The organism is Bacillus sp. AFS077874 (assembly GCF_002566505.1).
Taxonomy (GTDB): Bacteria; Bacillota; Bacilli; order Bacillales; family Bacillaceae_G; genus Gottfriedia.
The window spans coordinates 57672-115342 of the sequence record NZ_NUYF01000013.1 but is presented as its reverse complement, the minus strand read 5'-3'; the positions used below and the strand labels follow the sequence as shown (position 1 = coordinate 115342).

Here is a 57671-nt window from a genome sequence, read left to right as displayed (position 1 = left end):
GAAGAAACAAAAAAGCCTGGTGCTGGTGAAAAAATTACATTAAATATTTTTCAATTTAAAGCTGAAATTGCAAAAGATCTAGAGGCTTTAACAAAGGAATATGAAAAGGAAAATAAAAATGTAACGGTAAAGGTTCAAACAGTAGGTGGAGGTGCAGATTATGGAGCAGCATTGAAAGCTCAATTTGCATCAGGAAATGAACCAGAAATTTTCAATAATGGTGGATACCAAGAGGCTGTTACTTGGAAGGATAAACTAGAGGACCTGTCAGATCAAGATTGGGTGAAGGATTTATATCCGGAAACCGAAAAACCGATGACAGTTGATGGAAAATTACTCGGAATGCCTATGAACACGGAAGGCTATGGATTCATTTATAATAAAGACCTATTTGATAAAGCTGGTATTACCCAATTGCCAAAAACATTAACTGAATTAGAGGCAACAGCAAAAAAATTAAAAGACGCTGGCATTACTCCGTTTTCAGTTGGATATGGTGAGTGGTGGATTTTAGGAATTCATTTATTAAATATCCCATTTGCACAACAACCAGATCCAGATAAGTTTATCGCCGATTTAAATGCGGGCAAAGTAAAAATCCCTGATAATGATAAATTTAAGGAGTTTATAAAATTATTTGATTTAACGATTAAATACGGAAATAAAAATCCATTAACAACGGATTACAATACACAAGTTACTAATTTTACTTCTGGAAAAACAGCTATGATGCAACAAGGAAACTGGACGCAAGGTATGATTGATGGCATTACACCAAATATGAAACTTGGTCTTTTACCAATGCCGATTAATGATGACGAAAACGCAATGGACAAAATCCCGGTCGGTGTACCTAATAACTGGGTTGTTAACAAAAATTCAAAAAACAAAGAAGAAGCGAAGAAGTTTTTAAATTGGATGGTTTCTTCTGATACAGGTAAAAAATATATCGTTGAAAAGTTTAAATTCATTCCAGCAGTTAAAACAATTGAAGGAAAAGGCCTAGGCCCGATTGCTGATGATATTCAAAAATACTCAGCTGACGGAAAAGTACTATCGTGGAACTGGTTTAAGTATCCAAACGGAGCAACAAATGAATTTGGTGCATCAATGCAAGCATATGTTGGCGGACAAAAAAATCCACAGCAATTACTACAATCACTTCAAGATACTTGGGATAAGTTAAAGAAACAGTAGGATAAATAGAAATTTAAGGCAAACCTTATTTCGAAATAATTTCGGATGAGGTTTGTCTTTTTTTGTGCAATTATTAGCTTGGATTTTATTAAAGAATTATCGATTGGAAGATTTTATGTGATGAACAGGGTTAATTATCGTGATATAGTAATTACCGTTACGTAAATAAATGAAATTCCTGAGTTTAACCTAGATAAATAGATTAATAGTAAGGGAGAGTAATCAAATATGAAAAAATCGATTAAAAATGTTATTTTATCAACTGCGATTGTCTTTTCTTTAGGAACAGTAGTCGGACCAGCAAATGCTGCATCTGTTGTTTATAAAGTTAAAAAAGGGGACACGCTTTATAAAATTTCTAAAACATATAAAACATCTGTTACAGAGCTTAAAAAGCAGAATAAATTAAAATCAAATTCAATTCGAATTGGACAAAAATTAACTATTCCTGTCCAATCGCTAGTTGCGACAAAAAAGTCAGCAACACAAACGATTGCTCCAGTACAGCTTCCAGCAAGTGAATCAGTTAAAAAGATGGCACTAGAAATCACTTCATGGTATGAAACATCATCATCTGGAGCTGATGCATTTGGTGCTACAAGTGGTAATTTCGACGGTGCCGGTCTATCTTTTGGTGCGCTTCAAGAAAACTTTGGAACAGAAACGATCCAACCAATTATGAAAAATATGTTCGCAAATCATAATGATGTTGTTCTGAAAGCTTTTAATGGAGATACGGATTCATATAATACATTTAAAGATGTAATTTACAACAAAACGACAAAAGAACAAGTAGCTTGGGGAGATTCAATAAGTGACCCTAATAATAAATACCAAGTTGTAGAGCCTTGGAAGACTTATTTTAAAAATCTCGGTACAAGTAAAGAATGTATCGATGAGCAAATTAATGCCTCAAAATGGTACTTCGATCAAGCAGAAAAGTATTACAAAACATTCGGATTATGGACAAAAAGAGGATATGCACTAATGTTTGATATCTTTGTTCAAAGTGGTGCGATTTCGGATAAAACAAAAAATTTAATCTTAGATGACTTTAAAAAAATTGATACAAAAAACCTGACAAAAGAACAAATCGAAACGAAAAAAATGAATATTATCGTTAATCGTCGTGCTGCAGATGTAAATGAACAATGGAGAGAAACATGGAAATCTAGAAAATCAGTCATTGCGAAAGGTAGTGGTACAGTTGTTGGTTATGGAGACTTCTTTGATGTAACTCCGTATGGTGCGACGTTAACACATGTGAATAAGTAATTTTTTTGATGAGGGAGTCCGAGCTTGGACTTCCTTTTTTATTTGGGCACTGATATATTTCATTTTTTTTAATAAGAAATATGTGATTTGATTTTCTTATGGGAATATTAAAAAGGAAGTATACACTAGCTTTTAAAATAATTTCTTAGGAGAGATCAGTTGTGCAATGGTATTTAAAAGTATTAAAGAATTATGTAGTATTTCATGGTAGAGCGAGTCGAACTGAATTTTGGATGTTCATGTTAATTAATGCAATTATTACTTTTTTACTTAGTTTATTAGATAACTTTGCAAATACAGATAACATGATTTCAGGAATTTATGGTTTGCTTACTTTGCTGCCACTAATCGCAGTCGGTGTTCGCAGATTACATGATATCGGTAAAAGTGGTTGGTGGTATTTAATTAGTTTAATTCCGTTTATAGGATCAATTATTTTATTAATACTTGCTTGTTTTAAAAGTGAAAATCACGAGAATCGTTTTGGACCAGTTCCAAGATAAGGTTAAAATAAATAATGTTCATTGGGTATTAAGAAAAGACTTATACCATATTACTTCTTAAAATATTTACTCATTGAAATCTTATACCCAATGTATGTCCCTAAAGTATTTAAAATAACATCATCTATATCTGAGGTTCTAAGAGTCATCAAAAATTGGACTACTTCTATGCTTACCGATAAAAATAAGCCAATTAATATAACTTTTTTTGATCTCTTAATGGATGTTAAACTAAACCCAAATGGCACAAAAAGAATGATATTTCCAAAGATATTTACTATAAATTGTTTAATGCTGCTAAACTCATTAAACATTTTTAATGGGATTAAATTTAATCCACCCTCAGAAACACCTATTCCTAATGAAGCGACTGGAAAAAATGTAAACCTAAAAATAAGCACAAGTGAAAAAATTAACAGTAAATATTTTATGATAATAGGTTTCAAAATAAATCTCCCAAAAAATGTTTTAATTAATAATAAGTTATTATACATTAATAATTTTTGTAATTCCTCAATAATCTTTGTATTAAATGATGTTCGCTATGGCCCAAAACCGAGATAAACTAAGCTTAACCCGCCTAATTTTAGGCGGTTTTTTGTGTTAATTCAAAATAGATTGTCCTATTATTAAAAATTAATAATGTTATCTAGGTATTAAGAATAGACTTAAATGTACCGTATTTACTTCTTAGGAGGGATCCATCGTGGAATGGTATTTAAAAGTATTAAAGAATTATGCAGTATTCAGCGGAAGAGCTAGAAGAACAGAGTATTGGATGTTTTTCCTGTTTAATGCCATTATCACTATTATACTTTCAATTTTACAAAGCATTGCGGATATCGATAATCTATTAACTGGAATTTATGGTCTATTGACGATACTGCCATCTTTAGCAGTAGGAGCTCGCAGATTGCATGATTCTGGTAGAAGTGGTTGGTGGCTGTTAATTGGAATAATTCCGGTTATTGGTACAATCATTCTTTTGATTTTCTTCTGTACGGATAGTGAAGAGGGAGATAATCGATTTGGTGCAAATCCTAAGTATTAATTTGGTGACTAGATATTAATAATAAGGATCAATATGTAAACCGTCTTGAAAAGGGCGGTTTTTTGTTATTTTTCCGTTTTTCTTATAGTGAAAAAATAAGAGTAATGAACACTCTTTAGCACTTTAACTAATTATTTATAAAATGTATTTCAATCTTATCATTTAAAGAAACAATATGTACTATTTCACCGTTCTTTGTGAAAACATCACGTGTACCATCGGCTTCTTCTTTTACTTCATTCCATCCCCAAAATTTTAAAATTAATTTATAAGAATTTGGTAAACCATGTTCTTCAGACATCATTTTCCATTTGTAGACTGCGTATTGATGTTTGTAGTCAATCTTGGACTGAATTGCAGTTAACGGAATTGGGAAACCCTTATGTAATTTAGATGGTTTGTGAGCAATGAAAAATATAAAACGATCAAAAAAACGAATAGTAATAAAAACTTCTTATATAATTTATTCATTCGAAATTCCCCCTATTTTCTAGGTTTATAAACATTTTATCATTATTAATAAAGTGTTTATTTAGAAGTATTGAGAAGATTATGAAACTTTTATGAATAAACCCATGGAGAGACTTGTTTAGGGTTGTGTTTTGATCGGTAATCAGCAGTTTGTATCCTAGGTATAAAATGATTAATCTTTTAAACCTAAAAATCAATCTAGTCAATATATTCCACCCTACTGTTCAAATGAATACGTTTTCACAACTTAAGAGGTATTTTATGATGATAGTGGAGGTGTTACAGATGATTGAAACGAAAAAAGTAATTGATACAAATTTAACAGATGCCAAGACAAAGAAGTCATCTAAAAAATTAAGAGATTTTTTAAATTATCTTACGTTTGTAGGACCAGTAAGTATTGTTTTTGCAGCGATCGTGTTAACGCCATTTTTAATCGGCTTTTTCTATTCATTTACTCAGTGGGATGGTGTAGCTGATTCTGCTAAGTGGGTCGGACTTGAAAATTATAAATACATTTTTACGAAAGATACGGATTTTATCCATTCGTTTATTTTAACGGGTAAATATACATTTTTCGCCGTGATCTTAACCAATGTGATTGGTTTTGGTTTAGCGTTAATCGTAACACAAGCATTGAAGACTAGTAATATTTTAAGAACAGTCTTTTTCCTTCCAAATTTAATCGGTGGATTATTATTAGGTTTTATTTGGCAGTTCATTTTTAATAAAGGTTTAATTTCAATTGGACAATTATTGCATTCAGACTTTTTACAAAGAGCACTTTTAGGTGAAGAAAAAGGTGCGTTCTGGGCAATTGTCATCGTGGCAGTTTGGCAAGGTGCAGGTTATATAATGGTTATTTATGTAGCGGCTCTGCAAGGAGTACCACAGGAATTAATTGAAGCAGCTCAAATTGATGGTGCGAATAAATTCCAAGTGTTACGTAAAATCATTATTCCAATGGTAGCACCAGCTGTAACAGTTTGTTTATTCTTAACAATTTCATGGTCATTTAAAGTGTTTGATACAAACCTATCATTAACAAATGGTGGACCATTTAAGTCTACTGAGATGTTGGCTTTAAATATTTACACTGAAGCTTTTGTTAATAACCGTTATGGATTAGGTGAAGCAAAAGCGATTGTATTCTTCGTAGTCGTTGCGTTAATTTCAGTTATTCAAGTGTACATTACGAAGAAGAGGGAGGTTGAGGCATAATGCTAAAAGAACGATATACTGGCTTTACTTTAATATTAGAAATAGCGGCAATTATACTTGCTCTCATCTTCTTAGTTCCTTTTTATTATGTGTTAGGAAACTCATTTAAATCATTTGCTGATATTTTACAAAATACATCTTCGCTTCCAAAAAGCTTAGATTTTACAAACTATCAACAGGCAATTGAAGTCATGAATTTCTGGAAAGCATTAATGAACTCATTAATCGTGACAATTGCTAGTAATGTTGTAATCGTCTTTTTCTGTTCAATGGCAGCTTATAAACTAGTTCGTTCAAAAAGCAAAATTTCAAATATCATTTTCTTTATCTTTGTAGCAACAATGGTTATCCCGTTCCAATCAATTATGATCCCATTAGTGAAAGTTGGAAGTACGCTTCATTTAATGAATAGCCATTGGGGATTAGTAGTAATGTATTTAGGTTTCGGGTCAGCATTATCAATCTTCCTATATCATGGTTTTATTAAAACAATTCCAATTGAGTTAGAGGAAGCAGCAATTATTGATGGATGTTCTCCAACTATGGTTTTCTGGAAAGTTGTTTTTCCACTATTAAAACCAATTACGGTTACAATTGTTATCCTAAATACCTTATGGATTTGGAATGACTTCTTATTACCATCACTTGTATTAAGAGATATGGAGTTAAGAACAATTCCTCTTGCTACATTCTACTTCTTTGGCGCATATACAAAACAGTGGAATTTAGCGCTATCTGGACTTGTTTTAGGCATAACACCACTATTAATTTTCTACTTTGCAGCACAGAAACATATTATTAAAGGTATTACAAGCGGTTCAATTAAATAACGTGACTGGGTGGAAGCTATCAATATATTCCACCCATCATGTCAATTTAGACTATCCAAAGTTGATTGTTTTTAAATGTATAATGAAAGCGTATTCAAAATAAAGAATATTAAGACGGGGGTTTTTAGGATGAAAAAGATGCTAAAGGTAGCAGCAGCATTAACAACTTCAGTGATGTTATTCTCTGCATGTTCTGGAGGATCTTCAGACAAAGCTTCAAATGATTCAAAGGATAAAAAAGTAACATTAAACGTATTCCAGTTTAAAGCTGAGATTGCGAAAGATTTAGAACAAATGGCGAAGGATTACCATAAGGAAAATCCAAACGTAACAGTTAAAATTCAAACTGTTGGTGGCGGTGCTGACTACGGTGCTGCATTAAAAGCTCAATTTGCTTCAGGTAACGAGCCTGATATCTTTAATAACGGTGGATTCCAAGAAGCAGTAACTTGGAAAGATAAATTAGAAGATCTTTCTGATCAATCTTGGGTAAAAGACTTATATCCAGGAACTGAAAAACCAATGACAATTGACGGCAAACTTTACGGTATGCCAATGAATACTGAAGGTTATGGCTTTATTTATAATAAAGATTTATTCGCAAAAGCTGGTATTACGGAAGCACCAAAAACATTAAGCGAATTAACTACTGCAGCTGAAAAGCTTAAAAAAGCAGGTATCACACCATTCTCAGTTGGATATGGTGAGTGGTGGATTCTAGGAATTCACTTATTAAATATTCCTTTTGCTCAACAACAAGATCCAGATAAATTCATGGCTGATGTGAATTCAGGTAAAGTGAAAATTCAAGACAACGAGCAATTTAAACAATTTATGAAACTGTTTGATTTAACAGTTAAATACGGTAACAAAAATCCTTTAACAACTGATTACAACACTCAAGTTACAAACTTTGCTCAAGGTAAAACTGCTATGATCCAACAAGGTAACTGGATTCAAGGTATGATTGATGGAATCACTCCAAACATGAACTTAGGCGTGTTACCAATTCCAATCAACGATGACAAAGCAGCTATGGACAAATTACCAATGGGTGTACCAAATAACTGGGTAGTTAACAAAAACTCTAAAAACAAAGAAGAAGCTAAAAAATTCTTAGAGTGGATGGTTACTTCTGACACAGGTAAGAAATACATTGTAGAAAAATTCAAGTTTATCCCAGCATTAAAAACAATTCAAGGTAAAAACTTAGGACCAATCGCAGACGACTTACAAAAATACTCTGCTGAAGGTAAAACATTATCTTGGAACTGGTTCAAATACCCAGATGGAGCTACAAATGAGTTTGGTGCATCAATGCAAGCTTACGTTGGAAAGCAAAAATCTGCAGACGAAATGTTAAAATCTCTTGAAGATACTTGGATGAAATTAAAAAAATAAGTTCTTAATTTTAGGCTTCCCTGAAATACCCTATAGATTAAGGCAACCCACAAGGAATTAATTTCCTTGTGGGTTTTTTATGATTGATTTGAAAGTTTACTCTCTAGCACGTATCCAGAATAAGAATTAACCCTCAGTTTCCTATATTTAAATTTTAAACTTTCTGATAAACTAGATAGTAGAAAGTGCAAACGTTTCCGCGAAGGATGTTATCATGAAAAATAGTATTAGAAGTAAGTTGATTGTCTTATTATTAATCGCCACGATTATTCCTTTTGGATTATCGATTATCGCGAATTATTTTTATACGAAGAACACGGTAACAAAGGAATTTGTAAATACAAACCATGATTTGATAAAGCGTAGTGGGAATGATTTATTGAATTATTTTAATGAAATTTACGGAATTCCACTGTCCATTTATAGTAATAGACCGTTTTTGTCTGTGTTAGAAAATGGTGCGACAGCTTATATCGAACAAAATTCTGCAGAAATTCAACGTAGTTTATTAGGACTTTATTTTTCAAGAAGAGAAATCGAGCAATTGCATTTATATTTAACGAAGGGTAAGGATGATTACACCGTCTACAATGCAAAGGTTAGTAGTCGAGGGAAATTGTATAATTTCAACCAAATTCCCACATATAGAAATTTAAGTTTCTCGAGGGACTCGTATTATATTCAACCGACCCATCCGATTCAAAATTATAATAATTTATCTGATTTTCGAATTGAGCCAGTTAAACAAGTTGTATCACTTCATTATTTTTTAAATAATGTTACATCCGACCAATGGCTAGGCTTTTTATCAATCGATATTGAATTAAGTAGAATTAATGAAATTTTTGATCGTATTTATAAAAAAGGTGAGGAACATCTTTTCGTTGTTGGTGATGGGAATGTTGTTCTTTATTCCTCTGAAAAAAATCTGATAGGTAAAAAGCTAGAAACAAAATGGTATAAAAAGATTAGCTCAGATCGATCAGGTGAAACTAGTTTTGAATGGAAGGGAAAGGATTTTAGTGGGGTCTATGTGTATGACAAAATAAAAAGCAGCAATCATCAACAATGGACAATCATTAAAAGCATTCCTTATAAGAATCTCTACCATAATTCGAATCAATTATTGAAAATTACGGTTACACTCGGGGCGATTTCAGTCTTATTAGTCATCATTTTAACCATTATCGTATCATTCAGATTTACACGACCAATACGAATCTTAATTCGTGATATGCAGCGAATCGAGAAGGGAGAACTTGCCGTTTCGTTCGATACGTTAGGAAATGATGAGTTTGGTCAGTTAGGTAAACATTTTACTTCAATGGTCGATACGTTAAATGATTTATATATAAAAGAATATAAGCTTCAAATTGAAAATAAAACGAATCAATTAAAAGTACTTCAGTCTCAAATAAATCCGCATTTTTTATACAATGCCTTGCAGTCAATTGGAACTCTTTCATTAAAAAATGACGGAATAAAAGTTTATCGTTTAATTATGTCACTATCAAAAATCATGAGATATAGCATGAAAAATAATGAAGATTTTGTAACGCTTAAAGATGAATTAAACCATATAAAAGATTATTTATCACTTCAAAACGAACGATATGATGGCAGATTTGTTTATAACCTGGAAGTGGATGAAGGGTTAAACAAAGTAAAAATGCCCAAAATGATTTTACAGCCAATCGTCGAAAATTTCTTTAAACATGGTTTTGAAAAACAACAAAAGCTTGGTGAATTAAATATTTCGATTCATAGACAACAAGATGATCGCTTAAAAATAGTCATTGCTGATAATGGTGAAGGTGCTTCAGAAGAGGAGTTAGAAATCATCAATTCATCGCTATCAGAAGGTGGATTAAATACTCACGAGAGTATCGGTTTAAAAAATATTTCTGATCGCATTCATTTCTATTATGGTAAAAAAGCAGAAGTAAAAATAGAAAGTGTGAAGCATGAAAACTTTGTTGTAACGATAATCTTACCGATTGAAATGACAAGAGGAGAAGTTAATCATGAAGGTTCTACTAATAGATGACGAAAAGCATGTACGAGAAGGTGTAAAAATTCTTGCAGATTGGGATGCAATTGGTGTTACTGAAATATTAGAAGCAGAAAATGGAGCAATCGCTCAAGACATCATAATAAAGGAAAGACCGACAATTATATTTACTGATTTAATGATGCCAGAGCTAGACGGTAGAGGATTATTAAAGTGGCTTCATTCAGAAAACATTAATTGTAAAGTAATCGTTGTAACTGGGTATGATGACTATCATTATATGAGGGAAGCCATTCAGTTCGGTGCGTCTGATTATTTATTAAAACCAATTGATCCGGATATATTGAATGAAACTTTAGTAAAAGTTGTATCAGATTGGAATGAAAAAGAAAAAGAGAGAATTGATGCGTTAAATGATTTTCGTTTGCTGCAGGAAGTTTTACCTGTTTACAGGGACAAACAATTAACAAATGCAATCTACGGTAAAGAATATAATCAGAACATGTTAAACCAATTAGGATATGAAGAAGGGCAAACTTTACATGTTTCTTTACTAAAATTACGAAATTTAGAGACATTCAAAGATATTTGGCCGGAGGATTTATGCTTTTTTGCCCTATTAAATATAGTAAATGAAGTTCTTCAAAACCAAAATGGAGGAATTGCATTTCGTAATTTACAAGGTACAAAGGAGATTTGTTTACTATATTGGGGTGAGCAAGTAACTGACAGTATCCAACATATAGCTAAAACTTTATCGACAGTTGTACCTTTCCCGTTTCATTTTGCAATCAGTAGAAAGTTAACAATTGAATCGATCCAGTCTGGGTATGAGGAAGTTGTAAATGTTCTACAGCATGTAAATATTTTAGAAAAGCGAGATGTACCAGTTTATTTTTATGAAGATATAAAAGCGTATCATCCGATTAATCTAGTAGAAATCATCAACTTATTTGAACAAATGGTTGAGAAACAGGATATTTATATTTACGATGAAGTCATTCAACTTTTTAGTAAACGAATCGCACAGAAGAATTATCTTCCTTTTGCGCAGTTACTTTCATTGCATCAGGAGTTTCTAATCTTCCTTAATCATTGGATTAATAAACTATCTCTTCAAACCGTTCAGGAAGTAAATCTCGAATTGTTCTGGAATGCGAAAGGGCATTTTGAAATTGGTGATTATATTGCGACTCAAAGGGAAAGAGTTCAGTCGATTATTCAAGAAAAGAATCAGACGAACCAAGAACTCAACAGTATAGAAGCAATTGCAAATTATATTCAACTGAACTATGCTGAAGAAATTTCACTTCAGGAGTTTTCAGAGAAATTTTATTTAAGCCGCGAATATATATCCCGTAAGTTTAAACAAATATACGGTGTGAATATATCAGATTATATTGTTTCAATTCGGATCGAAAAAGCGAAGGAATTATTGAAGTTCCCCAATTTAAAAATTTATGAAATAGCAGGGAAAATCGGCTATCAAGATGATAAATACTTTCGAAAAGTGTTTAAGAAAATCGTTGGGATGACCCCAAATGAATACCGAAATATGAATGATTAGTAATTATTTAGTAAAAAAGTTGCAGGAAATCCTTGGAAACTGAGGAATAAGTAATTAGATATTTATTCTATGTATATTTATTCTAATGTTTCGGGGGATTAAAAATGGAACAGGCAGTTGAAAGAGTTTTTACGAAAGAGATTTTAACGAATGCAGCATCACAATTTGGTATAACAGTAGAAGAAAAACCAGTCGGAGAGTTCGAGAACTATCTATTTAAAGGTAAACTGGCAGATGGAACAGATCGCATTTTACGATTAACGCATTCATCTCATCGCTCAAAGGAAGAAATTGAGGCAGAACTTAAGTTTTTAAAATATGCTAGAGAAAACGGAGCGAATGCAGCAGGTTCTTTAAATTCTTTGAACGGTCATTTAGTAGAAGTCCAAAATGCAAGTGATGGTACAAGTTTTTACGCTTCAATGTTTGAATGGGCAGATGGGCAATTAGTTGATCGGACAAACCCAGCTGTGTGGAATGATGATCTCATGTACACATGGGGAAAAACAATCGGAAAGCTTCACGCATTAACAGTTGATTATCCTATAACAAATCATCGTGAGCATTGGGACGAAGAAGCTTATTTAAATGAAATGGTAGCTGATGAAGAACTTGGCATTTTTACGAAGGAATTAATAGAAGAAATCCAAGGTTATGACAGAAAGAAAGATTCATATGGATTAATCCATAGTGACTTGCATCTCCATAATTTCTTCGTAAATGATAAAGGTGAAATAACGGCTTTTGATTTCGATGACCTGCAATATAATTATTTCATTTCAGATATCGCAATTGTTCTATATTATACTGCTTGGGGTAGTAAGGCATCATTCGAAGAAAAATCTAATTTCGCAAAAAGACAGCTAGAAATCTTTCGAAAAGGTTATGAAACCGAATATGTATTAGATGAAGAATGGTATAGCCGAATTCCTTCATTTTTAAAATGTCGTGATATTACGCTTTATCATGTACTGAATATGAAATATGAAGAAAAAACGCAAAGAGTAATTGAACTTTGTGAAGAACTAAAAGAGCGTATCATAAATAAGAAGACGATCATTGATCTTTAAATTAAATAAAAAGCTACGATTCAAACACGAATCGTAGCTTTTTTTATATTAATTGGGGGTGAGTAAGGTTATTTGTGTCTAGCTTCTTCTATTTTATTAATATTGATTTCATATTGCTCATCTTCTAAGGGGATATAGCCGACTTGCTCAGCTAAAAGTGGAGCATTTTCATTCGCAAATTTCAAGTAGTCCAAAACGACAGGACGTTTAAGTGAGTTACTATTTACATATGTGTAGAGTTCACGTGAAAGAGGGTAAGTCCCATTTTTGATCGTCTCTTCAGTCGGTAGAACTGCTTTACCTGTTTTTGGATTAACGATTGGTACAATTTTTAATTGATCTTTGTTTTCTTCATAGTAAGCATGACCAAAGTATCCAATTGCACCTTTTTCACTAGCAACATCAGCAACAAGAGTTTTGACATCTTCAGACGTTTGAGCATCTTTCCGTTCGCCAGCTTGATTTAAGATTGTTTTATTAAAGTATTCGTAAGTTCCTGACTCAGGACCTGGGCTGAAGAATTTAATTTCTTCCTTTGGCCAAGCTGAGTTTAGTTCATTCCAAGTTTTTATTTTGCTATTAACGGCCCACAACTTTTTTAATTGTTCAACTGTTAATTGATTAACAAAATCATTGTCTTTATTTACTACAACAGATAGACCGTCGTAAGCTAATTTTAATTGAATATAATCGATGTTATTGTGCCTAGCGATTGTATCTTCTTCATTTGTTATTGGACGAGATGCGTCGTTTATATCAGTTATGCCATTTGTAAATTTTTTAAAACCATCAATTGTACCACTATTACCTAATGAAATCGTTACCTCGGGTTTTGCAGATCTATATTGCTTCGTTATTGTTTGCATAATCGGGAAAACGGTAGATGAACCGTCAATTAGTACACTACCAGTTAATTGTTTTTCAGCTGTACTTGAATTAGGATGATAGGCAATTCCACAGGCCGCTAAAGATAACATAGCTGTGATTGCGACGACTAATAAAAGTACTTTCTTACGTTGCATCTACAGTTTCCTCCCTCGTTGTTTTTGCTATATTTCTTACGATATCCCACAAAGATTAACTTGCTTTTAACGCTACGTAAAGAATTTGTAAAGGTATAGTGAAAGTCCCCCTTTTTTGTTAATAACCAATTAAAATGACCGTATAAACAGTAAAAAATGGGAGAGATATACGGTGGAGCAAATTGTCATCATCCAAGATCAAAACGAGATTGAACATGTGCTTCAACAAAGTAAACAATTCGGATTAATTAAAATCAGCACATATCGATATGGAGAGTTTAATGAAGACATACATCTTGGTTTCTTAAAAGGTTGCATAGTATTAATGAAAAGCCAAGTTTTGGACGAGTTTATTCCATTAATCATGAGAATAAGACGGATATCAGAAATACCGATCATATTATTAGTTGAAACTTATGATTCATACGAGGCAGCGATTTGCATTGAAGCTGGAGCGGATCAATATGTTAAATATCCGATTCATCCTAGAGATTTATCCGCAAGAATAAAAGCAGTTATGAGGAGGGCAGGCACTGGAAAAATAGAAGAAGACCGAGAAAAAGTTTTATATTTTGGAGAGATTTCCTTCTATTTAAATCGAGAAGAGGTTTACAAAAATAAAATGAGGATCGAGTTAAATGGTAGGGAATACGCAATTTTACTCTTTTTAATAAAAAAAGCCGGTTTTATTGTAACGAGAGAAGAATTAATGGAAGTGATTTCTGTTTATAAAAATAGAAGATTAATCGATATTTATATTCATAGTTTGCGACATAAAATTGAGGAACTACCTAATTATCCTAAATATATTAAAACGATTAAGGGGAAAGGCTATCGGTTTGAAACGCTTGTTAATTGAACAGAAGTGTAAAAAGCTAGGTGAATTCTTTTTAAGGATGCATTTTAGCTTTTTTATTTTTATAAAGCAGAGGTTTGGATAGAGAAATGCACTTTTATTGTTTTTAATAATAAAATAGACAAATTTTTTTATTAAAAATTAAATAAAAAAATTTTTTTTTGTACACACCCTATTAGACAAAATGACTAAAAAAACGTACAAATTGTATACAATTTTAAGGGTTAAACAACGAAAATGGACAATCTGTTTGTTTACCATATATTGGTAAAATTAAAATTCCGATATAACAAAAGATACATATAAAATACTCTTTTAAAATGTTTTAGACTCAAATTAAAAAATATCATCGGAAAGGTAGGACTTTTGATGTCTTTTGTAAATTCGAAAAAAAGAAGATAAATAAGTAATTGGATACAGCATTAACGTATAAAACATTGATAAATGAAAAAGCTAGGTGAATCCAAATTAGGATGTTCACCTAGCTTTTTATTTTATAAGTGCAGTAATCCAAAGTTGTAAGATCTTACTCAGCGTGATGTAACATGTACGTATACGCAGTATCGTAAAGGTGCTCTAATTCAGCATCCGTCATGAAAACTAAGTCCTCAGTTGAAAATCCTTTTGTTAATTCCAAAAATTGAACCATGTTTTTACGCTCTTCTCTACTCATCATTAACAACACTCCCTTTGATTTAAATGAATGATTAATTTGTTTTCACACTGTATTAATACAGTGTATTTATTTATATTTTATTATATAACAGAAAAACCAAAATGTGCTAGTGATTTTTACTAAATAAGGAAAAAATTATTTTTATCATTAAATTGATCATTATTCAATTTACATCGAATATATTTTTCTAGAATAATTTCTAATATTACAATTTTTATTAATGAATGTAACATAACTAGACAGGTTTGTAAGGGCTTCCATAAAATGGGTAAATAATCCGACAAAATACCTTGTTTTATGGGAAATTTATCCAAAGTTCCCTATTTGTAGATTAATTTTTGCTTAACTTTTAGTTAAGTAATTGTTATACTAGTCACTGTTGAATCTTAAGGTATATTTTAATAGAATAATAAATGTATAGAATTTAAGGAGGAAGCGATGGAAGAGACGATTAGTTTACAAGAATTATTCGGCGTTATTAAGAAACGTCTAATCATGATAATTAGTATTACAGTTGTAGCCACAGTGGTTACAGGAGTTATTAGTTATTTAATTTTAACCCCAATTTATCAATCTTCAACACAATTATTAGTTAATCAAAAAGAAACAAAAGATTCTTCGATTTACCAGAATAACCAAGTGCAAACAAATGTTCAATTGATCAATACATACAATGTCGTTATTAAGAGTCCAGCTATTTTAGATGAAGTTATTAATCAATTAAATTTAGATTATACAGTTGCAGAACTGACTAAAAATATTACAGTTGCAAGCGAAGCAAATTCACAAGTATTTACAGTTTCTGTACAAGATCCTGATCCTAAGCAAGCTCAAACGATTGTGAATACGATTGCAAATGTATTTCAGGCAAAAATTAAAACAATTATGAGTGTAGATAATGTAACTGTTTTAGCAAAAGCAGATTTAAGTGAAAATCCGATTAAACCAAATAAGAAATTAAACATTGCAATTGGTTTTGCTGTTGGATTAATGCTTTCAGTTGGTATTGCATTCTTACTTGAGTTTTTAGATAACACAGTTAAGACTGAAAAACAGCTTGAAGAATTATTGGAGTTACCTATTTTAGGTGTTATTACTGAAGTATCAAAGGGGAAAATTACTCCTAAAATAAATTTAAAAATGGGAAAGGGTGCGTAAACGTAAAATGGTTAAAAAAACGGCTAAAGAAAGTTTAAAAAGATTTCTTATTACATTAACAAACCCTAAATCACCATTTGCAGAGCAATATAGAACGGTTCGTACTAATATCCAATTTTCTTCAATCGATAAAAAAATAAAATCGATTTTAGTAACATCTTCCGAGCCTTCAGAAGGTAAAACAACGACAATTGCGAATCTTGCTGTTACATATGCTCAGCAAGAAAAGAAAGTTCTTCTAGTAGACGCAGACTTACGTAAACCTCAATTGCATTCTGATTTTAAGTTAGAGAATTTTAAAGGTTTAACAACTGCTATTGCACAAGAAAAGCCCTTAAAGGAAGTCATACAAAAAACTGAGATTAGCAATCTATCAATTCTAACTTCAGGACCTATACCGCCAAATCCATCAGAACTATTATCTTCAGAAAAAATGAAGAAGTTGATCGCACAAATGTATGAACAATATGATGTGATTCTTTTTGATGCTCCTCCATTGTTAGCAGTTACAGATGCTCAAATCATTTCACAAGTATGTGATGGTACGATTTTAGTTGTCCGTAGAGGATACACGGCAAAAGAAAAAATTAAAAAAGCTAAAGAGCTATTAACACTAGTAAACGCAAATATCCTAGGTGTTGTATTAAATCGAGCGGAACAGGGTAAAGACGGTTATTACGATTATTATGGTAGCGAAAAATGATTGATCTTCACTGTCATATTTTACCTGGCCTAGATGACGGTCCAATTACAATGGAAGATAGTATAAATATGGCACGAGCAGCCGTGGACAATGGGATTCATACAATTGTTGCATCACCTCATCATCAGAACGGACGTTACAATACAGACAGAAAAGTGATATTAGAAAAAGTAGAAGAGTTAAATAATGTTTTAAATGAAAAAGCTATACCTTTAATGATTTTACCTGGTCAAGAGGTAAGGCTTTATGGGGAATTGATCCAAGACTTTGAACTTAATCGAATTGTTTCAATTAATGATGGAAGACGCTATTTACTTTGCGAGCTTCCGTCATCTCATATACCACATTTTACAAATAAGTTGTTATACGAGATGCAAGCAAATCGAATTATACCGATTCTTGTACATCCTGAACGGAACAAAGTTCTTATAAACGAACCAGACATTCTTTTTGAATTTGTCCAAAAAGGGATCTTAACACAACTAACTGCTTCATCAATAACAGGTAAATTCGGTAAAAAAATTCAAAAGTTTGCTTTTAAATGTATTGAGGCAAATTGGGTACATATTATTGCATCAGATGCACATAATACGAAAAATCGGAATTTTGAGTTAATAGATGCATACGAAATCATCCGAGAAAAATTTGGAATAGAAACCGAGTTCCAAATGAGGGAAAATGCGCAATCAATTATGAATGGTGAAATTCTCTATCCAGAAGAACCTCTTAAATTAAAACAAAATATTTTTAGTCGTTTACTAGGAATCTAATAAATGATAGGTGATATCTCCTTACCGTTATCAATGGGGGTACTCGGCTATATTGTGGTAGATGATTAAATTAATTAGTTTTCCGCTTATCTTAATGCAAATAGACCTTATAAATCACTCAAACAAAACAGGCTATGCGTATTCGAGAAAAGGAGTAAAAAACTTGTAATGATCTGCTTAGACGCTAGTCGTCAGAGGTATTGTGTGAGGAGGGGTTAGATGCCCTAAACTATATTTAATTTAAAAGAAAATAGAGTTTCTTCTTGTGTATTTATTCACATGAATATAGAAGTGGAAACTTTATTAATTTGGGGAAAGAAAGCAATGGAGGGACTTGGAAAATGAAGAAAGTAAGAAAAGCAATTATACCAGCAGCGGGTTTAGGAACACGCTTTTTACCTGCAACAAAAGCAATGCCGAAAGAAATGCTTCCGATAGTAGACAAACCAACAATTCAATACATTGTTGAGGAAGCGATTGAATCTGGAATTGAAGATATCATTATCGTAACAGGTAAAGGAAAACGCGCAATTGAAGATCATTTTGATTATTCATATGAGCTAGAACAAAACTTATTAGAAAAAGAAAAATATGCGTTATTAGAACAAGTTAAAGCTCCATCTAATATCGACATTCATTACATAAGACAAAAAGAACCTAAAGGATTAGGTCATGCTGTTTGGTGTGCACGTAATTTTATTGGTAATGAACCATTTGCTGTATTACTTGGAGATGACATTGTCGAAGCAAAAACACCAGGATTAAAGCAGCTAATGGATCAATATGACAATACATATTCTTCAGTAATTGGTGTTCAAACAGTACCAGAAGAAGAAACACATCGATATGGCATTGTTGAACCGATTATGCAAGAGGGTAGAAGATACGAAGTAAAAAACTTTGTTGAAAAGCCAGCACCAGGTACAGCACCTTCTAATTTAGCAATCATGGGTCGTTATGTATTTACACCTGAAATTTTTATGTACTTAGAAGAGCAATCAATTGGAGCAGGTGGAGAAATTCAATTAACAGATGCAATTCAAAAATTAAATTCAATTCAGCGTGTGTTTGCATATGACTTTGAAGGAAAGCGTCATGATGTTGGAGAAAAATTAGGATTTATTAAAACGACTATAGAGTTTGCCTTACAACATGATGACTTGAAACATGATTTATTGAGATTTATGGATGAGGTACTAAGAAAAGAACCGGTTACAGTTTAAGAGAAATTAATTAAAATATATGAGAAATTTAGTTGGTTTTTTGGATTGAGTAAAGGGGGAAATATAATGTCATATCAAAAAAGATTTTCACTTTTAGTATTTCTCGATTCTGTTATCGTTCTTACCTCTGTTTATTTAAGTTATTGGTTTTTATATCCGAATATTATTAATAATTTCCCACCTTTTTTAATAACTGGTTCTGTTACTATATTAATTTGTCATCATATTTTTGCCTTTTATTATAAGCTATACAAAAAAGCTTGGGAATACGCAAGTGTTGGAGAACTATTTCATATTTTTAAGGCAGTATCGTTATCTATAGTAATTACTGCAATTGTCCAATTAATCTTTACAAATGGTCTTTACATACGTGTTTTAATGATAACTTGGATGCTTCATATATTACTAATTGGTGGTTCCCGTTTTGTTTGGCGCATGTTCCGCGATTCTTTTATTGATAAATCTACGAACAAAAAGCGAACCTTAATTATTGGGGCAGGGAAAGCAGGAACTATGGTTGTACGTCAGTTAATTAGAAGCAATGATACAGAATTATGTCCCGTTGCATTTATTGATGATGATCCAACAAAGTTTAAATTAGAAATAATGAATATTCCAGTTGTTGGTAAAACGAATGAAATTGAACGTATTGTTGAAGATTACAATATAGAAACTATCATAATAGCCATTCCGTCTTTAAATAAAAAAGGAATTAATTCTATTTTTCAAGAGTGTAGTAAAACCAAAGCTAAAACTCAAATCGTTCCAATGTTAGAAGATATATTACAGGGGAAGGTTGCAGTAAATGAATTTAGAGAAGTAAAAGTAGAAGAGTTATTGGGAAGAGAACCAATTCAATTAGATGATGAAGGTATTTTAGACTCTATTAAAGAAAAGACAATCCTAGTGACAGGAGCAGGTGGATCGATAGGCTCAGAAATCTGTCGTCAAATTTTAAAATATAAACCACAAAAAATTGTTCTTTTAGGTCATGGAGAAAACAGTATATACACAATCGAAATGGAGTTAAGAGAAACATATAAAGATAGTGTTGAAATTATTACTGAAATTGCAGATATACAAGATCGCAATAAGATGTTTGAGATCATTGATAAACACCGACCATATATAGTTTATCATGCAGCGGCACATAAGCACGTACCATTGATGGAAAGAAATCCGGAAGAAGCAGTGAAAAATAATGTGTTCGGTACTAAGAATGTGGCAGAAGCTGCAGATACATTTGGGGTTAATACGTTTGTTATGGTATCTAGCGATAAAGCTGTAAATCCTACAAATGTAATGGGAGCAACAAAAAGGGTTGCGGAAATGCTAGTTCAACAAATGGCTGCTATTAGTAATACAAAATTTGTTGCGGTACGATTTGGAAATGTACTTGGTAGTAGAGGTAGTGTTATCCCTTTATTTAAAAAGCAAATTCAAAAAGGTGGACCTGTTACGGTAACGCATCCCGATATGATTCGTTACTTTATGACAATTCCTGAAGCTTCAAGACTAGTAATACAGGCTGGAGTATTAGCTAAGGGTGGAGAAATTTTTGTACTTGATATGGGTGAGCCTGTAAAAATCGTAGATTTGGCAAAAAACTTGATTACAATGTCAGGATATTCAATGGATGAAATCGAAATTGAATTTTCAGGAGTAAGACCTGGCGAGAAATTGTTTGAAGAGTTATTAAATGAAAACGAAGTTCATCCGAAGCAAATATTTCCAAAGATTCATGTAGGTAAAGCGGTTCTAACCGATCAAGAAACCGTAGGGGCTTTTATGAATGATTTTGAAAATATGAGTAAAGAATTAATACGTGAAAGACTCTTAGAGATGGCGAATAATAAATCTCTAGTGAATGTTCATTTTTAATTATACTAAGCTACTAGTTTTACAAAAATGGAGCTGATTTTCTTGAAAGAAAATTTATTAATACTGGGCGCTGGTGGTCATGGAAGAGTAGTTAAAGAAACCGCCGATGCAATGGATTGTTTTGCAAGAATTGATTTCCTAGATGACAATTCTGAAATAGCAATAGGAAAATGTATTAATTATAGAATGTTTGTTAACAAATACACCTACGCTTTTATTGCACTTGGTAACAATGAACTAAGAATGAAATGGTATAAAGAGTTAACAAAAGTAGGATTTCAGATTCCATTTTTAGTGGATCCAACAGCTTATATAAGTCCTTCGGCTAATATTGCAGCAGGCTCAATAGTTTGTGCTAAGGCAGTCGTTAACACGAATGTAAGAATTGAAAAGGGTTGTATCATAAGTATTGGTGCATTAATAGATCATGATTGTATTATTGGTGAGTATTCACATATTAATACTGGTGCAATTATTAAAGCAAACAGTAAGCTAGAGAGACTGCAGATGCTGGATTCTGGAAGGGTCTACGCTAATAAAATGCAATAAAAGTAACTAGTTATGAAACTGAGGTGAAATTAGAATGTACTTAAAGGTTAAAAGGATTATAGATATTATTCTTTCTTTAATTGGAATATTTGTTTTATCGCCAATATTTTTAATTTTAATTATTGCAATTAAATTAGATTCAAGAGGGCCTATTTTGTTTAAACAAAAACGTGTTGGAATAAATAAGTCTTATTTTTATATATTAAAATTCCGAACTATGAAAATAGATACACCTAAGGACACTCCTACTCATTTACTAAAGAATCCAGATCAATACATTACAAAAATGGGCAGGTTTCTAAGAATGACTTCACTAGATGAGCTGCCGCAGATTTGGAATATTTTTGTTGGACACATGAGTATTATTGGGCCAAGACCAGCACTTTGGAATCAGTATGATTTGATTGCTGAACGAGATAAATATGGTGCCAATAATGTACTACCTGGTCTGACTGGTTGGGCACAAATTAATGGTAGAGATGAACTTCCTATCGAGGTAAAGGCCAAATTAGATGGCGAGTATGTTCAAAAATTTAGTATTTGGATGGATGTTAAGTGTTTTTTTGTAACGATTGTTAGTGTTATTAAAAGCGATGGGGTTATTGAAGGTGGAACCGGAGCAGTAGTAAATGAAGAAATTCCAAAGAATAATAAAAAAACTTCTTAATAGTTAGCAGGTGAATAATTTTTGAGAAAGAAAGTGCTGTTTTTATCGAATCATTTTATAACACTATATAACTTTAGAAAAGAACTAATTTCTCAACTTCTTGAGGAAGGACATGAGGTTTACTTATCTATACCTAAATCTGATGAAAATAGTTTCTTCATTAAAATGGGTTGCAAAATTATTGAAACCCCAATGGATCGAAGAGGGATAAATCCGTTCAAAGATTTTGCACTTATATTGAGATATATAAAAATTATGAAAAACTTGAAACCGGACATTGTTTTCTCATATACAATCAAACCTAATATTTATGGTAGTATCGCATCTAATTTTACTAAAAACAGGCAGGTTAGTAATATTACCGGTACAGGTGGGACTTTCTTGAAAGAGGATGTATTAAGTCGTATTGCTAAGAGCTTATATAAGATATCACTCAAAAAATCATATAAGGTCTTCTTTCAAAATATTGGGGATAGAGAATTTTTTGTTAAAAATAATATGGTTAAGAGTAATTATGATATGCTTCCTGGTTCAGGTGTAAACTTAAAGCAGTATTCATTATGTGAATTACCTTCAGGTGGTAAAATCAACTTTATTTATATAGGAAGAATTATGGAAATAAAGGGAATAGATGAGTTTCTAAGGGCGGCTAAATTAATAAAGCAAAGTTATCCTAGTACACATTTTTATGTAGCAGGGTTTATAGAAGAAGATAGATATAAACATATTATTGAAGATTATCATGAAAAAGGAATTATCGATTATATTGGATTTCAAAAGGATATAAAATCATGGATAAAAAAATGTCATTGTACTATTTTACCTTCTCATGGAGGTGAGGGAATACCTAATGTGCTTTTGGAGTCGGCAGCTATGGGAAGAGTATGTATTGCTTCTAATATCAATGGGTCTAAAGATGTCATTGACAATGGATTATCTGGGTATTTATTTGAGGCTAGAAATAGCCAAGATTTGGTTAATCAAGTTAGGAATTTCATAGAGCTATCTTATCAGCAAAAACGTGAGATGGGCTTTTTTGGTAGAAGAAAAGTAGAGACTGAGTTTGATAGACAGATAATCATTGATGCTTATTTAAAGGAAGTGAAAATAATATGACTAAATATTTAAGAGCTATTACTTGTCTAGTATTTTCATTGATAAAGTTTAGCTTTATGAAAATATTTAATTTTAAAAAAATACAATTTACACTTTTTAATCTTTTTTCACCTTTTACAGAAGTAGTAGTTGGCAAAAATGCACAATTAGCCCTTGGAAAAATGGTAAAGGCAAGAAGTGGTGTAAAGATAAATGTGAGATCAAATGCAGAGGTAAAAATAGGTGAAGAAACATTTTTTAACCATGGTTGTATGATAATATGTCATGAAAAAATTAGTATTGGGAACAATGTACAGTTTGGGCCAAATGTCTATGTTTATGATCATGACCACGATTTTAGGGTACAAGATGGTTTAAAGAGTAAAAAGTTTAAAACTTCTTCAGTTAAGATAGGAAATAATGTATGGATAGGTGCAAATTCGGTAATTTTACGTGGAACAGTAATAGGCGATAATTGTGTCGTCGGAGCTGGATGTGTTATTAAGGGTAATTATCCAGATAATACGTTAATAGTCCAAAAAAGAATAGAGGAACAAAAAGAAATTCAAATGATTTAAACTTTTATAATATGGTTGAAGGAGCAAAAATGAGAATATTATTAGCAACTGATACAAAAGTATATGTAAAAGACGGAAGATATTACGCAGATAATTCATTTGTTCCTGTAGTAAAACGCTACTTTGATGCATTTCAAGAAATTATTCTGTGTACAAGAACTGTTAATGTTTCTGAAATCCCAACTTTCTGTGCTGAAATATCGCAATATATATATGATTATATTGCGATAGATAGTTTAAAAAGCGTTCTTTTAAATAAGTATAATCAACAAATAATTAATGCTATTTCTAATTGCGATATTGTTGTATCTCGAGTCCCATCTATTGTCTCATATAGGGTTGCGGATATTGCAATTAGACAAAACAAACCATATATGACTGAGGCAATGGGATGTGCATGGGATGCATATTGGAATCACGGGATTTTAGGTAAATCTATAGCTCTATACATGTTTCTCAAAATGAAAAAATTGGTATATAGAGCGAGTTATTCTACGTATGTAACAGAGAAATTTTTACAAAGTAGATATCCAAGTAAAAATAATAGTATAAATGCCTCGAATGTTTCAATTGGTAAATTAGAAGATAGGGTATTAAAAAAGAGAATAAACAAAATTAAAAAAAGAGATAGTAGTAAATTAGTGCTTTTAACAGCAGCTGCTGTAAACGTTAGATACAAGGGGCATGAATATGTAATAAGGGCAATAAAATCATTATGCGATTCCGGAATAGATATAACGTATTACCTTGCAGGAAAAGGGGATCAAACATTTTTAAGAAACCTTTCAAAAAAATATCAGGTTGAGGATCGGGTAATATTTTTAGGGGGACTATCTCGTCAGGATGTAATAAATGCAATGGATATGGCGGATATTTATATTCAGCCTAGTAAACAAGAAGGTTTACCGAGATCAATTATTGAAGCAATGAGCAGAGGATGTCCAGTGTTAGGTGCTAATACGGCAGGTATTCCTGAGCTAATACAGAATGAATGTGTGTTTAAAAGAGGGTCTGTTTCCTCAGTAATAAGTTCAATAAAAATGATTTTAAATGAGGACTTAGAACGGATTGCTATTGAAAACTTTTCTAAAGCAAAAGAATATGAAGAAGAGATATTAGACAATAGGAGACAATTGTACTATGAGAAAATTAAGAGAGAGTTATTAGAAAAATCAATATAAATAGATTGGGGTTTCCGCATGAGAGTATTACAAATTATTGATAATATGAATAGGGGTGGTGCCCAGGCTTTTATTATGAATATATACAGGAAAATTGATAGAGAAATCCTTCAGTTTGATTTTCTATTGCATACTAAAGAGGAATGTGCTTTTAATGATGAAATACGTTCTTTAGGTGGGAAAATATATACTGTACCGCCCCGTAATCAAGGGATTTTAAAAAATAAAAAAGCACTAAATGATTTCTTTAAAGAACATTCGGATTATAAAGTAATTCATCACCATGTCAGTTCTTTGACATATGTGACACCACTAAAAATTGCAAGTAATTATAATGTTCCTCATCGTATAGTTCATAGCCATAATACCAAACAAGGTGGAAGTTACGTGCATAATTTTATTCACCGTTATAATCAAATGTTTGTTAAAAATTTTGCGACAGATTATTTTGCCTGTTCTCAAGAGGCTGCAAAATGGCTATTTGGTGAAACTTTATCTGACAATTATGATTCTTCAGTTGTAAGAAATGGAATAGATGTTTCTAAATTCAAATACGATAAAACCTTAAGAGATAATATTAGAAGTGAGTTGAAAATTGGTAATAAAATTGCTTTAGGCCATATTGGAAGATTTATGCATCAAAAAAATCATGAATTTTTAATTGATATTTTTTACGAGTTTCATAAGATTAATTCTAATTCAGTGTTGATATTAGTAGGAGAAGGGGAATTAAAAAATAAAATAGAAGAAAAGGTAGTAATTAAAGGCTTGAAAGATAATGTATTATTTTTAGGTTCTAGAAGTAATGTTAATGAATTACTTCAGGCATTTGATTTATTTGTAATGCCTTCTTTTCATGAAGGTTTACCTGTTACATTAGTAGAAGCACAGGCAGCAAGTCTACCATGTGTTATTTCTGATGGAATAACACATGAAGTTGACCTTCTAAATCATATTAAATATGTATCATTAAGGGAATCAGCAAAAAATTGGGCACAATCATGCTTACAAGTTATTAGTAATAATTTCAGAAAAGATGAAAGTCTCTTAATTACAAATAGTGGTTTTGACTCAAGTAGCGTTGCCCAGATGTTAAGTGAAAAATATTTGAACTATAGGTGAACAAAAAATAAATAGTAAATTTGAAATTGATAAAGTAAAAAGGTTTAATGACCAGGTTATTTTTTTATATTCACTATAATATATTGGAGGCTTTTAATGAAAAGAATAACTTGTGTAATAGATAAAGTTGGCGGAACTGGTGGAGCTGAACGAGTGATGACAACGCTTTGTAATGATTTTTCAAAATTAGGAATCAGTGTTACCCTCATTGTCCGTGAAAACATGCAGACAGCGTATCCTTTAAATAAAAAAGTTCATATGGTAAGTACACCTGTGAAACTACGTAATCCATTTATACGGAACTTTATGAGAAATATTAAACTACGTAAGGAAATAAAAAAGTCCAATCCGGATGTTATTATTTCATTTATTGCTGGTATGAATTTACAAGTTTTATTATTCACATTTGGGTTAAAATATCCAGTTGTTATATCAGAAAGAAATGATCCCAAAAAAAATAGTAAACTTGAGAAGATATTAATAAAGATTTTGTATCCTCGAGCAAAAGGGTACGTGTTTCAAACGGAGGATGCAAAGAGGGAATTTTCTAAAAAGATTCAAAAACTATCAACAGTGATTGCAAATCCATTACCTGAGGATTTACCTTTACGTACTGATATAAATCTTAATGAAATAGTATCTGTAGGCCGATTAGAGATACAAAAAAATCAAGAATTATTGTTGCGGGCTTTTAAGAAATTTAAAAAGAAATATGTAGATTATACATTGAAAATTTATGGTAAGGGCTCTATGCAGGATAAATTACAAGAGCAAATTGACTATCTTGGCTTAAGAGACAGTGTAACTTTAATGGGATCTGTACCTATGGTAACTGAAAAAATACGTAATGCTGAAATGTTTATTTTATCTTCTGATTTCGAGGGAATGCCGAATGCGCTAGCTGAAGCAATGGCAATGGGGATTCCGAGCATATCTTCCGATTGTCCATGTGGAGGACCAGGGTTTTTAATAGACAATGGGATTAATGGATTATTATTTCCTGTGCAAGATGAAGAAGCTTTGCTTGAGGCAATGGTACGTTTGGCAGAAAATAAAGAATTTGCAATATCACTTGGAGAAAATTCTAAAATGCTACGGGAACAATTAAAATCATCAGAAATTACATCTCAGTGGATTCAGTATTGTAAAAAAGTAATTTAGTAATTAGTTTTAATAAGAGTGAATTAAAGTGTAAAAATTATCTAAATAGTAGAGGTGGCAATCATTGAATCTTAATAGGTCAGTAGGTATAAAACAAAATATTAATGTTTTCAAAAATGTTCACCTTAATATGATAGTATCAGTTCTTATATTATTATTTCTTTTGACTTTTTATATCTTCATTAGTAAAGAAATGGATAATTTTGCGATTAATCAAAAATCCTTAGTAGATATATTTAATGTATTTTTGATTTTTGTATATGGTTGGGCAATGGTTTCTTGGGTTAAAGTTAATGGTAATTTTGTTTCGCTATACTTTTTCTTTCTTATTTATTGTTTTTTTAGTAACGCTGGACAAACCTTTTTACAATTATTTGATTTTCAAAACTACGGTGTTGTTAATATATACTCGCAGTATGATAGTAATGTAATTTTAAAGATGCTCACTTTTCAGTCTATAAGTATTATGATGTTGCATTCAGGAGCAATTTTATTTTCGTATATAAAATCAAATATTCGTACAAAAACCACTGATAACGAAAAGATTCCTATAATAACAATATTGGGAAGAAGGAAACCTAGCGCAGGAGACATTTTATTTTGGGTTTTTTCTATATACCTATCAATTATATATATACGTGAAGTCTTAGTCCGTTCAAATTATTCATACGGTGATTATTATTATTTAATGAGAGATAGTGCTCCTACATTTCTATTAATGGGGTTTCACATAATGATGTACTGGTACTATTTAAGAAATGACTATAAATACTCCAAAAAGCAAGTTTACCTAGTAGGAATTATAGTAGCATCTTTAATGCTGTTGGTAGGGAGTAGGGCCATGGTCATTCCGGTTATATTTGGCTTACTCTTTATAAAAAAAACTATTTCTCCTAACTTTTTAATAAGTAGGAGAAAAATTTTTCTTTATAGTATAATTGCTATCCTCTCTTTAGTAATATTGGGAGGTCTTCATGACTTACGTCAATATTCATTAAGCTCCTTAAATTTAGAAACGATTATGAATGTATATCGAAATGGGATAATAAATGGAATTGGTGATACTATTCAAGAAATGGGTGGAAGTGCTAGAACAATAATAGTTACTATAAATCAAATTGATAGTTCATCAGTAAATAGTGAAATGACAATAGGATACGCACTTTTAAAAGGTATGATTCCAACTTTTATCTTAAATTCGCTAGGTATAATTCCTCCTAATATTGAAAGCTTGGGAGATTGGATTACAAATGTTGGTGGATCAAAGTCGGGTTGGGGATATTCAATCATAGCAGAAGCCTATTTTAATTTTCAATATTATGGATTTATATTTCTCGGGATATATGGTTTCATATTGGTATTTCTTGAATCTTTGGTTATTAAATGGATTCATGAAAAAAAATATCTTATTGCTTCAGCTTTAACTTATTGTCTTGCTTATCAAATTTTTCTTGCTCGTGAGGAAATGATATTATTGCAATCTAGAATGAGGCTTTGTATTTATATAGTAATTATATATTTTATGTATTCTAAATTGGTTAGAAATAAATTTCATGATTAAAGTTATAGGGTGGGGAGATTTCTTTGAAAAAGAAGTTGTTATTTTGTATTTACTCGCTAGGGGCAGGTGGAGCAGAAAAAGCACTTATAAATTTACTAAATAGTATTGATTATAATTACTATGAAGTAGATTTGCAATTATTTGAAAACGAAGGGGTAAATTTGAAATATCTCCCAGTTGAGGTAAATTTATTAACTCCTCTTAGAGACAATAATAAGCATTTTGGACAGGGGCCTGAAATTATTAAAAATAGCCTTTTAAAGGGAGACATAATTTCTGTCTTCAGTAAATTATTTTATTGGATTTTTCCTAAGATAATTGATAAAGGTAATGAAAGACTAGGGAATTATTTCAATTGGAAGTACTTGCGGTCACGTTTAAGAAAAAACAAAAAAACATATGATATTGCAATTGGATATATGCATGGTGTATCTAACTATTATGTGGTTGATTGTATTAAGGCTCATAGAAAAGTATGTTGGGTACATACTGACTATAGTAAGATAAAAATGATAAGACAGGAAGAGAAGTATTTTAAGAAGGCATATAAGGTTATTACAATTTCAGAAAAATGTGTAGAAGAGTTACAAAGATCTTTTCCAAAACTTAGAAATATAGAGTTGCTATATAATGTAAACTCTATAAATCTACTAAAAGATTTATCTTCTGCTTATGAGCCTCCTGAATATGCCGACTTTTCTGGCCAAAGGATATTATCTGTAGGAAGGTTACATTATCTAAAGGGCTTTGATATGGCAATTGAGGCTGCAGTAATTCTAAAAAAACTTGGTTTTAATTTTTGCTGGTATATCTTAGGTGAAGGTGAAATTAAAGCTGAATTAGAAAAAAAGTGCATTGAGTTAGGTGTAGAAGATTATATTAAGTTCTTAGGAATTCGTACAAATCCCTACCCGTATATCCTTAGAGCAAACATAATAGTACAAACTTCAAGATATGAAGGGAAGTCAATGGTTATTGATGAGGCAAAAATATTACGAAAACCTATTATTAGTACAAATTATAATTCAGTAGAGGATCAGATTACTGATGGTTTGAATGGAATAATTGCCCCTGTCAGCCCTATAGGAATTGCAGATGCATTAGAGAGATTATTATTATCAAGTCAACAATGTAGAGAATTAGAAAAAAATTTAAAAAATTTGAGTAATTTGTATTATGAACAAGTACAATCTACCATTTTGAAACATTATAAATTATTTGGAGGAGAATTGTGAAATCAAAATCAAAATATGCCTTAAATAATATCCTAGCACAAATTGTAGTACAATTTGCTGTTTTTGCAGCGGGTATATGTGTTCCACGATTTATAATTTTAACTTATGGTAGCGAGATAAACGGAATTTCCTCAACAGTCAATCAATTAGTAAGCTATGCATCTCTTTTAGAAGCAGGTTTAGGAATGGCATCAATCCAGGCACTATATGCACCCCTAAATAACAATAATCTAGTTAAAATAAATGGAATACTTTCCGCAACTAAAAATTATTACAAAAGGATTTCTATGTGGTTTACAACTGTAATGATTTCTCTTGCAATAATTTATCCATTTTTTGCAAAAGGTGAAACAGACAAAGTAACTATTGCTGCTTTATTAATTACTATTTCTTCCACGGCTATATTGGAATTTTTATTCCATTCAAAATATAGAGTATTATTAACAGCTGACCAAAAATTATATATTATTAGCTATACAAGAGCAATAGCACTTGTTCTACAGACCATTATTAAAATAATACTTATTATTCAAAATATGAATGTAATACTTGTATTTGCGGTTTCTTCATTAGTATTATTATTAAGAATTTTTTATATAAAATGGTATGTACAAAAACACTACAAAGACTTAGACTTTAACGGAGCTATGGACATTTCGGCACTTTCACAACGTTCAGCTTTGTTAGTGCATCAAATAGCGGGACTAGTAGTTAATAACACGGATACTTTTATCCTTTCGATATTCGTAAGTAATGGACTAAAATTAGCAAGTGTTTATGTAGTTTATTCTATGGTATTTAAGAATCTGTATAGCTTAATAATGGGAGCTTTTTCTAATGGGGTTGTTGCCAGTTTCGGTCATTACTTGCATGAAAGAAATCTAAAAGAAGTAAATAAAATATTTAGAACATATGAATTGACATACCTTATTATTCAGAGTGCTATTTGGGGTACAGCTTCAGTTATGATCTTACCTTTTATTAATCTTTATACAAAGGGTGTTAGAGATATAGAGTATACAAGTGTAACAATAGCAACACTTTTCATATGCGTTTATGTTTTGAACTCTTCTCGAATTCCCTGTGTTATGTTAATAAATGCTGTTGGACATTTCCAACAAACAAAAAATAGAGCAGTAATTGAGGCAGTAATAAATTTAATTATGATGTTGTTACTAGTTAATAAGTATCATATAGTCGGTATTTTAATCGCTGGATTACTTTCATATGCATACAGTGTACCATATATAATTGTTTATACGAATAAAAAAATATTAGAAGTGTCATCGCTCAAATCTATTAAACGAATATTTCAATCATGGTTAAGTATATTGTTAACTGCAAGTTGTATGACTTTTTTAATTAAGTTATCCATTAATACATGGTCAATGTGGTTATTATCAGGAATTCTTTCTTTTATAATTTCTACAATCATATCCTTTATGGTGTTTTTATTATTAGATTTTACGGATACGAAATCTATAATTTATAACTTTAAGAAAAAAATATTTAGAATTTTATGAATATATATTTAAACTTATTAGAAAATAATTTTGCTTAAACTTCGAATAGAAAAAGGAAGGAATATATTTATGTATAAAATTGCAGTAGCAGGAACAGGGTATGTTGGCTTAGTTGCAGGTGTTTGCTTTGCTGAAGTTGGTCACCAAGTTAAATGTGTTGATATTGATGAAAAAAAAGTAAAACTTATGAAATCTGGTGTTTCACCAATTTATGAAGCTGATTTGGAAGTATTAATGCAGAAGAATTACAGTGTTGGAAGAATAGATTATACAACAGATTATAAAACAGCATATAAGGATGCGGATGCTATTTTCATCGGTGTAGGTACTCCTGAGCAACCTGATGGCTCAGCGAATCTATCGTATATCGCTAATGTTGCTAGACAAATTGCTGAATCAGTAGAGAAGGATTGTTTAGTTGTAGTAAAATCTACTGTACCAGTTGGTACAAATGATAAAGTAGAACAGTTTATCCAAGACTTTTTAGTTAATGATGTAAAAGTAGAAGTAGCTTCAAACCCAGAATTTTTAGCACAAGGATCAGCTGTGCATGATACTTTACAAGCGGATCGGATTATTATAGGGACAGAAAGTAAATGGGCTGAAGAGATTTTAATGAAGATTTATGAGCCTTTTCACATACCTATAGTTTCAGTAAATAGAAGGTCGGCAGAAATGATTAAGTATGCATCCAACGATTTCCTAGCACTCAAAATCTCTTATATGAATGATATTGCTAATCTTTGTGAATTAGTTGGGGCTGATATTCAGGATGTAGCTAAGGGAATGAGCTTTGATGAACGTATTGGTAGTAAATTCTTAAATGCAGGTATTGGTTATGGGGGGTCTTGTTTCCCTAAAGATACAATGGCACTAGAGTATATTGCTCAGCAAAACGGATATCAGCTTAAAACAGTGAAGGCCGCTATTGAAGTGAACAAAGAACAGAAAACAATGTTATATAAGAAAGCAAGCAAAAGGCTTATAACTTTTAATGGGTTAAAAGTAGCTGTAATGGGTTTAACCTTTAAGCCAGGTACGGATGACCTAAGAGAAGCAGCATCGCTTGAGAATATACCTTTATTATTGGAACAGGGTGCAGATATTTTTGCTTTTGATCCTGTTGGAACAGATAATTTTGGTAAGGTTTATCCAGAGGGGAAAAGTGGTAGGGGGAGTATCACATACGTTTCAAATATCGAGCATGCACTAGATGGTGCGAATGTTTGTTTTATTTTTACTGAATGGAGTGAAGTAAAACAAATAAAGCCAGAGATTTTTAAGAAATTAATGAGAACCCCTTTAGTTTATGATGGTAGAAATATCTATCGTGTAGAAGAGATGCAAGAAGCAGGAGTAGAATATCATTCAATTGGAAGAAGTTCTGCAACAAGAGAATCTATTAAGGAGATGAAGAATCTTGAATTACAACACTCTGAATTCTAGTAAAACATACTTGATAACAGGAGCAGCTGGTTTTATTGGTTATTACTTATCTAGAAAACTATTAGAACAGGGCTGTAAGGTAATTGGTATTGATAATGTTAATGATTATTATGATGAGAATCTTAAACTATCTCGGTTAGAAAAACTAGACCCTTATAGAAATTTTAACTTTGTAAAAGCTGATATTTCCGATAAGAATATAGTAATGAAGACTTTTGAAAAGTACAGGCCTAATGTGGTAGTAAACCTTGCTGCACAGGCTGGGGTTCGATATTCAATTGAGAATCCTGATGTGTACATTCAAAGTAACATTATAGGTTTTTATAACATACTTGAGGCGTGTAGGTACTTTCCTGTTAATCACCTAGTTTATGCATCTTCTAGTTCGGTTTATGGTGCTAATAAAAAAGTTCCATTTGAAGAAACAGATTCTGTAGATAATCCAGTGTCACTTTATGCATCTACTAAGAAATCTAATGAATTAATGGCCTATACCTACAGTCATCTTTATAACATTCCTGCAACAGGACTACGGTTCTTTACTGTTTATGGTCCAATGGGTCGTCCTGATATGGCTTACTTTGGATTTACAGATAAATATTTTGCCGGTAAACCAATAAAAATCTTCAATAATGGTGATTTTGAAAATGACCTTTATCGAGACTTTACCTATATTGATGATATTGTAGAGGGTATTGAACGTCTAATAAGCAATCCACCTGCAGGTGATGTTAGACATAAAGTCTTCAATATTGGGAATAACAATCCTGAGAAACTGATGGTGTTTATTGAAACTCTAGAGAAATCATTAAGTAATGCGCTAGGTAGAGAAGTACAATTTGTGAAGGTTTTTGAAGAAATGAAGCCAGGTGATGTTCCAGCAACTTATGCTTCGACTGATTTGTTACAAAAAGCAGTTGACTTTAAGCCGAAAACTTCTATTGAAAAAGGACTTCAGAAGTTCGCCGAATGGTACGTAGATTATTATAAGGTTAAATAAGTAATTTTATATAAACTCTTTATTGATCAAATTCTAAAGGCTATTTTTAGAATCTTTAACTATCAGATTCAGGCAAAAGCAGGGAGATTCAGTTAAAGTTCTAATAGATTATAGACAAACAAAAATAGAATAAATGAGAAATGTTTTATTCATGCTAAAGTAGAATTTTCTCTTAGTAGATAAAAATTTATGTTAAGAATACCTGGACTTTAATAAATGTAATGAAAAAAAGAAAGAACAAGTTGTATTAACATAATCATTAATACAGAATTCTAAGAGGTTAGACCACAGTTTTTTTAAAAACTATCTTATGATGGAGGTGGATCAACCAATGAATATTTTGGTTTCCGGTGGAGCCGGCTATATTGGATCACATACATGTGTTGCTTTATTAGAAGCAGGCCACTCAGTGATAGTTGCTGATAATCTTTGCAATAGTAAAGTTGAAACGCTAGAAAAGGTTGAGCAAATTACGAATAAAGGTGTTATTTTTTATAAGATTGATTTAAAAGATGAAACTGCTGTTAAAGAACTCTTTTCCAACCATTCTATTGATGGTGTTATTCATTTTGCTGGTTTGAAAGCAGTAGGTGAATCAGTAGACATACCATTAATATATTATTATAACAACCTCGTTAGCACTATTGTGCTTGCTAATGCATGTATGGAGTTTGGCGTAAAGCGATTTGTTTTCAGTTCATCTGCAACAGTATATGGAGACAACACCGTTCCATTTTTAGAAACAATGGACTTATTACCTACTACTAATCCATATGGTGAAACAAAAGCTATGTGTGAGAGGATTCTAACAGATATAGCTAAGGCAAATCCAGAATTTTCAGTTGCTCTTCTAAGGTATTTTAATCCAGTAGGAGCTCATGAAAGTGGATTAATTGGTGAATCACCTAATGGTATACCAAATAACTTAATGCCCTATGTTACTCAAGTTGCTAGAGGTAAACTAGAGAAACTTAGAATTTTTGGAAATGACTATATGACAATAGATGGCACAGGAGTAAGAGATTATATCCATGTAGTAGATTTGGCAGAGGGACATGTTGCTGCTTTAAAAAATCAAAAAGAGGGTGCCCATATTTATAATCTTGGAACTGGTCAAGGTACGAGTGTATTAGAGTTGGTGAAAGCTTTTGAAAAAGCTAATTGCATTCATATTCCTTATGAAATAGTTAACAGGAGACCTGGTGATATTGCTTCGTGTTATGCTGATGCATCTAAAGCAAAGAGATATCTTGATTGGGAAGCAAAACGTAACATTATCGATATGTGCCGAGATGCTTGGAACTTTGAGAAAAATCATATGGATATAGTTGTAACTACATAGGGTGTTTATACCCGTTGAGTTATTATTGGCTTATATACTTAAGTTGTAACCCTTTAGTAAGTATTAATTGAAGATTTTTTATCAAGAGATAGGCACAATAAAAATAGTAAGTATTTTTTAGAAAGTCAGACAAATTATAAACTTTATTCTTTTTAAAATTTAAAGTTTCAATAAAATATATCCTTTTGAAGAGCACCTTTATTGTTAGATATTACTAACAATAAAGGTGCATTTTTTTATTACTAAAAGAGCACTATTTTTTAAATAGAATTATCTAATTGTTATAAATTTTATGTAGCAAATGTTTCCAGACTAAACTTTATGAAGTAAAATAAACTTAAATCTATAAACTAAGTTAAACTATTTTTAAGGAGAAAATAAGTGTCCAGAATACAAAAAAGCTCATCAAAAAAAATATCCACAACAAAAAAAGTACTAATAATCGTAATAAGTGTATTAGTCGTAATCGGTCTAGGAATAGGCGGTTATGCGTATTCAATTTACCACAATGTAAATAAAACAACAGACGCAATCTATAAAGACATAAAGAAAACAGATAAACGAAAAGAAGAAGTAAATGTTGAAAAGAAAGAACCTTTTTCTATTTTACTATTAGGGGTTGATCATCGCCCTGGTGATAAAGGTCGTTCGGATTCTATGATTGTGTTGACGGTTAATCCGAATACAAATACAACTAAAATGGTTAGTATTCCACGTGATACAAGAACAGAAATTGTTGGAAAAGGTAAAGAAGATAAAATTAACCATGCCTATGCATTTGGTGGAATTCAAATGTCTGTTGATACAGTTGAAAACTTCTTGAATATTCCTATTGATTATTATCTTGAAGTTAATATGGAAGGCTTTAAAGACATCGTTGAAGCAGTAGGTGGAGTTGATGTAAATAATGACTTAGACTTTACTTATGATGGAGTGCACTTTACGAAGGGACCACTTCATTTAAATGGTGTAGATGCATTAAAGTTCTCTCGTATGCGTAAGTTAGATCCACGTGGTGACTTTGGTCGAGAGCTTCGACAAAGAGAAATTCTTGAAGCGGTTATTAAAAAGGGAGCCTCAATTTCTTCTTTAACAAACTATCAATCGATTTTACAAGCGATTCAAAAGAATGTTGTGACGAATATTACTTTAGGTGATACAGTTTCGATTCAAAAGGATTACCGTCAGGCTGCGCAAAATATTAGTAAGACCCAAGTTAAAGGTGAAGGCAAGATGATTGATAAAATTTATTATTTTATTGTTCCGAAAGAAGAAAAAGATAAAATATCTAATGATCTTCGTCAGCACTTAGAATTACCTTCAGAAACAAAATAATATCTAACTCTCAAGAACCACCGTTAAAAGTTATCACTTTAACGGTGGTTCTTTTTTTTATGTCTTTTTACTTTAGGACCCTATTCTATTCCACTTAAAATTCACCATTTCATTCCAATCCCCTAAGAATATAACCTACACATCCCCTTAACCACCATCATACTAATATATATATTCCTAAATGTTTAGGAGGTCTTTGCGATAAAAGGGATTATACTTGCAGGTGGTAGTGGTACTCGACTTTATCCATTAACGATGGTGACTAGTAAGCAGCTATTGCCTGTGTATGATAAACCAATGATTTATTATCCTTTATCAACTTTAATGTTGGCGGGTATTAGAGAGATTTTAATTATATCGACTCCAGAGGATTTACCCCGTTTTGAGGCTTTATTAGGTGATGGTTCTCAGTTTGGAGTTTCGTTGAAATATAAAGTACAACCTAGTCCAGATGGGTTGGCTCAAGCGTTTATTATTGGTGAAGAGTTTATAGGAAACGACTCTGTTGCGATGATTTTAGGTGACAATATTTATTATGGCAGCGGGTTACGAAGTATTTTGAAGAAAGCTGCGATGAAAGAAAAAGGGGCAACAGTGTTCGGTTATCATGTACAGGATCCTGAGCGCTTTGGTGTTGTGGAATTTGATGAGTCTGGGAAAGTTTTGAGCATTGAAGAAAAGCCAGTAGCTCCGAAATCAAATTATGCTGTAACGGGATTGTATTTTTATGATAATCGTGTCAATGAGATTGCCAAAAACGTAAAACCATCCAATCGTGGAGAATTGGAGATTACTTCTATAAATGAAGCTTATTTAAATTTGGGTGAACTAGAAGTAGAGTTACTAGGACGCGGTTATACATGGTTGGATACTGGAACACATGAGAGTTTAGTGTCGGCAACAAATTTTGTCAAAACAATTGAAGAGCATCAAGGGATTAAAATATCTGCTCCAGAAGAGGTCGCTTATATTAATGGATGGATTGATAAAGAACAATTATTACGTTTAAGCGAATTGCTTAGTAAAACAAGTTATGGTAACTATTTACGAAAAGTTGCAAATGGTGGGATTAAATATTAGCTTAAGGGGTCATTATCAATGAAAATTACAGAAACTTTTATAAAAGGAATTGTAGTTATTGAACCAACTGTTTTTGGAGATCACCGTGGTTGGTTTATGGAAACATATAATGATTCTAAAATGAAGGATTTTGGAATGGATTTAAATTTTGTTCAAGATAATCAATCATTTTCTGCATTGAAGGGCACGTTACGTGGATTACATTATCAGTTGTCTCCAAAAGCACAAACGAAGTTAGTTCGTTGTACAAGGGGTTCGATTTTTGATGTGGCTGTCGATATTCGAAATGGGAGTCCGACATACGGAAAGTGGTTCGGAATCGAGTTAAGTGCCGAAAATAAAAAACAATTATTCATACCAAAAGGGTTTGCTCACGGTTTTATGACTTTAACAGATGATGTGGAAGTCCAATACAAGGTTGATGAGCTATATTCACCTGAATGTGATCGAGGCATTGCTTGGAATGATCCTGTAATTCAGGTGAAATGGCCAATCAATATTTCTCCATTATTATCTGCAAAGGACAAAATCGCACCATTATTAAAGGATGCTGAAAATAATTTTATTTATAAGGAGTAATATAAATGAAGGTTTTAGTAACTGGTTACGGTGGGCAGCTAGGCTATGATGTTGTTCAAGAATGTGAGCAGCGTGGTTTAAATGTTAAAGGCTGTAGTCGAAAAGAGCTTGATATTACTAAAAAAGAATCAGTTTTTTCTTTAGTAGATTCATATAAACCAGATGTTATAATCCACTGTGCTGCTTATACAGCGGTAGACAAAGCTGAAGATGATAAAGAGAATTGCTGGAATGTGAACGTAGAAGGAACGAGATCTTTAGTTGAAGCTGCGAAAAAGCATCATTCAAAGTTCATTTATATTAGTACAGACTATGTATTTAATGGGAAAGGTGAAAGTCCTTTTAGTGAAGGTGACCAACCGGACCCAATCGGTTATTATGGATTAACAAAGTATGAAGGTGAAAAAGTTGTTCAATCATTCATCGAAAACTATTTCATCATTCGTATTTCGTGGGTATTTGGTGTTAATGGGAATAATTTTATTAAAACAATGTTAAGATTATCAGAAACTAGAAACGAATTAAATATAGTCGGTGATCAAATCGGTTCACCAACCTATACTGTTGATTTGGCTAGATTAATTGTAGAATTAGTTAAATCCGATAAATATGGAATCTATCACGCAACAAATGAAGGCTTTACTAGTTGGGCTGATTTTGCAGAAGAAATATTCAAACAAACCGACAGTAAAACTTTAGTAAAATCGATTGCATCCGAAGATTATCCTATTCGAGCAGCTAGACCGAAAAACTCGAGATTAGCAAAACAAAAGCTAGTAGAAAATGGCTTCCAATCCTTACCTTCATGGCAAGACGCATTAGCAAGGTATTTAGTTCAATTAAATAAAAGAGACGAGGTCCAGTAAAACATGAAAGTAGCTATTACAGGTGGTGCCGGATTTATCGGTGGAAACTTTGTTCAATACATGATCAATAAATACCCATCCTATTGGATTTACAATCTGGATGCTTTAACTTACGCAGGTGACTTAACAAAGCATAAAAACATCGAACAAAATGAAAACTATCATTTTATTAAAATTGATATTTCAAACCGTGAAGAAATCATGGCATTATTTAAAAAAGAAAAGTTCGACTATATCATCCACTTCGCAGCGGAAAGTCATGTTGATCGCTCAATAGCAGACCCAGGTATATTCGTGACAACAAATGTATTAGGAACTCAAGTTTTACTAGATGCTTCAAAAGCGATAAATGTTAAGAAATTTGTACATGTATCCACAGATGAAGTGTACGGTGATCTAGATTTTGACCCTACAACCTTTTTTACAGAAGATACACCTCTACAACCGAATAGCCCGTACTCTGCAAGTAAAGCATCATCTGACTTATTAGTTCGTGCATATTATGAAACGTATGGATTTCCTATGAATATCACACGTTGTTCAAATAATTACGGACCATATCACTTTCCAGAGAAGCTAATTCCATTAACCATTTCTCGTGTATTAAATGATCAAAAGGTTCCTGTTTATGGTACTGGTGAAAATATTCGCGACTGGTTACATGTTCTTGACCATTGCTCTGCAATTGATTTAGTCATGCATAAAGGAGAGAATGGGGAAGTTTACAATGTAGGTGGACATAACGAACGGACAAATTTAGAGGTCGTTAAAACTATCATTTCTACTCTCGGAAAATCAGAAGACTTAATCCAATTTGTACAAGATCGCTTAGGTCATGACAAAAGATATGCGATTGATCCAAGTAAACTAGAAAGACTAGGCTGGAAACCATCTTACAATTTTAATACTGGTATTGTTCAAACGGTTCAATGGTATGTAGATAATAAGGAATGGTGGGAAACGATTGTTTCTGGTGAGTATAAACGATATTTTGAGAAACAATACGGTAAATAATTAGAAATGAACTTGATGAGGGAATTTCATATAAAATATAAGAGTAATTTAGACGTTTTCTATTAAAGTGAAAACGTCTTTTTAAATTCTAATGGGATAGTACTTTAGAACTACCAAAAATGATTGTTTATGTGCTATCTAAACCAGAACTAATAACCTATTAAATTCTAATTAATTTCTAATTCATTGGAAAATATCCCTAAATTAAATTCTTTTAATCGCTTTTTAACTATAATTTTAATTACCATTTATAAGTTACATTTTTTTATGATATAATACATTTCGTATCAATAAATGACAATATCATTACAAATTTGTAAGTTTTTTCGTGCGAAATTTACATTTTTTTTATGTTCAAATATGTTACTTTAAATGTTATGTTTTTTCAGAAAAATATAATATTGTAGATTACTAGTTATGTCATTAAAAACTGGTTAGAAAATATTGTTTATTTTAATGAGAAATTAAATTTTAGATAAGGAGGATAAGGGATGAATCAACCGTTAATATCAGTAATTTTGCCTATTTATAATGTCGAGAATTATATTCATGAATGCCTAAATTCATTATTAGATCAAACGATTGGTTATGAAAAATTAGAGGTAATTATGGTAAACGATTGTTCGAAAGATCGTACTCCTATAATTATTGATGAGTATGCCGCGAAATATGAAAATTTTAAAGCAATTCATTTCACAGAGAATTCTGGTGCTCCAGGTAAACCAAGGAATGTTGGAATGGAAAATGCAACAGGTAAATACACGATCTTTTTAGACCCGGATGATGTATTACCATTGGATGCATATGAAAAGTTAATTAATATAATTGAAAACAGTGAGTCTGATTTTGTAATGGGTAAGATGATCAGCTTTGATGATGAAACAAAGCGTAGACACGAACACGTTACATTTAAACAGTATCAATTACAAAAGAAATATATCGATGTAAACATAGAGGATGTTCCATTTTTCTATCAAGTTAAAACAGCTGTTTATTTAAAATTAGTGAAAACTGAGTTTCTATTAAAAAATAAAATTAACTTTATTGAAGGCATGAAAAACGGTGAAGATAAGTATTATGATATTCTATTATTCTCTAAAGCAAAAAAATTCAGCTATATACCTGAAGTAATCTATCTATATAGAGGAAGAAATGACGTAAAAAATTTATCTCTAACACAAAGAGATATTATTAGTACAGTTGAAAACGATGTAAAATCTGCTTTAACGATTAAGCCTTTACTTTCAAAAAGTGATTACAAGTATTTTCAAATCAATGTATTTAGATCAATTTTTTGGAAAACTGGAGATGCAGACTTTAAGCGTTTAAAAAAGGATCAACAGCTTTATCTTTTTAACTTAGTAAAAGATGTAATGGTGGGGTATGATCCAGATTTAGCAAAGGATTATATGGAAGTGGAAGAACCGATCCTTAGTCTGATAAGCTCAGGCCATATTGAAGAAGCTTTAGAATATAATCTTTTATTAATTTCTAGAAGATGGTGGTTTAAAATAAGCAAAGAACTAGAGAAAGATTATAAAAAGTCATCAAAAATAAGAAATAGTAATTTTTGGAAAGTGACAAGTCCATTAAGAAAAGTTATCAGACTTGTGAAGAGGGTGTCGTAAGTTGCAATTTAGTATCATAATTCCATTTGTAAAAGAGGAAATCAATCAAGCTCTTGATTGTATTAATTCAGTTAAGGATCAAAGTATTAAACAAAATCAAATTGAATTAATCCTTTTTAATACAGAAAATGAAGTACTGAATGAAGAGACTGAGAAAATATTAACTCTTCAGTATAATGACCTAAGTGTAATAAATACAAAATTGAAGCCAGATGACCTAAATGGTAAATATGTCTTCATTTATGATCGTAAAATTAATATAAGTAAGCATTTATTAGAAGTATTTTTGAGAATAGCAGATTCTGGTAAATATGATTGCGTTTTTACTACTGAAAATACAAAAAAATTAGAAGTGAATCCAGTAAATATGAATGATTTTACATATTCAGATCTAATGAGTATGAATTTGTTGAGAACTGTTACTTTAAAGGACTATCATGTAAAAAATAAAATTCAAGAGTTTAATTATTTTGAATTAAAGCATTTTCAATTAAGGCAATATTTTACAAATAAAAATATTGGAACGAATGATGTATTAGCAATTAAAAACACTGAGATTAATGACGAGTATATTCATAATCAAGTTCAAGAAATCAACTATTTGTTTGTAAAAGTAAGAGAAGCATCCGATAAAGATCTTCAAAAAGTAGTATATGGTATGTTCATTAAGCAACTAATGGCTTTAGTTGATAAAAAGATATTTGTCGAAGAATTAGATGAAGAGCTTCAAATTCAATTATTAGAACTATTACAATTAATAACAAAAGAAGTAAATTTACCTGAAACTTTAAAGGAAACAAAACTAGAAGGCTATAAAGGATTTTTTGCAATCTTAAGCATGAAAAAATATTCTGAATCCATTAGTTATATGAAGTTGTTGAGGAGTAAGAGATATCAATATCATACAGCAAAAAAATATAGCAACTATTTAGAGAAGCATCCAGTCGATCCTAGTGAAGACTTAACATGGAAAATGACGAAACCATTACGTTTAGTAAAACCAACAATGCGTAAAGTAAAAGGATTAATCTTTAAATATTTATTACTCTTAATTGTATCTTTCTATAAACTTCTATATTTAAATAAAGAGGTTTGGTTAGTTTGTGAAAGAGCTGATCAAGCTGAAGATAATGGATATTTCTTTTTTAAGTATTGCAGAGAGCAACATCCGAACAGGAAAATCTATTATCTAATTGAAACAAATTCTCCGCATTATGATAAAGTAACTAGATTAGGAAATGTTATTCATCACTCTAGCTTTAAACATAAAATTTACACACTATTAGCGGATGTATATGTTAGTGCTTGGACATTTAGTGAAAGTGGTTTTCCAAATCCTTCAAAATATTTCACCTCAAGATTTAGAAAGCAATTAAAGAACAAGTTTCAAGTATGTATCCAGCATGGCGTTATTATTCATAATATTTCTCCGTATTTATCAAAGAAAAAGTACCAACAAAATTTAATTATAGCTAGTTCAGAGTTTGAAAAAGAAATTATTATGGAAACTTTAAACTATTCAAACGATGAAGTTGAAGTAACAGGTTTAGCTAGATTTGATAATTTACATGATGCCATTACGAAAAGACAAATATTAATTATGCCAACGTGGAGACGTCATTTATTTAAAATAAATAAAAAACAATTCTCTAACTCGGAATACTTTAAGAAGTATAAAAACTTAATATCAAATAAAAAGTTTCAAGATTTTATTAGTAATGAGAATATTCAGGTTAAATTCTATATTCATCATCAGATGCAACGCTTCTTGGAAAACTTTATTGTAGAACATCCAAACATTGAATTCTTATTAAAAAAAGATGCCAAAGTTTCAGATCTACTAAAAGAATCGAAGTTATTATTAACTGATTACTCATCAGTTTCAAGTGATTTCTTTTATATGAATAAACCAGTAGTATTTTATCAATTTGATCCACATAAAAATCATCATGCACCTACTGAACAAATTAAATATAGCGATCTTGGAATTATCGTTAATAATGAAGAAAAATTACTTGATGAGATCATTAAAATTTCAAATAGAGATTTTACAGCAGATCGACTATATCAACAAAAATCGAGAAGTATTTTTAAATTTAAAGACACAAATAACTCAAAGAGAATATTTGAAGCCATTGAAACATCTTATCACAATTTTAAACTTAAGAACGTTGAATAAATCAAAAAGAGGGTGAAATTAAAATCACCCTCTTTTTTTATTTCGTTAATTTTATTAATTCAGCTAGAAAATTTTTATAATAATTTGGTTCAAAATGCAAATGGAAAATACCCCAAGCATGATCTGCAATAGAAAGATAGTTTTGTTTTACATTTATTGTAGAAACCTCGTAATTGGAAATCACGTAGTCATCTAGTTGGTCCCAAAAGGCATTTAATAATTCGATATCTGTGTCAGAACTAATTTTCTTAATGTTTTGTTCCTGATCGTAGTACATGCCAGTAAATCTAGCTTTGTGAAGTATGATTTTACAATTCGGAAGTTCTCTATTAATAGTTTGTAAAAATTGATCAATTGATTGCTTCCAAAGTGTGAAGTATTCGCTAAGATTAGTATTCAAATTAAATGTAGTGACTTCGTTTAATTCACTATAAAATGATGTTTTAGTAATCTTCCAACGATTATTAGTAATATATGAACTATTCGTCATTAAGCAGCCAAAATAAACATCTCCAAAGAAATCAAGAATGAGAGCTTCAGGCTGCTTACTGATTAAATCATTTAAAAAGTTCTTTTCTAAGTCATCGAATACATCATTTTGCTCATATTCGTTTAAGTTATCAATTTTCCCTCGATTATAAGGAATCGGATTACTCATTAAACTAATGATGGATGATTGATTTTGATAGCGAATTAACTCAAAATGATTTTTATAATTTAAGTTAAATTTACTATTAAAGTTATCTCGTGTAACACATGATCCAAATGCAGCGATTTTTAATTTCTTTTCATTGCCTTTAATAGAAATAACGTTCTTATTTAATAAAAGAGAAAAGTTTTTAGTTAGATGATTAATCTCAATCTCGGTTAATAAGTTAATTAAAACTTTAACATTTCTGTTTAATGTAATTTGTGCAAATAGTTCTAAGTCAGTCGATTCAGGATAGCTATTCAATAAATCAAATACATTAAACGTTGAACATATAATTTCTTTGTTATTTCCACTATGTGCACTATATGAATGAGTATTAATCGCTAGTTCGGTTTTGATTTGATTGAATTGTTTTTGATCAGAAATAGAGAGTTGAACAAAATCTTCATAACAATCTGCTTTAATTAGATTAAAGTGTAATTTATCTTGTGTTAAGTAAAGCGCAATACGATTATCATTTGTTATATATGACTTTGCATAATAAATGTTTAGTAGTTTTGAGCTCATATATTTAGTTGGCATTTCAAGATTACGATTAATTTCTAATGGTAATAATTCAGTATCTTTAGCTACATATAGATCAAAAATCTCGATTGGATATAATGTGATATTTTTCAAATCAGAAAAGTTAATATCTACTAAATATTGGTGATCAATCTTTTTTATTAAGCTTCGTAATATTTCCTTACGTACTTTCACATGTTTATTTGGCCTCTGTATTACGACTAACGAAGAGTCTTCATTTAAAGTCCCGTTTGCATCTTCTATGTAAAATCTAATTCCATCATTTAAGTATTCAATTTTTTTAAGCATAAAGCCGCCCATCCCATTTAATTAAAATATTTTTTGAATTCGTAAAAAAATTTACGAAACGCTAACAGATATTAACATTAACATTATGATTATAATTATTAAACAAGACAACTGTTTTTTTAATTATTAACTAAACGAATGTTAACAAGAATTTAAGATTATTTATCTATGGAACAGATAGTTCAAGAAACTACACTCCGGTTGTAGCATTCTCTTTCCATTGGAAATGAACGTTACAGTTGGGGATTTTTTATATTTTTAAACATTCTAATGCACTACTAATTTAGTAAATCATATCATTATATTTTTTACATACTTTTAACAAGGATACTTATGTAAATTCACAGAAACTAGTTAATCTCAAAGTAGTAAATGATTTTGGGTTTTTTCGATCTATATAAACCTGTCTAAAATGAGACCCTTGAGTTTATCTTACTTGAGATGGAGGTTTGAAATGAAGAATAGTGAATTATTGAATAGTAGTCATGTGGATTCAACAACTGTAAATTTTAAACCAAGTTTAATAGAGGTTTCGACTGAGGATTTCGATGCTAATATTCTACGGAAAAATGAATTGTTAATGAAAGAAAATGAATTCCTTTCTAATAAAGTGATGGAATTTGAAAAGAGAATGGAAGAGCAATTATTTCGCCAGTTAGATTTAATCGTTGAGCACGAGGAATTTATGATGGGACTTGATGATTATGTTCTTGTAAACGAAGTGAAGCAGTCATTTGGTTCGTATGAATATGAAAAATTGCAAGAAGAATATCAAAAGCTGCAATTAAATTATGAAACGTTTAGGAACTCTAAGTTTGGCAAATTAGCAAGGAAGTATTGGAAGCTCTTGAAGTATTTAAAAAGAAAATGAGGGATCATTTATGTTAAAAGAATTAATCGAAAAACAAATAACTAGATTACGTAATGAAAAATATGACACAAAAATGATGCTGCAAGAATTAATGAATGTGGATGAACCCTTTTATTTTCAAAATCATGAGTTACTTCCATTTTTGGCCGATGATTTTACAGTTAGTAAAGGTATTCAAAAGTTTCAAAAGGAAAAGAAAACGCTATTTCATAACAAACTAATAAAACAGACTGCGGTCATTGATTATAAAGATGAAAAAAAATTAATGGAACTACTTTTTAATGAAGGAAGAAGTCAGTTATTTACTAAGTTTGGCATCACAGGCTTTGTCAGCGGTAAGTGTGAGGTAGTTTGTGAATTACGATTGGTAGATCATGAGAATAACGCAAGTACAGTCAATTTCCATATGGACGAGTTAGTGGATCTATCTCAATTTAATCAAAATAAGATCCAATCGGCTTCTTTTTCGATTTACATGACAGGTGCTGCCACACTCCATTTATTCCATGCTAAATTAATGGGTTCATATAAAAATAATACGATAGACAATAGTCACTTTAAGAAACAAAAGAAAGAAATTAAGGACTTTCGGGTTGGTTTTATTGCAGACGAATTTACGACAAGATGTTTTGATTATGAGTTTCAACTTGTTAAAATTACGCCTGAGAATTGGTTGACTGAATTTAAAAAGCATCGAATTGATTTATTCTTTTGTGAGTCTGCGTGGCTTGGAAACGATGGAGCTTGGAAGGATAAAATCGGTACGAAAAGTCACAGAAATCATACGAAACTATTAAAACTAGTTTATTGGTGTAAAGAACACAATATCCCGACTGTTTTTTGGAATAAAGAAGATCCATTTCATTACCAAGCCTTTATTGATACAGCTAAGCACTTTGATTATGTATGCACGACTGATTTTGAATCAGTTCAGAACTATGTAGATGAAGGCTGTGAAAATGTTTATTGTTTACCTTTTGCTGCTCAACCGAAAATTCACAATCCAATTGAATATATTCCACGTAAAGAGAAAGTAGTTTTTGCTGGAGCTTATTATGGTAAAAAGTTTCCTGAGCGTACGAGTGCGATGGAGAAGCTAGTCAATTCTTCGAAGGAATACGGACTGGATATATATGACCGAAACTATCATAATCCAACTAGTCCTAATCAATTTTCAGATGAGTATAAACCATTTATTGTTGGAAACTTAAAACAAAATGAAATCGATCTTGCGTATAAAGGATATAAAGTAGCGTTAAATGTTAATAGTATTACGAAATCTCCGACAATGTTTGCCCGGAGAGTATTTGAGTTGTTAGCAAGTAATACTCCGATAATTAGTTCCCATTCAGAGGGGATTCATCGAATGTTTGGAGACATTGTAACGGCTACAGATGATGAAAAACTAATGAAGCAACGACTTTCAAATTATTATGCTGATGAGACCTTCTATAAGAAAAATCGTTTACTCGCATTGCGAAAAGTATTAGAAGAACACACTTATACGAATCGAGTGGAAGATTTATTCAACATGATTAATCTGCCATACGAGAAATATGAAGAGACTGCTACTTTAGTAGGGATCGTTCGAAGTAAAGCTGACTATGAAAAGTTAATCGCAATTTACAATAGACAAGGAATCAAACAAAAAAAGCTAGTGATCTTACTCGATTTGTTTGATGGCTATTTAGACATTTTTAATCAAAACAATCATGGGGAAGTAAAAACCTACCTAATTGATTACTGCCATCATTATTTTAGCTTGAATGATCTCGTTGATTCGAATTATATTGCTCCAATTAATCTAGATCATTATTATGGAGAGAATTATTTAAGAGATTTGATGTTAGCTACTAAGTATACGAATGATACGATTATTGCTAAAGGCAATGGAAATAGCTATAACTACGTAAATGATTGCCATATTGACGAAGCATTGATTTGTATAAAGGCGACTAGATTTCTTCATCCAAATGAATTTATAAAGCTTTTAGATCATAAATCATCAATTGGCCATTTCTCAAAAGCTGGCGTTCAATTTTTTGAAATTGATGAGTTTAATTTTTATCGAGATGCCTATGAACAAGCCATTAGCCGAGACAAAATCGAGAGTATTTTAGTATAAGGAGCTGTTTTTATGAAACTGGCGATTATAGGGCATGATTTAAAATTTATAAACGAAGCGATTAAGAGGTTTGAAGCTAGAAGTGACATTGAAATAAAAATTGATTTATGGGAAGGCCATACAATTCATCAAGTTGGCAAAAGCTTAGAAATCGTTAATTGGGCGGATGTTCTTTTTTGCGAATGGGGACTTGGAAATGTGATTTGGTATCAAGAGCATAAAAAAGATCATCAAATATTAATTGTAAGAATGCATCGTTTTGAAATGAATACTCCTTTTCCAGAACGATTTGATTTTACGAAGATTGATAAGGTTATCGCAATCTCTTCCTATATATATGAGGAATTTAATCGTGTTGCAAAGATTCCTAGAGAAAAGATGATAGTCATTCAAAATGGTGTTGATGTAGATCGATTCCATTTGCCTAAGCAGTATGATGCAGATTTTCGAATTGGATTACTTGGTTATGTACCGAAGTTAAAACGATTAGATCGAGCGCTTGAGATATTTGAAAAGTTGTATGAAAAAGACAGCAGATATACTCTTTCGATAAAAGGAAAGCATCCGAAAGAGTTTCCGTGGGTTTGGAATAATCAACAAGAGCAGGATTATTATACAAGTTTATTTAAAAAAATTGAGAAATCCCACTATCGTAATCAAGTTCAGTTTGAAGAGTGGGGAGATTCAGCTGAATGGCTCGAGTCGATTGGTTATGTCTTATCAGTTAGCGATTATGAAAGTTTTCACTTAGCACCTGTTGAAGGGATGGCTTCTTGCGCAGTGCCAATTGTTTTAAATCGTGAAGGAGCTCGAACGATATTCCCTGATGAGTATATTTTCGAATCACTCGATCAAGCAGCGCAGTACATTGCGGATAGTAGAAAAGGATCCAGGAAAGAACTAGTTGAATTTGTGAAGGAAAATTACTGTATGGAAAAAATGTGTTCAGAGATTTTGAGTCTAATTGATGGGTTACAAGTAAAATTAGTTCATTAATTATTTCGGAGAGCGCAGTGAATTCTTGAGTAGAAGGAACTGTGCTTTTTTCTTCTATTATTATTTACATCGAGTATGAATGATTTTAAATGTGGGAAACTAAGTGTATAGAATCGAATCATTACTAGTTAAAGAACTTATTAGGGATTAAGACAATTAATTTTTACAATTAGTCACGTAAATAGAGGAATAGACAGTATTCTTCATGGTAAAAAATGTCTTTATTTGCTTAGTTACGTTACAATAGATAGATACATATTTCAATAAGCCGATTTGTTTTGAAAGGGGAAAGAATTTTGACTGTTAAAGTAATGACAATTTTTGGAACGAGACCAGAAGCGATTAAGATGGCGCCACTAGTGCTTGAGCTAGCTAAACATCCTGATCAAATAGAATCAATTGTGACGGTTACAGCTCAGCATCGTCAAATGTTGGATCAAGTTCTCGAAATTTTTGAAATCACGCCTGATTATGATTTAAATATAATGAAGGATCGCCAAACTTTAATCGATGTAACAACAAGAGGTTTGGAAGGTTTAAATAAGATTATGCAAGAAGTAAAGCCGGACATTGTATTAGTTCATGGTGATACGACAACTACTTTTATTGCTAGTCTTGCAGCTTTTTATAATCAAATTGCAATTGGTCATGTTGAAGCTGGTTTACGTACTTGGGACAAGTATTCACCATACCCAGAAGAAATGAACCGTCAATTAACTGGTGTTATGACGGATTTACATTTTTCTCCTACGACAAAATCAGCACAAAATTTATTAGCTGAAAATAAAAAGGAAGAAACAATATTTATTACTGGTAATACTGCGATCGATGCACTTAAAACAACAGTAAAAGAAGAGTATGCTCATCCTGTTCTTGACCAGATTGGTAATGACAGATTAGTCTTAATGACTGCACATCGTCGTGAAAATTTAGGGGAACCAATGAGAAATATGTTTAAAGCGATTAAGCGCTTAGTCGAAAAACATAGCGATATTCAAGTTGTGTATCCTGTACACATGAATCCTGTTGTTCGCGAAATTGCAAATGAAGTATTAGGTAATGACAATCGAATTCATTTAATTGAACCACTGGATGTCATTGATTTCCATAACTTTGCTGCAAGATCACATTTAATCCTAACTGATTCTGGTGGTGTACAAGAAGAGGCACCTTCATTAGGCGTACCAGTACTTGTTTTACGTGATACGACGGAACGCCCTGAAGGAATTGACGCTGGTACTTTAAAGCTTGCTGGAACTGACGAAGAAGTTATTTTCTCGTTAGCCGATGAACTGTTGTCGGATGAAGAGGCACATGCAAAAATGTCTAAAGCATCTAATCCATATGGAGACGGTGAAGCTTCAAGAAGAATTGTTGAAGTGATTATTCAGCATTTTAAAAATAAGATTTAACGATGAAAGACTATTTTTGCAAATTTTGTAAAGATAGTCTTTTTTGAGCTTTCATTTTTATCAAAATAAAAAGCTGATTTTGAAATGAATCAAAAATCAGCTTTCTTTATTTAGCGTGTTTTGTAATATTGAATTGTTTTATCTAAACCTTCTTTAAGTGTATTACTTGGTTTCCAGTTTAATAATTGAATTGTTTTTTCGTTGTTTAAATAACTGTGTTTAATATCTCCAGATCTTTCTTCTGCAAATACCATTTCAATTTTAGTATTAATAACTTCCTCTGAAATTTTTAATAAATCAATTAAGGATGTTTGTGTATTTGTCGATACGTTACAAATCGTATTGACTGGATTTTTACTTGCAAGAAGATTAGCCGCAACAATATCATCTACAAATATAAAGTCACGAGTTTGCTCACCATCTCCAAAAATAGTAAATAATGAATTAGATGTTATGCAATCCACTAAAATACTAACAACTCCGCCTTCACCTTTCGGATCTTGACCAATGCCATATACATTTGCATAGCGGAATACAGTATATTGAATGTTGTGTAGTTTATGATACATATCAAAATAAAATTCAGGAGAAAACTTAGAAGCACCATAAGGTGACAGTGGTTGAATTGGATGCTTTTCATCTACACCAAGATAGTGAGGTTCTCCGTATACAGCTGCAGATGAAGCGTACACAAGCGTTACATCCTTTACTTGTTTTAATAGACGAGCTGATTCAAGTACATTGATTGTTCCTAAAATATTGATGCTAGCATCTTCCATTGGATTTTTAACAGAGAATTGTACATCAATTTGTGCAGCATGATGATTAATAATATCTGGTTGCTCTTTTAGAACGATTTCAGAAAAGTTATTACTTCTAATATCCTCTTCATAAAAAGTTACATCTGATGGAATATTATCTATAGAACCTGTAGATAAGTTATCAACGACAACTACTTTATAACCTTCATTTATATATGCTTTTACTAAATTAGAACCAATGAAACCGGCCCCACCAGTAACTAATACCTTTTTCATACTTATTTCTCCTTTTGATTTCTAGTTTATCAATATATGTAAATTAACTTAGGAAAACAATGGTAGTAGATTGTAAACATAATTAATCATTTTTAGTCTATCAAAAATAAATAAAAATATCCATATTCATCTATTGAGATAGGGCATATAGAGTAGTGGTTAGACAAAAAAACTACACCATCAAAAGGTTAAAATGTTATTTATTGTTTCCTACTTTTACAGAAATATTTGTGACAAGAAAACAAAAATGGTTATTAATTTAATGTTCATTTTAAAAATGGTATGATAAACTAGATTTTTTGAAAAAATAATAATATTACAATTCGCTCTTTTAATGAAAGCCTTATACTGGCAAAACAAAACAATCATTAGAATAATGAATCGTTCTTTTATACAGTATGATATAATAATTTGGCAATTGATGAGTAAAACAGAATATGAAAATCATATTGCGAATTAAATTTAAACAAATATAGGAGTGCAGTACTAAATGAATTCTATTGATAAAAGTCATGATTATCTATTTTCAATCATTATGCCAATTTATAATGTTGAAAAATTTCTTGTAGAGGCTATTGATAGTGTAATAAACCAAACAATAGGTTTTGAAGAAAATATACAACTTATTTTAGTTAACGATGAAAGTCCAGATGATAGCGAAAAAATTTGTATAGATTATCAAAATAGATATCCTAAAAATATTCAATATTTAAAGAAGCCAAACGGCGGAGTAAGTAGCGCTAGAAATTATGGAATTGATTATATAAAAGGAAAATATGTTCAGTTTCTTGATCCAGACGATACGATTTCAATTGATACATTGTTAAATGTGTATACATTCTTTGAAGAGCACGAAGAAGAGATTGATCTTGTTGCGATTCCAATTAAATTCTTTGAGGCTAGAACGGGTAATCACACATTAAACAATAAATTTGGTAGAACTCGAGTGATTGATATCATTGAACAACCAAATCTATTATTAACTCACGCAGCTTCAGCTTTTATTAAAAGTGATTTAATGAAGAAATATCAATTTGATCGTAATTGTAGAATTGGTGAGGATTGTAAGTTAGTAAGCCATGTTATTTTAGAGAAAAATAAATATGGTGTTTTAAAAAATGCTAGTTACAACTACCGTTTAAGAAATGACGGCACTTCGGCAATGCAAAATGCTATGAAAAATGACTGGTTTATCCATTCATTAGATACGTTTAGTTTAGATCTTATTCATAAAAGTATTGAACAAGTAGGTGAATTACCTGAGTATATTCAATACATCATCATGCATGATTTAAAATGGAAGTTTTCTATTAAAAGCCAAGCAGATTCTCCATTAAGTGATGAAGATTATATTAAATTTAAAAATAAGATAAAAGAAATTTTAACTTATATCGACGACGAAGTAATTTTAAAAACGAAAAAAATTAGTCAGTTCTATTTACATTTTGCACTAAGTCTTAAACACAATACACCTTTAAAAGAAGTTTTTACAAAAACGATCGAAGAACTAGAGCAAGGTCAAGATATAGGATTATATCGTGACGAGTACTTAGTTACTAAGCTATCTAAAAACAAAGTTACAATCGAATTTATTGAAGAAAAGAATTCAAACCTTATGATTGAAGGCTTCTTTGGATCGTTATTTGATCGTGAAGAATGTAAAATTATCGCTAAGGTCAATGGTGTTGATTATGTAGGCGAAGATGTAGATCGTACGGTTAATCAATATAAAAGTTTAGATGAAATTATTAAAAAATATAAGGGATTCAAAATTTCAATTCCTTTCTCTAAACTTCCAGATGATTTTAAAATCGAATTTTTTGTAGAAGTTGATGGAGTACAAGTTCAAGTAAATTATAATGTGAATAAATTTACAGGTCTTTCAAAAAGAATTAGAGGTTCTTATTCAGCAAAAGAAAAATATATCTACTCTTGCAGAACGCATCATATAAAGGTAACGAAAAAAAGTGGTGCCAAAAAGCTTATAAACGAACTTAAGTTTATGCGTGGTTTATGGAAACTTGGTTCAGTTCATGCGAAAAAGGCAATCATTACGCGACTTGTCGCAAAGACATTGAGAAAGCTAGAGTCAAAACCTGTCTGGTTATTTATGGATCGACAAGATAAAGCAGATGATAATGCAGAACGATTATTTAAATTTGCTAATTCTCAGCAAAAATCAATTAAAAATTATTATGTCATCAAAAAAGACGCACCTGATTTTGAAAGAATTTCAAAAGTAGGAAATGTTGTTCCTTATGGTTCATATAAGCATAAATTCTTGATGTTAAGAGCGTCAAAAGTTATTTCGTCCCATGCAGACCAATGGGTAACGAATCCTTTCTTTAAAGCGGAGATTTATTATCGAGATTTGATGACGTTTGATTATATTTTCTTACAACATGGTATTACTATGGCCAACTTAACACATTGGTTAAATAGATTTAATAAAAACATTCGTAAAATGTTTACTTCCGCTCACCTGGAAGCTCAATCTTTAATTGAAGGTGACTATAGCTATACAAGTGAAAATATAAGATTAACTGGTTTTCCAAGATATGATGGTCTAGTTAATAATGACCAAAAACAAATTTTAATCATGCCTACTTGGAGACAGAATCTAGTTCTAAGAAAAAACCAGGCTTTAGGGGTTAGACCTTATAACGAAGCATTCAAAAAATCTGAGTATTTTAAGCGTTACAATGATTTAATTAATGATCCGAAGTTAATCGATTTTGCGAAAAAGAATAATTACAAAATTATCTTTTTCCCACATCCAGAAATTCAAATTCAAAACAGAGATTTTGATAAAAACGATTATGTTCAATTTGCTGACTATAACACAAGCTATCAAAAACTATTCAATGAATCGAGTATCTTACTGACAGATTATTCTTCTGTTGCTTTTGATTTTGCATATCAGAAAAAACCAGTAATCTACTATCAATATGATTACTATCATTTTGAAAAAGGTTATTTTAACTTTGAGACGATGGGCTTTGGGGATATTATCGACAATCACGATGTGTTAGTGGATAAATTTATTTCATATATGGCTAATCAATGTGAAATGGAAGACAAATACAAAGAACGTGTTGATTCTTTCTATGCTTATACAGATCGAAATAATTCTCAAAGGGTTTTTGATGAAATAATGGAAATCGAGGATGGTTTAAAGTAATCAATGTGGTCAAGGAGGGACTGTTCAAATTGGACAGTCTCTCTTTTATCGACAGAGTTTGTCAAACTGTAACATGAATACTATGGGCATTTAATGGAATTATAGGTCTAATTATGTTACAATACCTCTTGTTTTGTAGTTTCCGAGTGTAATATTACTGTTTAGGAGGTGTATTAATATTACAGCTAACAAAAAGAAAATTTTATTAATTACTCAACACTTCTATCCTGAAATTGGGAGTGCTGCAAATCGATTAAAAAATATTTATCTAGAATTAAAAGAAAAAAATTACGATGTGAAGGTACTTACTTTACACCCTAGATATCCAAGCCGCGAGCTTTATGAAAATAAGCGATTCTGGAATGAAAAACTAATCGATGAAGATGATATTGTTCGAGTTGATACATCAATTAAAACTCATTCTACAAGTATCATTAAGAGACTTTATTTATACTTAGAAGTTATGTTCCGTTTTATAGGAGCTATTTTTAAATATAAAAAGGAATTCGATTATATTTTTGTAACGTCACCACCAATTTTCGTTGGTATTGCTGGATTAATAGCAAAATGGAGATTAAAAGCACCTTTAATATTAGATATTAGGGATTTATGGCCAGAATCCTTAGTAGGTGTTAAAGTGTTCTCCAATAAATTAATCCTATCTACGGCATATAAAGTAGAAAAACTATTATATAAAAAAGCAACAAGAATCATTGTTAATAGTCGTAGCTTTATAAACTATATGACAAATAAAAATGTTCCTGCTGACAAAATCAAGTTCGTTCCAAACTCACTTTCAGAAGAAGAACTATCAATTGAAGTTCCGAGTAATGACGATAGCCAAAAAATTGAAGTGACGTATACAGGTAACTTAGGATTTGCTCAAGATTTGAACAAACTGTTAAGTGTTGCTGAAATGTTCAAGGAAAATCCAAATATATTTTTTACGATTGTAGGGTACGGTAAAAATACAAATGAAGTAAAAAAATATATTGAAGATAAACAGTTAGAAAACGTAACATTACACACTGCTAAGTCTCGTAATGATACACTTAAAATCGTATCAGAATCTGATATTGCGTATGTCAGTCTAGTTGAACAGGAAGTTTTTAAAACGGTATTACCTGGAAAAATCATCGATTATATGAGCGTAAAGAAACCTATTATTGCAAATGTATCAGGTTATGCAGGTGAAATTATTGAAAGTGCAAATTGTGGTATTGTTCTCAAAGAGGGATCAGTACAGGAATTGTATGAAAAAATAATTGAATTAGCTAATAATCCAGCATCGAGAAAAACGCTTGGTGAGAATGGATACAATTATGCTTATAAAAATTTAAGATGGAAAACGAATATTAATGTGTTAATTCAAGTGATGGAGGAAATCCATGAATAAGAAAGTTTGTGCATTTGTGTTTAACCACTTTACAAATGATGCGCGTGTATTACGTGAGTGTTCAGCATTAGCTGAAGTAGGTTATGATGTAGATTTAATTGCATTGCATGATGATTCGGATACATTACCGAAGAGAGAAAGATATGAAGAAGGTTTTAATGTCATTCGTGTAAATAATCGTTTACCATTTGGAATCTATCATTTAATCAACTTTTGTGCAAAGCTCAACATTTTCTTTAAATCAAATATAATGACAAAATTACTTGCAGCAATCTTATTAGTTGCTGGGTTATTTGTTAACATTATTGCAACGATTATTATTGCAGCCGTTATTATATTATTTGGGAATCGTTATGTAAGAGTGATTTTAACGAGGGGTTATAATATTCTTCAAATGATTTACCATGGGAGTAAAAAGAAATATGATATATACCATGCAAATGATTTAAATACATTACCACAAGGTATTTTGTGTGCTAAAGTGTTCCATCGTAGTAAATTAGTGTATGATTCACATGAAGTACAATCTAGTCGATCTGGCTATGAAAATCCAATCTTTGGTAAGATTGAAAAGTTTTTAATACGTTACATCGATATTATGATTCATGAAAATTATACTCGTGCGAAATACACTCAAGATTTATATCATATTGATTTACCTGAAGTGATCCATAACTATCCGTTCGTATCAAAGCCTGAAGAAAAAAAAGCAATCAATTTACATGAAGTACTTGGATTAGATCCAAATGAACCTATTTTGTTGTATCAAGGTGGGATTCAAAAGGGTCGTGGCTTAGAGCTAATCGTTAAGGCTACTCCTCAGTTTAAACGTGGGACAGTTGTATTTATCGGAGACGGTAAAATTAAGCCTGTGCTTTTAGATTTAGTAGATAAAATGAATTTAGAAAATCGAGTGAAATTTATCGATAAAGTACCAGTAGACGAGCTTTTAAATTATACTCGAAACGCTTATCTTGGTTTTCAAGTTTTAAATAATATTAATTTCAATCATTACTCTGCATCATCAAATAAGTTGTTTGAATATATGATGAGCGGTGTTCCAGTTGTAGCATGTAGCTTCCCTGAGATCCAAAAGGTTGT

Annotated in this window: 49 protein-coding genes (2 of these 49 cut by a window edge); 43 read left to right on the top strand and 6 right to left on the bottom strand. The window is 31.3% G+C overall.

The features are described from left to right. The 3 genes from COJ46_RS15840 to COJ46_RS15830 all read left to right on the top strand — a co-directional run. A protein-coding gene (locus tag COJ46_RS15840; RefSeq protein WP_098566105.1) for an ABC transporter substrate-binding protein crosses the window boundary here: on the top strand, positions 1-1197 show its 3' portion. It extends 78 nt beyond the left edge of the window; only the last 1197 of its 1275 coding nucleotides appear in the window; its start codon lies off the left edge, out of view; it ends in the stop codon at positions 1195-1197. Between the two features lie 228 nt (positions 1198-1425). Next, positions 1426-2472: a LysM peptidoglycan-binding domain-containing protein gene (locus tag COJ46_RS15835; RefSeq protein WP_098566104.1), complete on the top strand. Its 1047-nt coding sequence runs from the start codon at positions 1426-1428 to the stop codon at positions 2470-2472. Between the two features lie 161 nt (positions 2473-2633). Next, on the top strand, positions 2634-2975 hold the full coding sequence (locus tag COJ46_RS15830) for a DUF805 domain-containing protein (protein WP_097973246.1): 342 nt from the start codon (positions 2634-2636) through the stop codon (positions 2973-2975). A 50-nt stretch (positions 2976-3025) separates the two neighbouring features. Here the strand turns inward: COJ46_RS15830 and COJ46_RS15825 are convergent, their stop codons facing one another. Beyond that, positions 3026-3421, bottom strand: a complete 396-nt coding sequence (locus tag COJ46_RS15825) for a VanZ family protein (protein WP_176527949.1) — start codon at positions 3419-3421, stop codon at positions 3026-3028. A gap of 260 nt (positions 3422-3681) precedes the next feature. Here COJ46_RS15825 and COJ46_RS15820 point away from each other — a divergent pair, with 260 nt between their 5' ends. Beyond that, positions 3682-4026: a DUF805 domain-containing protein gene (locus COJ46_RS15820; RefSeq protein WP_098566102.1), complete on the top strand. Its 345-nt coding sequence runs from the start codon at positions 3682-3684 to the stop codon at positions 4024-4026. A 127-nt stretch (positions 4027-4153) separates the two neighbouring features. On the opposite strand, the gene COJ46_RS24535 is transcribed toward COJ46_RS15820, so the two are convergent. Further along, positions 4154-4327: a hypothetical protein gene (locus tag COJ46_RS24535; RefSeq protein WP_176527948.1), complete on the bottom strand. Its 174-nt coding sequence runs from the start codon at positions 4325-4327 to the stop codon at positions 4154-4156. A 455-nt stretch (positions 4328-4782) separates the two neighbouring features. Here COJ46_RS24535 and COJ46_RS15815 point away from each other — a divergent pair, with 455 nt between their 5' ends. The 6 genes from COJ46_RS15815 to COJ46_RS15790 all read left to right on the top strand — a co-directional run bounded on the left by COJ46_RS15815 (position 4783) and on the right by COJ46_RS15790 (position 12597). Beyond that, positions 4783-5718, top strand: a complete 936-nt coding sequence (locus COJ46_RS15815; protein ID WP_286145516.1) for a carbohydrate ABC transporter permease — start codon at positions 4783-4785, stop codon at positions 5716-5718. Then, positions 5718-6548, top strand: coding sequence for a carbohydrate ABC transporter permease (locus COJ46_RS15810; RefSeq protein ID WP_097973254.1), 831 nt, complete (start codon positions 5718-5720; stop codon positions 6546-6548). Before COJ46_RS15815 ends, COJ46_RS15810 begins: the two co-directional genes overlap by 1 nt. A 129-nt stretch (positions 6549-6677) precedes the next feature. Continuing rightward, complete coding sequence (locus COJ46_RS15805; RefSeq protein ID WP_097973256.1) at positions 6678-7949, top strand: ABC transporter substrate-binding protein; 1272 nt, start codon at positions 6678-6680, stop codon at positions 7947-7949. Positions 7950-8163: 214 nt separating this feature from the next. Continuing rightward, entirely contained in the window at positions 8164-9996 is a 1833-nt protein-coding gene (locus COJ46_RS15800) for a sensor histidine kinase (RefSeq protein WP_098566100.1), read from the top strand. After that, on the top strand, positions 9974-11527 hold the full coding sequence (locus COJ46_RS15795; RefSeq protein WP_098566099.1) for a response regulator transcription factor: 1554 nt from the start codon (positions 9974-9976) through the stop codon (positions 11525-11527). The genes COJ46_RS15800 and COJ46_RS15795 overlap by 23 nt, the downstream gene beginning before the upstream one ends. Positions 11528-11631: 104 nt before the next feature. Continuing rightward, the gene (locus tag COJ46_RS15790; RefSeq protein ID WP_098566098.1) at positions 11632-12597 is read left to right on the top strand and encodes a phosphotransferase enzyme family protein; all 966 of its coding nucleotides are present in this window, start codon (positions 11632-11634) and stop codon (positions 12595-12597) included. A gap of 68 nt (positions 12598-12665) precedes the next feature. On the opposite strand, the gene COJ46_RS15785 is transcribed toward COJ46_RS15790, so the two are convergent. Then, positions 12666-13619 (bottom strand): PstS family phosphate ABC transporter substrate-binding protein, encoded by a 954-nt coding sequence (locus tag COJ46_RS15785; RefSeq protein ID WP_098566097.1) that lies wholly within the window; start codon positions 13617-13619, stop codon positions 12666-12668. Between the two features lie 172 nt (positions 13620-13791). Here COJ46_RS15785 and COJ46_RS15780 point away from each other — a divergent pair, with 172 nt between their 5' ends. Continuing rightward, entirely contained in the window at positions 13792-14478 is a 687-nt protein-coding gene (locus tag COJ46_RS15780) for a winged helix-turn-helix domain-containing protein (protein ID WP_098566096.1), read from the top strand. 523 nt (positions 14479-15001) lie between these two features. Here the strand turns inward: COJ46_RS15780 and COJ46_RS15775 are convergent. After that, positions 15002-15151: a BH0509 family protein gene (locus COJ46_RS15775; protein ID WP_098566095.1), complete on the bottom strand. Its 150-nt coding sequence runs from the start codon at positions 15149-15151 to the stop codon at positions 15002-15004. Positions 15152-15589: 438 nt separating this feature from the next. Between COJ46_RS15775 and COJ46_RS15770 the strand changes: the two genes are divergently transcribed. The 25 genes from COJ46_RS15770 (at position 15590) to COJ46_RS15650 (ending at position 44027) form a co-directional block, all read left to right on the top strand. Next, entirely contained in the window at positions 15590-16309 is a 720-nt protein-coding gene (locus COJ46_RS15770; RefSeq protein WP_098566094.1) for a YveK family protein, read from the top strand. A 7-nt stretch (positions 16310-16316) separates the two neighbouring features. Beyond that, complete coding sequence (locus COJ46_RS15765; protein WP_098566093.1) at positions 16317-17012, top strand: CpsD/CapB family tyrosine-protein kinase; 696 nt, start codon at positions 16317-16319, stop codon at positions 17010-17012. Beyond that, on the top strand, positions 17009-17782 hold the full coding sequence (locus tag COJ46_RS15760; protein WP_098566092.1) for a tyrosine-protein phosphatase: 774 nt from the start codon (positions 17009-17011) through the stop codon (positions 17780-17782). The genes COJ46_RS15765 and COJ46_RS15760 overlap by 4 nt, the downstream gene beginning before the upstream one ends. Positions 17783-18123: 341 nt before the next feature. Further along, entirely contained in the window at positions 18124-19005 is an 882-nt protein-coding gene (gene galU, locus COJ46_RS15755) for a UTP--glucose-1-phosphate uridylyltransferase GalU (protein ID WP_098566091.1), read from the top strand. A gap of 66 nt (positions 19006-19071) precedes the next feature. Continuing rightward, on the top strand, positions 19072-20886 hold the full coding sequence (locus tag COJ46_RS15750; RefSeq protein WP_098566090.1) for a polysaccharide biosynthesis protein: 1815 nt from the start codon (positions 19072-19074) through the stop codon (positions 20884-20886). Positions 20887-20928: 42 nt separating this feature from the next. Beyond that, positions 20929-21435, top strand: coding sequence for a PglD-related sugar-binding protein (locus COJ46_RS15745; RefSeq protein WP_176527947.1), 507 nt, complete (start codon positions 20929-20931; stop codon positions 21433-21435). A gap of 34 nt (positions 21436-21469) precedes the next feature. Next, positions 21470-22102, top strand: coding sequence for a sugar transferase (locus tag COJ46_RS15740; RefSeq protein WP_098566088.1), 633 nt, complete (start codon positions 21470-21472; stop codon positions 22100-22102). Positions 22103-22123: 21 nt separating this feature from the next. Continuing rightward, positions 22124-23218: a glycosyltransferase family 4 protein gene (locus tag COJ46_RS15735; RefSeq protein ID WP_098566087.1), complete on the top strand. Its 1095-nt coding sequence runs from the start codon at positions 22124-22126 to the stop codon at positions 23216-23218. Next, entirely contained in the window at positions 23215-23775 is a 561-nt protein-coding gene (locus COJ46_RS15730) for an acyltransferase (RefSeq protein WP_098566086.1), read from the top strand. Before COJ46_RS15735 ends, COJ46_RS15730 begins: the two co-directional genes overlap by 4 nt. A 29-nt stretch (positions 23776-23804) precedes the next feature. Then, positions 23805-24956: a glycosyltransferase gene (locus COJ46_RS15725; RefSeq protein WP_176527946.1), complete on the top strand. Its 1152-nt coding sequence runs from the start codon at positions 23805-23807 to the stop codon at positions 24954-24956. An 18-nt stretch (positions 24957-24974) separates the two neighbouring features. Next, positions 24975-26078 (top strand): glycosyltransferase family 1 protein, encoded by a 1104-nt coding sequence (locus tag COJ46_RS15720; RefSeq protein WP_098566084.1) that lies wholly within the window; start codon positions 24975-24977, stop codon positions 26076-26078. A 96-nt stretch (positions 26079-26174) separates the two neighbouring features. Then, positions 26175-27239 carry a glycosyltransferase family 4 protein gene (locus COJ46_RS15715; protein WP_098566083.1) on the top strand — a complete coding sequence of 355 codons (1065 nt, stop codon included), beginning with the start codon at positions 26175-26177 and terminating at the stop codon, positions 27237-27239. A 64-nt stretch (positions 27240-27303) separates the two neighbouring features. Beyond that, complete coding sequence (wzy, locus tag COJ46_RS15710) at positions 27304-28800, top strand: O-antigen polysaccharide polymerase Wzy (protein WP_098566082.1); 1497 nt, start codon at positions 27304-27306, stop codon at positions 28798-28800. Between the two features lie 23 nt (positions 28801-28823). After that, the gene (locus tag COJ46_RS15705) at positions 28824-30035 is read left to right on the top strand and encodes a glycosyltransferase (protein ID WP_098566081.1); all 1212 of its coding nucleotides are present in this window, start codon (positions 28824-28826) and stop codon (positions 30033-30035) included. Further along, positions 30032-31558, top strand: coding sequence for a polysaccharide biosynthesis protein (locus tag COJ46_RS15700; RefSeq protein WP_098566080.1), 1527 nt, complete (start codon positions 30032-30034; stop codon positions 31556-31558). Before COJ46_RS15705 ends, COJ46_RS15700 begins: the two co-directional genes overlap by 4 nt. Before the next feature lie 69 nt (positions 31559-31627). Further along, positions 31628-33004, top strand: a complete 1377-nt coding sequence (locus COJ46_RS15695; protein WP_098566079.1) for a UDP-glucose dehydrogenase family protein — start codon at positions 31628-31630, stop codon at positions 33002-33004. After that, positions 32979-34004, top strand: coding sequence for a GDP-mannose 4,6-dehydratase (locus COJ46_RS15690; RefSeq protein WP_098566078.1), 1026 nt, complete (start codon positions 32979-32981; stop codon positions 34002-34004). Before COJ46_RS15695 ends, COJ46_RS15690 begins: the two co-directional genes overlap by 26 nt. 331 nt (positions 34005-34335) lie before the next feature. Beyond that, on the top strand, positions 34336-35346 hold the full coding sequence (gene galE, locus COJ46_RS15685) for a UDP-glucose 4-epimerase GalE (protein ID WP_098566077.1): 1011 nt from the start codon (positions 34336-34338) through the stop codon (positions 35344-35346). Between the two features lie 381 nt (positions 35347-35727). Beyond that, positions 35728-36681 (top strand): polyisoprenyl-teichoic acid--peptidoglycan teichoic acid transferase TagU, encoded by a 954-nt coding sequence (gene tagU / locus COJ46_RS15680; RefSeq protein ID WP_353652160.1) that lies wholly within the window; start codon positions 35728-35730, stop codon positions 36679-36681. Positions 36682-36882: 201 nt separating this feature from the next. Continuing rightward, positions 36883-37761 (top strand): glucose-1-phosphate thymidylyltransferase RfbA, encoded by an 879-nt coding sequence (gene rfbA, locus COJ46_RS15675; RefSeq protein ID WP_098566076.1) that lies wholly within the window; start codon positions 36883-36885, stop codon positions 37759-37761. A gap of 18 nt (positions 37762-37779) precedes the next feature. Further along, the gene (gene rfbC / locus COJ46_RS15670) at positions 37780-38340 is read left to right on the top strand and encodes a dTDP-4-dehydrorhamnose 3,5-epimerase (protein WP_098566075.1); all 561 of its coding nucleotides are present in this window, start codon (positions 37780-37782) and stop codon (positions 38338-38340) included. Positions 38341-38345: 5 nt separating this feature from the next. Then, positions 38346-39206 (top strand): dTDP-4-dehydrorhamnose reductase, encoded by an 861-nt coding sequence (gene rfbD, locus COJ46_RS15665; protein ID WP_098566074.1) that lies wholly within the window; start codon positions 38346-38348, stop codon positions 39204-39206. A 3-nt stretch (positions 39207-39209) separates the two neighbouring features. Beyond that, entirely contained in the window at positions 39210-40220 is a 1011-nt protein-coding gene (gene rfbB, locus COJ46_RS15660; RefSeq protein WP_098566073.1) for a dTDP-glucose 4,6-dehydratase, read from the top strand. A gap of 491 nt (positions 40221-40711) precedes the next feature. Beyond that, on the top strand, positions 40712-41848 hold the full coding sequence (locus COJ46_RS15655) for a glycosyltransferase family 2 protein (protein ID WP_098566072.1): 1137 nt from the start codon (positions 40712-40714) through the stop codon (positions 41846-41848). Between the two features lies 1 nt (position 41849). After that, a complete protein-coding gene (locus tag COJ46_RS15650; RefSeq protein WP_098566071.1) occupies positions 41850-44027 on the top strand; it encodes a CDP-glycerol glycerophosphotransferase family protein in 2178 nt (725 codons plus the stop codon). Positions 44028-44064: 37 nt separating this feature from the next. Here the strand turns inward: COJ46_RS15650 and COJ46_RS15645 are convergent, their stop codons facing one another. Beyond that, positions 44065-45552 carry a DUF6270 domain-containing protein gene (locus COJ46_RS15645; RefSeq protein ID WP_098566070.1) on the bottom strand — a complete coding sequence of 496 codons (1488 nt, stop codon included), beginning with the start codon at positions 45550-45552 and terminating at the stop codon, positions 44065-44067. Positions 45553-46006: 454 nt separating this feature from the next. Between COJ46_RS15645 and COJ46_RS15640 the strand changes: the two genes are divergently transcribed. The 4 genes from COJ46_RS15640 (at position 46007) to wecB (ending at position 50956) form a co-directional block, all read left to right on the top strand. Continuing rightward, a complete protein-coding gene (locus COJ46_RS15640; protein ID WP_098566069.1) occupies positions 46007-46423 on the top strand; it encodes a hypothetical protein in 417 nt (138 codons plus the stop codon). Positions 46424-46433: 10 nt separating this feature from the next. Further along, complete coding sequence (locus COJ46_RS15635; protein WP_098566068.1) at positions 46434-48548, top strand: CgeB family protein; 2115 nt, start codon at positions 46434-46436, stop codon at positions 48546-48548. 12 nt (positions 48549-48560) lie between these two features. Next, the gene (locus COJ46_RS15630) at positions 48561-49544 is read left to right on the top strand and encodes a glycosyltransferase (RefSeq protein ID WP_098566067.1); all 984 of its coding nucleotides are present in this window, start codon (positions 48561-48563) and stop codon (positions 49542-49544) included. 311 nt (positions 49545-49855) lie between these two features. Continuing rightward, positions 49856-50956, top strand: coding sequence for a non-hydrolyzing UDP-N-acetylglucosamine 2-epimerase (gene wecB / locus COJ46_RS15625; RefSeq protein WP_483294967.1), 1101 nt, complete (start codon positions 49856-49858; stop codon positions 50954-50956). Positions 50957-51066: 110 nt separating this feature from the next. Here wecB and COJ46_RS15620 read toward each other — a convergent pair whose 3' ends face one another. Further along, entirely contained in the window at positions 51067-51993 is a 927-nt protein-coding gene (locus tag COJ46_RS15620) for an NAD-dependent epimerase/dehydratase family protein (protein WP_098566066.1), read from the bottom strand. A gap of 490 nt (positions 51994-52483) precedes the next feature. Between COJ46_RS15620 and COJ46_RS15615 the strand changes: the two genes are divergently transcribed. The 3 genes from COJ46_RS15615 to COJ46_RS15605 all read left to right on the top strand — a co-directional run. Further along, positions 52484-55174 (top strand): CDP-glycerol glycerophosphotransferase family protein, encoded by a 2691-nt coding sequence (locus COJ46_RS15615; RefSeq protein WP_098566065.1) that lies wholly within the window; start codon positions 52484-52486, stop codon positions 55172-55174. Between the two features lie 295 nt (positions 55175-55469). Continuing rightward, positions 55470-56570, top strand: coding sequence for a glycosyltransferase family 4 protein (locus COJ46_RS15610; protein WP_483295510.1), 1101 nt, complete (start codon positions 55470-55472; stop codon positions 56568-56570). After that, positions 56563-57671 carry the 5' portion of a glycosyltransferase gene (locus COJ46_RS15605; RefSeq protein ID WP_098566063.1) on the top strand. It continues 220 nt past the right edge of the window, so 1109 of the gene's 1329 nt are visible here — the first part of the coding sequence; it begins with the start codon at positions 56563-56565; its stop codon lies beyond the right edge, outside the window. The genes COJ46_RS15610 and COJ46_RS15605 overlap by 8 nt, the downstream gene beginning before the upstream one ends.

Coding starts and splice junctions, on each gene's coding strand:
- COJ46_RS24535 (WP_176527948.1), bottom strand. CDS start 4,327: ATGTCTGAAGAACATGGTTTACCAAATTCTTATAAATTAATTTTAAAA.
- COJ46_RS15785 (WP_098566097.1), bottom strand. CDS start 13,619: ATGCAACGTAAGAAAGTACTTTTATTAGTCGTCGCAATCACAGCTATG.
- galU (WP_098566091.1), top strand. CDS start 18,124: ATGAAGAAAGTAAGAAAAGCAATTATACCAGCAGCGGGTTTAGGAACA.
- rfbB (WP_098566073.1), top strand. CDS start 39,210: ATGAAAGTAGCTATTACAGGTGGTGCCGGATTTATCGGTGGAAACTTT.
- COJ46_RS15765 (WP_098566093.1), top strand. CDS start 16,317: ATGGTTAAAAAAACGGCTAAAGAAAGTTTAAAAAGATTTCTTATTACA.
- COJ46_RS15815 (WP_286145516.1), top strand. CDS start 4,783: ATGATTGAAACGAAAAAAGTAATTGATACAAATTTAACAGATGCCAAG.
- COJ46_RS15655 (WP_098566072.1), top strand. CDS start 40,712: ATGAATCAACCGTTAATATCAGTAATTTTGCCTATTTATAATGTCGAG.
- COJ46_RS15730 (WP_098566086.1), top strand. CDS start 23,215: ATGACTAAATATTTAAGAGCTATTACTTGTCTAGTATTTTCATTGATA.
- COJ46_RS15635 (WP_098566068.1), top strand. CDS start 46,434: ATGTTAAAAGAATTAATCGAAAAACAAATAACTAGATTACGTAATGAA.
- COJ46_RS15695 (WP_098566079.1), top strand. CDS start 31,628: ATGTATAAAATTGCAGTAGCAGGAACAGGGTATGTTGGCTTAGTTGCA.
- COJ46_RS15630 (WP_098566067.1), top strand. CDS start 48,561: ATGAAACTGGCGATTATAGGGCATGATTTAAAATTTATAAACGAAGCG.
- COJ46_RS15790 (WP_098566098.1), top strand. CDS start 11,632: ATGGAACAGGCAGTTGAAAGAGTTTTTACGAAAGAGATTTTAACGAAT.
- wecB (WP_483294967.1), top strand. CDS start 49,856: ATGACAATTTTTGGAACGAGACCAGAAGCGATTAAGATGGCGCCACTA.
- COJ46_RS15750 (WP_098566090.1), top strand. CDS start 19,072: ATGTCATATCAAAAAAGATTTTCACTTTTAGTATTTCTCGATTCTGTT.
- COJ46_RS15620 (WP_098566066.1), bottom strand. CDS start 51,993: ATGAAAAAGGTATTAGTTACTGGTGGGGCCGGTTTCATTGGTTCTAAT.
- galE (WP_098566077.1), top strand. CDS start 34,336: ATGAATATTTTGGTTTCCGGTGGAGCCGGCTATATTGGATCACATACA.
- COJ46_RS15725 (WP_176527946.1), top strand. CDS start 23,805: ATGAGAATATTATTAGCAACTGATACAAAAGTATATGTAAAAGACGGA.
- COJ46_RS15810 (WP_097973254.1), top strand. CDS start 5,718: ATGCTAAAAGAACGATATACTGGCTTTACTTTAATATTAGAAATAGCG.
- rfbD (WP_098566074.1), top strand. CDS start 38,346: ATGAAGGTTTTAGTAACTGGTTACGGTGGGCAGCTAGGCTATGATGTT.
- COJ46_RS15775 (WP_098566095.1), bottom strand. CDS start 15,151: ATGATGAGTAGAGAAGAGCGTAAAAACATGGTTCAATTTTTGGAATTA.
- COJ46_RS15760 (WP_098566092.1), top strand. CDS start 17,009: ATGATTGATCTTCACTGTCATATTTTACCTGGCCTAGATGACGGTCCA.
- COJ46_RS15795 (WP_098566099.1), top strand. CDS start 9,974: ATGAAGGTTCTACTAATAGATGACGAAAAGCATGTACGAGAAGGTGTA.
- COJ46_RS15800 (WP_098566100.1), top strand. CDS start 8,164: ATGAAAAATAGTATTAGAAGTAAGTTGATTGTCTTATTATTAATCGCC.
- rfbC (WP_098566075.1), top strand. CDS start 37,780: ATGAAAATTACAGAAACTTTTATAAAAGGAATTGTAGTTATTGAACCA.
- COJ46_RS15835 (WP_098566104.1), top strand. CDS start 1,426: ATGAAAAAATCGATTAAAAATGTTATTTTATCAACTGCGATTGTCTTT.
- COJ46_RS15770 (WP_098566094.1), top strand. CDS start 15,590: ATGGAAGAGACGATTAGTTTACAAGAATTATTCGGCGTTATTAAGAAA.
- COJ46_RS15715 (WP_098566083.1), top strand. CDS start 26,175: ATGAAAAGAATAACTTGTGTAATAGATAAAGTTGGCGGAACTGGTGGA.
- COJ46_RS15615 (WP_098566065.1), top strand. CDS start 52,484: ATGAATTCTATTGATAAAAGTCATGATTATCTATTTTCAATCATTATG.
- COJ46_RS15805 (WP_097973256.1), top strand. CDS start 6,678: ATGAAAAAGATGCTAAAGGTAGCAGCAGCATTAACAACTTCAGTGATG.
- COJ46_RS15720 (WP_098566084.1), top strand. CDS start 24,975: ATGAGAGTATTACAAATTATTGATAATATGAATAGGGGTGGTGCCCAG.
- COJ46_RS15640 (WP_098566069.1), top strand. CDS start 46,007: ATGAAGAATAGTGAATTATTGAATAGTAGTCATGTGGATTCAACAACT.
- COJ46_RS15645 (WP_098566070.1), bottom strand. CDS start 45,552: ATGCTTAAAAAAATTGAATACTTAAATGATGGAATTAGATTTTACATA.
- COJ46_RS15740 (WP_098566088.1), top strand. CDS start 21,470: ATGTACTTAAAGGTTAAAAGGATTATAGATATTATTCTTTCTTTAATT.